The organism is Candidatus Eisenbacteria bacterium (assembly GCA_016930695.1).
Lineage (GTDB): Bacteria > Orphanbacterota > Orphanbacteria > Orphanbacterales > Orphanbacteraceae > JAFGGD01.
In genome coordinates this window covers 1-57671 of the sequence record JAFGGD010000054.1, presented here as the reverse complement: position 1 = coordinate 57671, position 57671 = coordinate 1, and the positions used below count along the sequence as shown (strand labels likewise).

Genomic DNA, 57671 nt, shown 5'->3' with positions numbered 1-57671 from the left:
TCTGGACGGCCCCGGGGCGCATCTCTTTCGGGTGCGCGCCGAAAACCACTGCGGCGCGGGCCCCGAGAGCGATCCTTGGGAGGTGAAGATACTGATCGGGCCCGGGGCTCCGGCGACGATCGTCGCCACGGACACCCTCTGCGGCGCGGTGCGCCTCGACTGGAGCGCCTCGGCGAACGCGGACAGCTACCGGGTGTGGCGGGACGGCGCGCCGGTGACGATTCTGGACGGCGCCGCCCTCTCCTGGGTGGACTCCATCGCCGCCGGGACATACATCTACGGCGTTTCCGCCGGGAACGCCTGCGGCTGGTCCGACTCGGCGGTCGCCTCCGGAACCTCCGCCGGGATCCCCGCCGCGCCCTCGGCGGTGGCGGCGAGCGACACTTCCTGCTCCTTTATCTATGTGACGTGGAGCGCCTCGGCGGACGCGGACAGTTACCGGGTGTGGCGGGACGGCGCGCCGGCGGCGACGCTGGACGGCGCGGCCACCGCATACGAGGACACGGTCGCCTCCGGAGCCTATCTCTACGGCGTCTCGGCGGGGAACCGGTGCGGCTGGTCCGATTCCACCGTCGCCGAGGGGTCGACGCTCCCCGCGCCCGTCCCCCCCGCGGCGGTGGCGGCGAGCGACACCTCCTGTCTCTTCGTGTTCGTCGCCTGGGATGCGGTCGCAGACGCGGACAGCTACCGGGTGTGGAGGGACGGCGCGCCGATCGCCGCTTTGGACGCGCCGGCCGCCGCCTATCGGGACACGGTCGCTCCGGGCGCGTATCTCTACGGCGTGTCCAGCCGGAACACCTGCGGCTGGTCCGATTCCACCGTCGCCGAGGGACGCGTGCTCGGCGTCCCCGCCGCGCCCTCGGCGGTGACGGCGAGCGACACCGCCTGCGCGCGGATCGTCGTGTCCTGGAGCGCCTCGGCCGACGCGGACAGCTACCGCGTGTGGCGGGACGGCGCGCCGGCGGCGACGCTGGGCGCCACGATCTTCACCTATGAAGATTCGGTTCCGCCGGGCGGCTACGCCTACGCCGTCTCGGCGGGAAACCGATGCGGGTGGTCCGACTCGACCGCCTCGATCGGGCTCTCACTCGGCCCGCCGCCGCCGCTCGCCGCGCTCGCCGCGTCCGACGATTCCTGCGGCTTCGTCCGCCTCGTCTGGGGCGCCGTCGCCGACGCGGACTCCTACGCGGTCTACCGAGACGGAATCCCCGTCGCGGTGATCGCCGAGACGACCCTGGTCGACACGGCTCCGCCCGACGCCTATCTCTACGCCGTGGCGGCGCGGAACCGCTGCGGCGACTCCCCCGCCGCGCAGGACTCGGGTACACGGCCCCCCGATCCGCCCCAGCCGCCGGCCGGACTCTCCGCTTCGAGCGACTCCTGCGGTTTCGTTTTCGTCGCCTGGTCTCCGGCGGCGGACGCGATATCGTACGACGTCCTCCGCGAAGGCATCCCGCTCGGCGCCACGGCCGACACCCTGTACCGCGACGACACCGCGCTCGCGGGCGCCTCCTATCTCTACACGGTGCGCGCCTCGAACTCCTGCGGCGTCTCGGAGGAGAGCGGCGCCGTCACGGGCGCCCGTCCGCCCGGCCCGCCCGCCGCCCCCGACTCGACCGGCGCTTCCACGAACCGGTGCGACGGAATACTCGTCTCCTGGACGGACGTGGAGAACGAGGAGTGGTACGTGGTGCTCCGGGACGAGGCGGCGGCCGACACGCTCCCCGCGGAGACCCTCTCCTGGTTGGACGAAGCGGCGACGCCCGGGACGCACGTTTACCGTGTCGGCGCCTTCAACGGCTGTTCCGCCGCCCCTTCCTTCGGCGACTCCGCCGAGGGTTTTCTCCTTCCCGCGCCGCCGCCGGTCGTCGACCTCGACGCCGACTCGATCTGCGGCGGCGTCCGTCTCTCCTGGTCCGATGTGGATTGGGAGGCGGGCTACGTCGTGGTGCGCCGCCAGGACGAAGAGGGGGTCGCCCTCGACACGCTGGGCGCGGACGCGACCTTCTTCGAGGACTTCACGGCCGACACGGGCGCCGTCTACGAGTACGGGGTGGGGGTCTTCAACGGCTGCCATCCCGAGCCGGCGTTCGGCTCCTGGGCGACGGGGATCCGACCGTGGGACGGGCCCGCCCCGCCGGTGGGCGTCTCCGCGGGCGATGGAAACTGCGGCTCCATCCGCGTGGATTGGCTCCGCTCCGCCCACGCCGACGGCTACCGCGTCTTCCGGGACAACGTGATGATCGCCGTCACCGAATCGCCCCTCTTCGCGGACGGCGAGGCGTCGCCGGGAACGCACCTCTATAAAGTGAAAGCCTATAATTCTTGCGACGTCTCCGGCTTCAGCGACGCCGACGCGGGCTCGCGCCCGCCGGACGCGCCGGCGCCTCCCGAAAATCCGAACGCCACGGACAACAACTGCAAGCACATCCGTGTCTCCTGGAACGACACGGCGAACGAGGACGGCTATCGGATCTATCGGGACGGCGCGGGGATCCCGATCATCGTCCTCGGACCGAACACCACTTCCTACGAGGACAACGCCGTGGAGAGCGGGACTCACACGTATCGGATCGAGGCGTACAACTCCTGCGGCGTGGGGTCCGCCGGTCCCGTCATGGGGGAGAGGATCCTGGGCTATCCCATGGCGCCGACCGACGTCTCCGCGAGCGACGACCGGTGCGACGACATCCTCGTCACGTGGAGCTACCCGGCCGGGGAAATGATCGACAGCTTCGTCGTCTCCTTCCGCGACCCGGCGCAGACGCCGAACTGGGAGCCCGTCGGCGTCGTGTACGGGGCGCCCCTCCGATACGTCCACGCGCCCGCGCCGGGGAGCTACGAGTACCGCGTGGTCGCCTTCAACGAGTGCGGCTCTTCTCCGGAGACGGCGGGAAGCGTGGACGCGGGGGTGCGGCGGGGCGCGCCGGGCGTGCCGGCGGACTTCACCGCCCTGCCGGCGGAGGTGTGCGGCGGCCGTCCCTTCACTCTCTCCTGGCGGCCGGTCGAAGGGGCGCTCTCCTACGAACTGGAAGAGATGGAGGCGGGAACGACGAACACCACGGACACGAGCGTGACATTGACGCGCCCGGACGCCGGGACATCGGCCTTCCGCGTGCGCGCGACGGGGGCTTGCGGCGCGGGTGAATGGAGCGGCGTCCGCGAGGTGGAGATCCAGGTTCTTCCCGAGGCGCCCGCCTCTCCCTCGGCGACCGGCGACCGTTGCGGCGCGATCCGTCTCGGCTGGACATCCGTGGGGACGGGGGGCGTCTGGATCGAAACGGGCACGGGCACGGTCTTTTTGGACGGACCGGAGACGTGGACCGACTCCCTTCCCGAGGGAGGCGCTCGGAGCTATCCGATCGGCGGTTGGAACGCCTGCGACACGCTCGCCGCGTCGGACACGGTGAGCGGATACGCCTTCCCCCTCGCCCTGGATGCGCCCGACAACGTGACGGCGAGCGACGGACTGTGCGATTCGGTGGAGGTGAAGTGGGATTGGAACGGCGACGCGGTGGCGGTGGATTCCTTCCGCGTCGTTCGTTACGACGGGCCGTTGACATCCGTCATCGCCGTGACCGATCCTTCGTCCCCCTTCCGCGCGGTGGATCGAAACGCGGCGGCCGGCAGGCGTTACGTTTATCGCGTGCGGGCGCTGGGCCGCTGCGCCCAAGCGGTCGGCGCGCCGGACACGGGCTGGGCCGAGACGCGGCCCGGCTCTCCGACCTGGGATAACCCGCAATCCGCCGCCTGCGCCGGTGTCCCCTACCTGCTCCGTTGGACCGAGGTGGAGGGGGCGGAGGAGTACCTGCTTCGGGAGGCGGGCTCTCTCGTCGCCGTCGTCGACACGATCGCTTTCCCGCTCTTGCCGAACGGCCTCGGGACCTTCGTTTATGAAGTGATTGCGCGAAGCGGCTGCGGTGAGGGCGAACCTTCCGATCCTTGGGTCCTCCTCGTCGGCGAGGCGCCCTCGCCCCCGTCCGGCGTGATCCTCGACTCCTCTTTCTGCGATTCCGTGGTGATCGAATGGGAGGCGCAGGAGGACAGCGTGCGCATCTATCGCTCCGACCGGGTCGCTCCGGTGTGGAGCGGACCGGGCGACGGGCGTTTCGTCGACTCGCCGGGGCGGGCGGTGACCTACCAGCTTCACGGCTTCAACGGCTGCGGCGAGTCGGAAGGGACCGCCGTGGCGCTTCTCCGGCCCCGGATCCGGCCCGCGTCGCCCGCGTCGGTCACCGCCTCGAACGGTTTCTGCGACAGCGTGGTCGTGACCTGGAGCTTCCCCTCCTCCGACGCCACGATTCGCCGGATCGAGGTGCGCCGGGCTCGAAACGACACGACCATCGTGGTCGCCGATTCCCTGCCGCCGGCGTCGCGGCGTTTCGTCGATCGGGGAGGCGAGGGAACATATACATATGAAGTGTGTGCCGTCAACGTCTGCGGCGTTTCGCTGCCGGAGGAGACCTCGAGGGACGACGGGGGATTCCTGCCCACCGCGCCGCGCGGGCGGTTCACCTCGGATTCCGACGCCGCATCCTGCGTGGGGGACAGCTTCTATCTTTTCTGGGAACCCTGGGAGGGAGCGCTCGATTACCGGCTCTCGGAAACGGTGGGGTCGCAGGAGTTCCCGCTGGCGACTCTCGGCGCGGGCACGACCGAGTGGGGCGGGCTCGCCGCCGCGGAAGGGGAGCGCGCCTTCCGGATCCGGGCGCGCGGCGCCTGCGGATTCGGTGAGAAGAGCGACCCATGGATCGTCTTCGTCGCCGGAAGCCCGGATCCGCCGGTGGGCCTCACGGCGTCGCAGGGCCTATGCGGGCGGGTGCGCCTCGCCTGGCGCGCGGGCGGGTCGGCAACGGAGAGGGTGGCGGTCTACCGGGACGGCGGGCGGATCGCCGAGGTAGAGCCGCCGGACACGTTTTTCGTCGATTCGACGGTGACCGACGGCGTGACCTACGCATATGAGGCGGCCATGGAGAACCATTGCGGCGCCTCGGAACGGAGCGGTCCCGTCGCCGGCGCTTCCCTGCCCGGTCTCGCTCCGCCGGTGCAGGAAGCGCCCGAGGAGGACGCGGCGGATCTACCGGTGCCGGTCACGCTCCGGTGGTCGGCGGTGGAAGGAGCGGCGGGATACACGGTGCGGGTGGAGCCCGCGGCGGGCGGCGCCGCGACCACGGACACGACCCTCGGCGCCGGCGAGACGGCGTTCCTCCTTTTCGGCGTGGAGCCGGGAGGCTCCTATCGCTGGCGGGCGGCCACGCGGAGCGGCTGCGGGGTCGGCGTTCCCTCGGCTTGGCGCGCCTTCTCCGTCGGCGGCGCCGCGCCGGCGGCGCTCGCGACGCGGCCCCTCGACGGCGAGATCGAGACGCCGGCGGACGTGGTGATCCGCGTGCAATTCAACTTCCCCATCGATCCGGAGGGCCTCGCGTCGGTCCGCCTTCTCCGGGGGGACACGGAAACGGCGGGAGAGGCCCGCCTCGAGGAGAACGGCGCCGTGCTTTTCTTCGAGCCGGCGTCCCCTCTCGCTTTCGGCGCGGACTATCTCTTTCTCTTCGACGGGCTGCGGGACGCGTACGGCCGCCCGATTGAAGGGAGGCGGTCCATCGCCTTCACGACCCAGCCGGCGCTTCGCCCCTTCGGCGACCTGAACGGCGATTACCGGCGCGACCTTCGCGATGTGCTCCTCGCCGATTCGATCCTGATCGGGCTCCGCGGCGTCGCGCCTCTGCCGATCGACCTCGTCGACCTGAACGGCGACTATCGTTTCAACGTGGCGGACATGGTGATGCTCGGCCACGCTCTCGTCGAGCAAGGTCCGAGCGCGCCCGCGGCGGAGACCGCTCTCCTGCCGGCGCGGATCGGAGTCGCCGCCGAGCCGGGCGATCTTCCCGGCCGGTTCCGCCTGATCCTCGACATACCGGTCGGGAGCGGGGCGGCGGCGTGCTATCTCGAGGTGAGGAGCGCGGGCGGTTCGGGACGCCTCATCTCCGCCGACGCGGCGGACGACGGTTCGGTCCGGGCGTGGCGGGCGGTTGCCGGCGGTTTTATCCGAGCGCTCTTCACCGTCGAAGGGGGCGGCCTTCTCCCGGCGGCGGGGCCGGGCGAGGCGCGGATCATTCTGGAATGGGAAGGGGCCGAGCCGCCGGAGCGACTGCGGGTGGAACGGCTCGTTCTCGGCGGCGGCGCGGAGGGCCAACGCTTCCTCGCCGCGGGGTCGCCCTCCGTCGGCCGCGCGGAGGAACTCCGCCTCGTACCGAATCGGCCCAACCCCTTCAACCCGTTTACGGAGATCCATTTCTACCTGCCCGAACCGGGCGACGTTCGCGTCGTCGTCTACGATCTCTCCGGGCGCGTGGTGGCGGTGCTCGCCGAGGGTCCGGAGCGTTCGGGCTGGCGGGTCGCGGCGTGGGACGGCCGGAACCGCGCCGGCGAGCCGGTCGCGTCGGGGACCTACTTCTGCCGGGTCGAGTGCGGCGCGAGAACCCGGGCGATCCGCATGACCCTCTTGCGCTGAGGGTCCGCGCCCATCATTTTAAGAGTGAGGCCTCCTCCCCTCGGGGCGGGGGCCTTTGCGTTGCTCCGTCGCGGGGCGTATAATGCGTGCGGAGGTCGAATCATGATTTACGACGACATTCTGCAGGTGGTGGGCAACACCCCGGTAGTCCGCCTGAACAGGATCGGCGCCGACCTCCCGGTCCGCCTGTACGCCAAGTGCGAGTTCCTGAACCCCGGCGGTTCGTTGAAGGATCGGGTCGGGGTGCGCATGGTTCAGGGGTTGGAGGAGAAGGGGGCGATCCGCGAGGGTTCCACCCTGATCGAACCGACCAGCGGCAATACCGGGATCGGCATGGCGTTGGCCGCCGCCGTCGGCGGCTATCGCTTGATCGTCACCATGCCGGAGAAGATGAGCCGGGAGAAGGTGGCGGTGCTCGAGGCGCTCGGCGTGGAGATCGTCCGAACGCCCACCGAGGCGCTTCACGACGACCCGGACGGCCAGTTCATGGTGGCGAAGCGCTTGAACGAGGAGATCGAGGACTCGATCATCCCCGACCAGTACACCAACCGGGACAACCCGGACTCCCACTACTACGGCACGGGCAAGGAGATCTGGGAGGACTTCGGCGACGGGTTGGACATGGTGGTGATCGGCGCCGGAACGGGCGGCACCATTACCGGCGTCGCTCGATATCTCAAGGAACGCAACCCGAAGATCCGGGTCATCGGTGTCGATCCTTACGGCTCGGTGCTCGGCGGCCGCAAGGAGGTGCACTCCTACCTGGTCGAGGGGATCGGCTACGACTTCATCCCCGACGTGCTCGACAACGGCCTGGTGGACCGGTACGTCTACGTGAACGACCGGGACAGTTTTCTCATGGCGCGAAGGTTGATTCGCGAAGAAGGCCTTCTCGTCGGCGGCAGCTCCGGCTCGGCGGTTTGGGCGATGCTGGAGGCGCTCCGGGAGGAGCCGGAGATCCGCACCGCGCTCTGCATTCTCCCCGACGCGATACGTAACTATCTGACCAAGTTCGTGAGTGACGAGTGGATGCGCGGTCACGGATTCCCGGTCGACGAGCGAGAGGAAACGCACGCCTCGACGCGGAGCCGCTGAGTCCCCGTCCGGGCTTCCCGCACAATCCATTGCCGGGCCTTGTGTTATGGGTTTTAGGCGCACGGGCGCTCCCGGCGCGGACCGTGATATAATAATAGGCCGGTCCCTTGTCGGACCGGCGGTCGCCGCGGCGGGAACCGGGGCGATCGAGGCGGGTGAAACGAAGAGGCGCGAATCCCTTCCCGCCGCCGAAACGACGCGCGCATGGAGTATTGGAGAATGCCACACGCCCGAAACCTGAAAGGCTTCCTGCTTCGCACGACGATCCTCGTGGGCGTTTCCTCCCTGACCGCCGTAATGGTCAACGCTTTTCGAAGCGACTCCCTTGATTGGGTCGCCGCCGCGGAGTACGAAATCTACGAAGAATGCCCCGAGTCGACGGAACCGGCCACGCCGGTCACTCTGGACGAGCTTCGGGAGAACCCGGATTATTTTCTGGTCATCGATTGCCGGGATGAGGAGTCGTTCGTCGCCGACCATCTGGAGGGATCGATTTCCATCCCCTACGATCCGCTCTTCCCGGTGGATGAGGAGGCGGTCCTCGCCATCCGTGAAAGCGTGGGCGACCGGACCGTGGTGGTGGTGGGCGACTCGATGACCGCCAAGCTTCTCGCGGACGATCTGATCGCACAAGGGATCGAGTGGGTGCAGTACCTCGAGGACGGCCAGGGTTGGCCGGCGCTTCTGCATGGCGGCCGAGAGCATGACTCCCGTTGAGCGACGGCGGAAAATCCTGGCGGCGCTGAGCGTTCCGATCCGGATCTATCTCGGGATCGTTTTTATCTACGCCGCCATCTACAAAATCGCCGAACCTTACGATTTCGCCCTCGCGGTGGCGACCTATCAGGTCGCCCCGCTGGTGTTGGTCAACATCTTCGCCGTCATCTTGCCCTGGGTGGAGCTTGTGACGGGCGTCGCCCTCATCGCCGGTTTCTGGACCAAGGAGAACGCGACGCTGATCCTGCTCATGATGATCCTCTTCATCGTCGTCCTTTCCGTCGTCCTCGGCACGGGACGGGAGATGGGTTGCGGATGCTTCGCCTCGCAGGAGGCGGCGGAGGAGATCAGCTGGCTCACCCTGGCGCGGGACTTTTTCTGGACCGCGCTGGCGGCGTTCCTCATCCTGTTCGACGACGGCCGTTACGGAATGGACGGTCTTTTTCGGAGGAGGCGTTTGCGACATGTGTAAGAACCGTTGGATTATCGCCGCCGCCGTCCTCTGGGCGGCGCTTGCCGGAGCGACCTCCGCCGCGGACGTCCCCTGGCATCTGATCGAAGGAGGGGAGGATCTGCGTCCCTTCCAACAGGAGGTCGTCGCCGAGGTGCTCGCCGTGGCGGAGAACTACGGCGGCTGCGACGGAACGATATTGGACTGTCTCAACCGGAATCCCGACGACCGGGCGGCGCGCCGGCTCGCCGACTTCGTCGTGCGAAGGGTACGGGCGGACCGGGATCCCGAGGAGATTCTGCAGGAAGTCGAGGAGCGCCGCCTCTCCGCCGCGCCGCCGGACATCCACGAACCGGACCTCGACGGGCTCGTCCCCTCCGGTGACGCGGACGCACCGGTTCAGGTCGTGATTTACGCCGATTTCGGGTGCCCCTACTGCAAGGTGGCCACCGCCGCCTTCCGGGAATGGACCGCCGAGGAGCCCGACAAAATCGCTTTCTATTTCAAAAACTTTCCCTTGAAGACGAACGAACAGGCGGTCCCCGCGGCGCTGGCTTTGCTCGCCGCCGAACGGCAGGGGCGTTTCTGGGAGGCGTTGGATTACCTTTACGCCAAGGACGACGCGCTGGGCGAGGCGACCTACGCGGCCTGCGCCGTCGAGACGAAGATGGACGCGGCGCGATTCGCGGCGGACCGGAAAGACAAGGCGCTGGTGGAGCGTCTCAGAAACGAGAAAACCGAAGCGCTCCATTTCGGGGTGCGGACCACGCCGGGCATTTTCATCAACGGCAAGCGGTATCTCGGCGTGAAGACGCCCGAGGAGCTTTACGACCGAATCGACGAGGAGCTGGAGATGGTCGCCGCCGAAGCGGAGAAGAAGTAGTCTCTTCGCCGGAGGTTCGATACGAACGCAAGGCCCCGCGCACCGGCGCGGGGCCTTTTCGCGTGAGGGACCGGTCCGGGCGAGCCGGAAGGGCGCCGGATCGCCCCTATTCCTCTGTTCGTCCCCTGCGGAGCACGTGTATGGAAATGACCAAAATCAGCACCGAACCGGTGAGGAGCGCGATCTCCCAGAGGGCAAGACGGAACTTGAGCAGATCGTCGCCGTGAAGATAGGTTGATCCTTCAACGGACACCGCCAGGATCCGCCGGATCGCCGCCACGAGACCGACGATGAGGAAGGGTTCCGCGGAGAGCTTGTGCGTCCTGAGAGAGACGCAGACCGTGTAGAGAAGCTCCACGGCCATGAAAGCGAGAAGAAGATATTCGAGAAGGTGGACCAGCCCGAGCACCACATTCCCCGATCGGATCTCCGACACGAAGTGCACGGCCGCTGTGCCGAGGATGGCTACGCAGGCGACGATCAGAAGCAACGCGATAACGCCGTAAAGAATCGTTTCGATTTGTTCGATCCGGTGGACGAGATCTTTCTGCAATGCGGGCCCTCCTCTCCGGGCGGTGTCTATCGGCCTCCTTCGCTTCCGCGCAGCACGCCGGGGTGGTGCGCGTTGCAGGGCATCTTACGGGTGTGGCAAAGCGCGCAGTTGTCGCCGCGGCCGATGACGTTTCTGTTCCCCTGATACTGGAGCGGCCCGAGGTTGTCCCTGTCCTCGCCGTACATGTTCCGGGTCGGGTAGATCGCGTGGGGCGCGCCGTGGCAGGTGGCGCAGAGAATCCCCCGGGCGTCGCCTCGGTTGCGGAAGAGCATCTCCCCGGCGGGGACCCACTTGTTGTAGGAGGCGAGTTTCGTCCGGTCCGGCGTCCGCGCGTACTCCGGGTGACAGTTGAGGCAGTCCGGCTCGTTCAACCAGGGAGTACGCGAGTGGATCTCGTCGATGGAGGCGACCGAAAGGGGACGGAGATTGCGGATGTAACGCTCCGCCTGGGGCCGCCCCAGCTCTCTCTCGCGGAGAAGCAGCGCGAGGGCGTGCTCCTCGATGTCGCCGTGGCAGGTGGTGCAGGAGACGCGCCTCTGCGGGTGCACGCCGCGGAGGCACTTGGTGACTCCGTCCGGGTGGTTCGGGTGGCAGGCGTTGCAGGCCCGGACGCCGTAGCCGCGCAGATAGTTCGCGTGAAAACCATGAAGCGACGCGGAAAGGCTCATCATTCCCGGCGCGCCCTTCGCGCCGAGCACGGGATCCGGGTGGCAGCTCTGGCAGAGCCTCGGCGCTCCCTCCCGCGCGCCGACGAGCAGGTCCGTGCCGTGGGACCGGTCATGCACGGCAAGAATGTTCTCGGCGGTGATGTCGCCGATCCCCGACACGCCGCCGACGCGCCACTCGCCCCCGTGGCAGTTCAGGCACCCCATCTCGGTGGTGGTGGGCACCACCGTCCGGGTGGACGCCAGCAGCCCGCCCGTTTTCCGGTCTCGCGCTTCGACGGTGAAGACCGGGTAGGGATTGTAGGGGCGCTCGTCCCGATAGGGAACGACGGGGATCGCCTCGGCCACATAGGCCTTCTGCGCGGCTTGATACTCCAGGGCACCGGTCACGCGGTTCCCCTTCAAACCCACTCCCGGCTCCAGCGCGACGCCGAAGTTGGAGGACGCGAACTCCCAGAAGGGGACGTGGCTCTCGGGGCGCATGTATCCCGCTTCGGGCGCGTAGGTCAGTTCCACGCCCCCGGAGACGATGACGGGTTTCGGCCCGCGCCGGATCAGCTGGGCGTAGAGCGTGTTCGCCGGCGGTAGGATCACGAAGTAACGGTCGTTGTCGGAGATACAGTGCATCCCCAGATCGTTCCAAGCGAGGAGAACGTATTCGGCGCGGGACGGATCGAAGGGGAGCGGGTCCATCTCCTCCCGCGCGACGGCGACCGGCGGCCGTTCCACCGGCGCGACGCCATGGAGTCCCTCGGCGACGTAGGCGGCCAGCGCCTCTCTCTCCGCGGTCGTGCCGGCGAAGGGGGGCATGTAGGTGCGCGCTTTCCCCTGGCCGTTCAAGCGGACCGAGAGGGCGAAGGCGTCCAGGCCGGCGGTCTTCGCGGATACGTCGTTGTATCCGCCGACGGTGTGACAGATCAGACATTGGTGAACGAACAGCTCGCGGCCCGCATCGAGACGGTTCTCGTCCGTTACCTCTTTGTGGGCGACCCATTTCGCGTTCGCCAGGAACCCTTCGTTGTTCAAGCGCTCTGCGTCGGAGACGAGCACGGACGTGGAGTACATGTGGTCGTAGATGACGAAGGGTTTGCGGGCGATCTCGCGAATGTACTCCATGCCCCCCATCCACCCGAGGCCGATCAACACGAGGAGAAGCACGGAGGCGCGGCGGGCCGGCCGTGACATGGACGAGAGCATCGAGAGGCCGCCGAGGAAGATGAGGGCCGCCCCCAACAGGAAGGCGGCGACGAAGAACTCCGCCTCCGGGTTGAGGTGAAGCAGGTTCGCCGCCGCTTCCCCGGGGAGCGTGCGGAGAAACCAATATCCGGAGAGGAGCATCCCGACGAAGGGGATGAGGGTGAAACGGGCGCAGTAACGGTAGAGCGAATTTTCGAGACGCGTGCCGCGGGAGAAGGCCGCCGTGATCAATCCGAAGAGTCCCGCCACGGTGAGGGCGAACGCGGTTCGGTAAATCAAGCTCGGCCAGAATGAAGGATTGAAGAAACCGTCGAAGAAGGATCCGGTCTCGAGCCAGCGGCCGGGGGTGAGCATGAAGGCGAGGATGCCGTTGATGATGAAGAGGGAGAGCCAGGCGGCGCCGAAGTAGACCCAACCGATCGCCATGTGCGCTCGGCCGGAGAGGCGTGTGAAGAGATAGTGATAGAGGAGAAGCGCCGTGATCTCGACGACGAAGAATACCCACTCGATCGCCCATCCGAAGACGAACGCGTGGATCAGCGCGGAGGTCGCGGCGGGGTGAACCAGGGCGATGATGAACCAGATGCCGACGCCGCTGATTCCGCCGAAGACCATGGTGAGGAGCAGAAAGAACCAGGTGTGGCGGCGGACGTATTCGAAGAGGGCGTCGTCGTTTCGGCGGCGGGCGAGCCGCTCCGTCCAGACCAGAAAGAAACCACCCCCGACGGCGAGGTGGGCGATGTAGACGTGAAGGATGGCGATGACGGCGATCAGAACGCCGCCGCCCACGGTCGGAATATGCCAGAAGGGATAATTCATGACCGGCTCCCTCCCGCCTTCGCCGTCGCTTTCCAGGCGATGCGGACCATCAGGCCGATCCCGCCGAGCCCCAGGAGGAAGACGGCCAGGAAGAGAAGGAGCGGGGCGTACTGCGGGATCACCTCGAGGTCGTGCGGGTGGAAGAGACCCTCCAGGTAAGCGCCCCGGACCTGATCCCTCAGGATCGCCATGAGGATCACGGTGAGTAGTGTGGCGCCGACGGCGGGGGCGAGGGAGCCGCGGAAACCGAAGAAGAGCGCGGCGAGGGCGGCGGCGACGGCGAGGAGAAACACCGTCGTGGCTGCGGCGCTCCCCCCCATGAGCGCGAGCATCACGGGGCGCGGAAGAGCGATCAGGAACCAGACACCGACCAGCACTTGAATCATGGTGGCGATCGAGAAGAGGCGGAGCCCCGCCCGTTTCTCCGTTTCGTAAGTCGCGGGGGCGCTTCTCTCGCGTCGACCCTTAACGGCGTACCAGACCGCCGAACCGAGCCCGGCCACGGCGAGGGAGGCGAGAACGAAGTGGAGAAAGCGCGGGTAGAGCGAGAAATCCCCCAGGTTGAGGCTCGTGCCGCCCGGCGCGTGGAACCAGGCGGTCCATCGTTCCGGAGTCTGGGAGAGGGTGAGGTTGTTCACGAGAAGGAAGGCGACGGCGAGGAGAAGGAGCGAGGAAAGCACGCTCGAAAAGACCGCCCAGCGGTGTGACCCTTTCCCTTTATACACGTAGAGGTATGCCGCGTAGTAGGCGACAAGGAGGACCGGAACCACGGCGATCCACCACGCCGCCATCACGATCGAGCTCGTGTAGAGGAAATGGCCGAAGAGCACCTGTGCGAAAAGCAGCGGAGGCACTCCCAAGTTGACGGTGAGGGCGATCAGGATCGGAATGGAGCGGAACTCGGGCCTTCTTTCCCGGCGCCGGAGAGTGTTCCATGAGGCGACCAGGCTGCCGCCGAGGGTCAGATTCATGAAGAGCAGGTGCAGGATGAACGTGATGAGGAGGAGAATTTTAAACCAGGGCCAGGGAACGGGGATCGCGTCCGGATCGGGAAGTAAGGAGGATGGGTTCATCGACGACCTCCGGGCGGCTTCTTACGGGAAGGACGTTTCTCCGCTCGCGCTCCTCGCGGGGGGGGCTGAGTTACCTCCGAGACGCCACTCATATTGCAAACGCCGGGAGTCACTGTCCAACTTTTTCCTTCCTCGTCGCCGGCCCCGCGATCGTCCGGCCCGGCCGTTGCGCCCGTCCACCGCTCGGCCCGCGCGCGCAAGGAGCGTTCTCCTAAAGGGCCCGGCCGGCCAGAGCCCGCATTTTTTCACATTTTTTTCTATTTCGCGAACAAATGGCCCGCCATAAACTCTTGATTTTAATCAAGTAAGGGGCGCGCCCTTTTGGGGTGTCTCGAGAGGAAGAATGAGCTATCTCTTTTGAATAGGCTGTGTTATAATTCAACCTGTTAGCTTCCCCGTAGTGAACTCAAATTAATGAAAGCAGGAGAAGGAGGATGGCCGTGCGACTCCGTACTTTCATCATCGCCGCATTGATGCTCGCGATGACCCTACCCGCGTTCGCCGAGCAGCGGACGGTCTTGTTGGAGAAATTCACCAACACAGCCTGCCCCAGCTGCGGCACGGTCAAGGACACGATCACACAAATCGTCTCCGAGTATGGCGGCCAAGTGAATATCATCAAGTATCACGTGAATTGGCCCGCCGCGAACGACGAGTATTATCTGTACAATCCGGTGGAGATCACGACCCGGCGTCTTTGGTACGGCGTGAACTACGTCCCAACGATCCGTTGGGACGGCAAGTACATCGCCGATCCCTCCGATTTCGGGACGCCGGAGGAGTTCTATTCCTTCATGCGGAGTACCTTGGACAGCCTCGTCACCCTGTCGAGCCCGGTCCGCTTGAACGTGAATCACTGGCGGGATAACGATTCCCTCTACGTGGGCATCGACGTGGTGGTGACGGATACCCTCGCCAATCCGAACATGAATCTGTTTTGGGCGGTGAAGACAAGCTGGATGCGGATCGCGGGCATAGGGAAGTATCATGACATCTTCCGCGACTTCGTCCCCAACACGACCGGCGAGCCGCTGACCCTCGCCTTCGGCGATTCGCTCCACTTCGACTGGTCCCTCCCGGTCGATAGCGCGCTGAACCTGAACCGCTACTCGAACGTGGTTTTCCTCCAGAGGACCGGGACGAAGTCCGTCGTGCAGTCTTGGGGCGCCCTCGTTCCCGATCCGACGGATGTGGCGGTCGGTGAAGCTCCCATCAAGATTCTGCTCGATCAGAACGCCCCCAATCCGTTCAACCCGCTCACCACGATCCGCTACACGTTGAACGAGGCTGGACCGGTGCGCCTCTCGGTTTACAGCCCCGCCGGCCGCCTGGTGACCGACCTCGTGCACGAGGTGATGGGCGAAGGACCGCACGCGGTGACCTGGAACGGCAAGGACCGCTTCGGCCATGAAGTGGGGAGCGGTGTTTATTATTACCGTCTGGACGCGGACAAAACCGCGCTCACGCGGAAGATGGTTCTGATCCGTTAGCGAGATCGGCTTCGATCGAATCACGACGGGGCCCCGGGGGAAATCGCCTCCGGGGCCCTTTTTGCGCCCCCTTGTCCTGTTATTAAGAATCCTGCGCGGCGATTATTGACGGATCCCGCCCCCCCTTCCCGTGGAAACCGGCCGTTCGGAAGTGTTATGGTAGGGACGGTCGGACGTGGGGATGGGGCGCTCCTATCCCCGGAAACCCCGACGAAGAGGCGAGACGGGAAATGTGCTTCCCCCTGGAATCCATCGGGCGCCCGCGCTGTGCCCGCCGGCGCGACCTCCCGGGCTTCCGGCGCCGGACCGCCGCCGCCCTTCTCTTTCTTCTCCTCCCCCTCGCGATTCTCTCCTGCGCCTTCGGTCCCCGCGGGCGGATCGATCGAGCCCTCGACGAGGGCCGCTGGGAGGACGCGATTCCCGTTCTGGAAGCGGAGGTGTATCGGTCTCCCGGCGACGGGGTTCTCCGCCGGGACCTCGGCCGCGCCTTTTTAGAGACGGGCCGCTATGAAGAGGCGGTGGAGCATCTCCGCGCGGCCCGCGACTTCCTCCCCGAGGACCGCGCCGTCCCCCTCCTCCTCGGTCTCGCCCAAGAGGGGCGCCGCGAATGGAACCGGGCGATCGCCGCCTACCGCTCCTATCCGGGATCGGCGGGCGGGTCGGTGGTGGCTCGATCCGTGCGGGGCCGAATCGCCCGCCTCGTGCGGGAGATCTACGGCGAACGAGCGCGGAAGGCGCTGGACGAACCCGAAGAGCCTTCCGGCGACGTGATCGCCGTTCGTTATTTCGATGTGCTCGCCGAGACCGAGATCTACGGCAACCTGGGGAAAGGGCTCGCCGAGCAGCTGATCGCCGACCTTTCTCGCCTCGAGGGCCTTCACGTGTTGCCCCGTCTTTTTTATGAATCTTTCCGGCGTGAAGCGAACGCCGCCGGCGGCCGGAGCGCCGGCACGGACCGGTCCCCCGAGATGACGCTCGGCGCAGGGTGGTCCCTCGGCGGGACCATCCTCCCGCGAGAGGAGAGGGACGAGGTGCGAATCGAGTTCTTCCTGGTGGACAACCTCACCGGCGACGTGCACGCCCCCACTTCCCTCAGCGGCCGTCTCTCCGAGTTCTTCGACATGGAGCGGCGGATCGTAAGCGCGGTGATGGAGATGCTCGACCTGCCGCCGCCGCGGGAGACGGACCCGGAGTGGATGAATGTGCCGACCACCAATTTCAAGGCCTTCCTCGCCTACTGCAACGCCCTCGAAGCGGAGGACCGGGAGAATCATGACCGGGCGCGTTCTCTCTTCGGCCAGGCGCTCCGCCTCGATCCCGGTTTCGCCCTCGCCGAGGAGCGCCTGGAAAGGGTCGCGGGGGACCGGGAGACGATCGCCGCGATCGCGGCGGCCGAGCTCGAGAGGCCGCGGGAGGAGGCGCGGACCCGCCGGCTCGACCGTACGGCGGCGATGCTCGGGCCCGCCCCGCCCGTCGGTTTCGGCGAGGAGAACGATCTCTCCGTGATGCGTCCCTCCTCGGGGGCGGAACTCACGGTGCGGGTGGACCGGCCATGAGACGAATCGCGGTCTTCGGCGCCGCGTTGGCGGCCCTCCTTTTCGGAGCCTCGACCGGTGGATCGGAGGAGATCCGCCTCGACGACCCGCCCCCCTTCGAGACGCGTCTCTCTTTCGCTCTCCGCGACTGGACGGTGAAGAAGGAAGGTTCGCCCGACCAGAAGGCGCTTCTCTGGACCACGCCGCTGGAGGTGCGGCGGCGGATCGGGCGTGTCGGCTCGGTCTCCCTCCTCTTGCGGGACGCGATCGCCTCCACGGAGGGGGAGGGGAAATCGGACTACGCCGGGCTCGTCGACGCCCGTCTCTCCGGCGCCCTCCTCCTGGACCGCGGCCGCTGGCGCGTCGACTTGAGCCTCGGACTTCCGACCGGTCGCGCGCCGATCGAACCGGACGAGGAATTGCTCGCCGGGCTCATGGCGAACCGGCTCTTCGGTTTTCCCGTTAAACGTCTCGGCGAAGGATTCGACGTCGGCCTCGGGGGGGCGCGGGTTTTCACGGTTCCCGGCGGTCCTCTTGTTTCCGTCGGCGCCGGGTACCTCCGGAATGGGGAGTACGACTACATCGAGACCGACGACGGAACGGTGCGCTATAAACCGGGCGACGAGTTTTACCTCGCCGGTGGCGCGGCCCGCGGGATCGAAGCGGGCGGGATCCGATACGACCTGTCCGGCGATATTCGTTACCGGCGTTTCGCGCGGGACGAGAAGAACGGCTCCGCCTTTTTCGACGAGGGGGACCAAGTCGACCTGCTCGGCGAGGCGCTCCTCCACTTCCCGAGCGGCCGCACCCTCGACCTCTCCGCCTTCCTTCTCTTCAAGGGAGAGGGTTCCGAAGAGGGCGCCTTCGCCGCCGGCGATCCGGATTCCCTTTCCTTGGAGCGGTACCTGGTTCGCGGCCTGACGGGTGACGCGCTGGAGCTGCGCGCCGAGTACGCCCACCCCGTTTCGGGCCGCCTGGTTCTGCTCGCTTCCGTGGCCTTCGTCGATTACGGGGAGTACTCGGGCGTGACGACGGAGGGAGAGCGGCTGCTCGGGTCGGGCCGGGTCTGGCGGACCGGCGGCGGCGCGCGCCTCGGTCTCGGCGCCCGGAGCGCACTCGAGATACGCCTCTCCGGTCTTTTCGGCGAGGCGGAGGAAGGCGCCGTCGACCTCTCCGGTCTCGACGCGTTTTCCTCCCTCGTCTGGGAATTTTAGCCGTGAGTGGAATCGGCGGACGCGCCCGCGTCTTCGTCATCCTTCTCCCCCTTCTCCTCGCGCCCCTTCTCCGTCCCGCCCGGGCGGCCACCTTTCCCTATCGGGAAAACTTCGAAGTCGCCGATTCCCTCCGGTGGGAGATGCGGGGCGGTTGGCACCGGACCGCGGCACCGGAGACGGTGCAGGTAGCCCCGGCGGTTCGGGAGAGCCTGGTGACCCTTTCCGAAGACGGGTGGTGGCCCGCCGCGGCGGAGGGGAACGCCTGCCTCGTCGCGGCGGACGAATCGACGGGAACCTACGTGGCGCCCTGGGATCCGGCGGCGCAGAGCGCCGGCAACGGAGGAACATCCCTCGCCGCGCGAAGGGACACGGCCTGGACGCCGGTGATCTTCGCCCCGCCGGGCCGAGAAGTCCGGATCCGGTTCCGGACCTGGTGGGAGGTGGAGAGCGTCGGCATCGGCTCTACGGACTGGATGTACGTGGAGTTCTCCGACGACAGCGGGGCCGCCTACACGCCCTTGGCCACCGTGATCGGCACCTCGTATCCTCCATCGCCCGAGGACGATGTGCCGATAACCTCGGGTGGGTACGGCGAGCCCGGTGTTTGGGAGGAGAAGGTTTATTCCTGTAGCACCGGCGCCGAAGGTGAGATCCGGTTCCGTTTTATTTTCGACACGGCCGATCCGAACCGAAACGGTTTCCGCGGCTGGTTCGTCGACGACTTCGTTGTTTCCTGCGAGGGACTTTATCCGCCTTATGGGCTGACCGCCACGGACACCCTCTGCGGTCGCGTTCGTCTCGCCTGGGCCGATTCCTCCACCGCCGCCGGCATTCTCTATGCGGTGGCGCGACGCCCCGCCGGATCGGGCGGTTTCGTGGTGGTCGCGGACTCCCTTCCCGCCGACTCACTCGCCTGGAGCGACACCTCGGCGGTGGAGGGAGCGGCGTACGAATACGTGGTGCGCGGCGTTAACGATTGCGGCCCCTCGGGGGACTCGGCGCCCGACTCGGGGCTCGCGCCGGGGACGCCCTCCCCGCCGGGATCCTTCGCGGCGACGGACACCGCCTGCGCCGGCGTGCGCCTCACCTGGGCGGCGGCGGCGGGCGCCGTCGGTTACCGCGTGTTCCGGAACGACACGTTGGTCGCCTCGCCGGGCGCGGCCGAGACGTCGTGGCTCGACGAATCCGTCGCCCGCGGCGTGGTTCATGTGTACCGGGTCGACGCGGCGGGCCTGTGCGATACCGCCTCGTCCGCGGAGGCGGCCGGATCGCGCCGCGATCTGCCTCCGGCGCCCACCGCCGTTTCGGCGACGGATTCGTTTTGCGCCGCGGTGGAGGTGAGCTGGGACACCACCGCCGGCGACGTGGAACGCTATGTGGTCTTTCGCGACGACGACTCGGTCGGCGTGGTCGCCCGGGGCGCGATGCCCTCCTTCGCGGACGCCGGCGCCGACTCCATGATCCGCCACGCCTACTCGGTGCGCGCTTGGAACGCCTGCGGATTCTCCGAGGCGGCGGGGCCGGACACGGGGATGCGGATCGGCCGTCCTCCGTCGCCCGCGAGCTGCGACGCCACCGACGACCGATGCGACGAGACGGTCGTTACATGGACCGCGTCGCCCGATACGGGTTTCGTGGAGCGTTGGGTCCTCTACCGGGACGGCGACTCGATCGGCGTGGCGACCGGATCGCCTCTTTCATGGTCCGACACGAACGGCGAGCCGGACAGCCTATACGAGTACTCGGTCCGCGCCTGGAACCGATGCGGCTACTCGGCGCAGTCCGCGGCGGACGACGGGTTGCGCGGCGCCGATCCGCCCCTCCCCGCGCTCTTCGACGCGTCGGACGCGCTCTGCGCTTACGTGGAGCTGACCTGGAGCGCCGTGGAATGGGAGATCCTCCGCTACATCCTTTACCGTGACGGCGATTCGCTCGGCGCGGTCGCGGGGGACGCCCCGACGGTCTTCCGCGATTCGTCGGTCGCGCCGATGGCGGCGGCGACCTACTCGCTTCGCACACGAAGCTCCTGCGGATTCTCTCCGGGCTCGGTGTCGGACGGCGGCATGCGCCAGGGCGCTCCTCCGATGGCGAACAGCTGCGATGCCAGCGACAGTCTTTGCGGCCGGGTCCGCGTTACGTGGACCGCCCCCACCTCACCGGGGCATGTGGAGCGTTGGGTGGTATACCGGGACGGCGACTCGATCGGCGTTCGCACCACGGAGCCGTACACGCTGACCCACGTCGCGGCGCCGTCGAACGAGCGCGCGCTCTACGGCGTGCGCGGCTGGAGCCTCTGCGGTTGGTCCGAGGCGTGCGAGGATAGCGGCGTTTCCCTTTCGGCGCCCGCCGCGCCGGCCGACTTCACCGCTTCGCGCGATCTGTGCCGGGCGGTGGAATTGCATTGGAACCCGCCGGCGACGGGGGGCCCCGTGTGGACCTACTCGCTGACCCGTACCGGCGCGGGCGGCTGGACGGTGGTCTTGTCCGGCGATTCGTACGAATACGTCGACGGCGACGCGCCGGCCGAGGCGGTGTACACCCTTCGCGCCCACAACTGCGAGGAATCCCCGATCGTAAGCGACACGGGAAGGACCATCGAAGCGGCCCCCTCGCCCCCCTCGTCCGCCGCCGCTTCGATCGCCTCCTGCGACTCGGTCCACCTTTCCTGGAGCCCCGTGGTGGACGCCGGGCTCGGCTACGTCCTTTTCCGGAACGGCGCCGGCCCGGTCGATTCGGTCGGCCCGGGGATAATCGCCGCGGGACAAGGCTCGCTCGATTCAGGAACGGATTACATCTATACGATCTTTTCCGTCAACGCCTGCGGGCGGTCCGCGGAAGCGTGCACGGCGGCGGTTCGCATTCCGGGCGAGATCGCCCCGGCGCCCGCCGGCGCCTGCACCGCCACCCGCGGCGCCTGCGCCGGCATCACGGTCCGTTGGAATTGGACTTCCCCGGACATCGAATGGTACCGGGTCGTTCGGTCGAAGGACGGCCACGTTTTCGCCGACGTTCCCGCGGGGACGGACAGCCTCCTGGACGCGACCATCGCCGCCGGCGATTCGTCCACCTACACGGTTCGCGCCGGAAACCGATGCTTCGTCGCCGCCGCGGCGTGCTCCGCCCGCGGCTCCCGGGCCGCGCCTCCGCCGGCGCCCTCGCAGTGCTCCGCATCGAGCAACCGCTGCGGCACGGTCCGGGTCTATTGGTATTGGGATCCGGCCTACATCGGATCCGAGCTGAGCGAGTTCCGAATCTACCGGAAGCAGACCCCGTCGTCGCAGCCGTTCGTGAAGATCGGCGCCGTTCCACCCGGGCTCGGCGGCCTGGACTACGACGACACGACGCCGACGGCCGGTCTCGATTACCTCTACCGGGTCGCGGCCGCGAACCGCTGCGGCGAAACCTACGGCAACTGCCAGGCGATCGGCCGGGCGATCAGCCCGCCCGGATCGACGACGCCGACGGCGCCCCCGGACGGCGCCACCGACTTGGAGACGACGGTGCTTTTCGCCTGGAGCGCCGACGCGGGCGCCGTGGCGGTTCGGCTCGAGGTGGCGCTGGATCCCCTCTTCGACACGCTGCTCGTCGACTCCCTGGTCACGGGCGACGAAGCGGAGGTCTCCGGCTTCGAGTTCTATCGCTCCTATCGCTGGCGCGTTTCCGGCTGGAACAATTGCGGTCCCGGACCCGCGTCGGCGGTCCGAGTCTTCAGTCTCGGCGTCGCGCCCGGCCTGGAGCTGATCGCCGGCGCGACCCGCCTCCCCTTCGGCAACGGCTCCGACACGCTCTTCGTCGATTCCCTGCTCGTCCTGGAAAATCGATACGACCGATCTCTCGGTTGGTCCGTGAGCGATCCGGGGGATTGGATGGTTTTCGATCCGCCGTCGGGAGTGGTCGCGGCCGCCGAGAAGGAGACCGTGCGGGTCCGCCCCGGCGAGTACCGGTGCGGCATTTCGTACCGGGAGAGCCTCTTCATCGATACCGACCCGGTTCCTCCCGGCCGCCGGCCGATCGGTTTCGATGTCTCCCTCGCCCCGCCGCCGCGGCCCGCGGGAGATGTCGATTGGGACTGCCGCGCCGAGATGGAGGACGCGACCCGTCTGCTGGAGGCGTTGCTCGGCGTGTTCACGCCGACGGCGGAGGAGAGCCTCGGCGCCGACGCCAACGGGGACGGGCGGATCAATGTGTCGGACGTGGTGCTCCTCGGGCGGGATCTGGCCGCCGGCGCGCCGGCGCCGCCCGCCGGCGCGGGCAAGGTGGAGTTCGCCTGCGTCGCCTCGGCGGAACCCGTGATCCGTCTCACATCCTCTTTCCCGCTCCGGGCGGTCCGCGCGCGATTCCGCGTGGAGGAGGGCGATCCGGCCGCCGCCCTGCCGGCGGATCCCTCCCGGACGATCGTCGCCGTGGACGGGGAAACCGGCTCGGTGGGCGTGTTCCTTTTCGATGCGAGGGGGGATGGCGCGTGCGTCTACGATCTCATTCGTGTCCTGCCCGACGGCGAGGGGAAGACGCCCTCGCTGCGGCCGGAGGCGGTGGAGATGATCGGCGCGGGCGGGGAGAGGGTGTCCCTTCGGCTCGACGTGGCGGCGATCCGGCCGGAGCTTCCGCCGGCGCGACTCCGCCTGAACGATGCGCGGCCGAATCCCTTCAACGCCTACGCGACGATCGAGTACGGACTGCCCGCGACGGGCGCGGTCCGGCTCGCCGTCTATGACCTTCGCGGCGCCCGGGTGCGCACGCTCGTGGAGGGCTCGCGCGAGGCGGGCGCCCACGCCGTGGTTTGGAACGGCCGGGACGACGCCGGCCGGCCGGTCGCTTCGGGCGTGTACTTTTTACGGATCGAGTGGAGCGGCGAGAGCCGCGTTCGAAGGCTCATGCTGATTCGGTGAGCGACCGCTCTTCCGCTCTTGCCTTCCGTGGTGAAAGCGGTCTTCTAAGAACCGCCGTCCCTCTCCTCCGCGGCGATCTCCGCGAGGCTTTCCGGAAAATCCGCGAGAAGATAGGCGGTCACCGCGAGAATCGCCGTGTTCCGCCTGAGCGCCTCCGGATCGATCCGGTCGATCCGGTCCGCGTCGCTATGGTGCACGTCGAAGTAACGGCTCGTGTCGTGCCGCATGCCGAGGCCGGGCACCCCCGCCTCCACGATGGGGCCGATGTCGACGCCGGACCAGCCGGTTCGCATGTCTCCGGCGCCGAGGCGCTCCAAGAAGGGCGCGATCCGGGCGAGCAGTTCCACGCCGCGGGCGCGGGCGCGCTCCAACGCCTCCCCCTCCAGCCCGGGGACGCGCAGGTCGAGGCCGAAGCCGGCCGCCAATCCGTTCCCCGCGTCCGATTCGATCGCCGCGACGTGGAGGGGCAGCTCTTCCCGGTGACCGTCCCGGTAGGCTTTTCCGCCGCGCGTGCCGTTCTCTTCGTTCGTAAAAAGAACGACGCGGATCGTTCGGCGCGGCGGCGCGCCGAGACGGTGGATCAGGCGGGCCGCCTCCATGGCGATCACGCAGCCGACGCCGTCGTCCTGCGCGCCCTGGCCCACGTCCCAGCTGTCGATGTGCCCGCCGATCAGTACGATTTCCTCCGGCTTTTCACGGCCGGCCACCTCGCCGATCACGTTGGCCGACGGGGCATCGCCCAGAAGGCGGGCGCCCATGGCGATGCGCGCACGAACCGGCTCGCCGCGCGCCGCCGCGCCGCGGATCCGCTCGGCGTCCTCGACGGTGACCGCGGCCGCGGGGATGCGCGGTGAGTCGTCGTCGTAGAACAGCGTGCCGGTGTGGGGAGTGTCGTGGCGCGCGGGGCTGATCGAGCGGACCAGAGCGGCGACGGCGCCGAGACGAGCCGCCCGGGAAGCGCCGTGGAGCCGGTAATCCACCGTCCCGCCGTACCCCTCGTAGGGGACGGCGTAGAGAACGATCTTCCCTTCCACCTCTTCGCGGCCGAGGCGCTCCAACTCGTCGAAGCTTTCCACGGCGACCACGTCCGCCTCGATCCCCTCGGGCGGCGTTCCCACGCTCATGCCGAGGCCGAGAATCTTCAGCTCCCTCCGGACCGGCGTGAGCAGCTCCGCCCGTTCCTCTCCTCGGACCCAACACGGCACCATCACCGGTTCGCTCCGCACGTTCGCCAGCCCGTCCCGGCGCATGGTCTCCTCCGCCCAAGTGATCGCTTCCTCCAGCGCGTGTGATCCGCAAAGGCGGTGGCCGATCCGCGTGCTCAGATGGGAAAGCTTGGCGTAGGCGAGATCGGAGCGGAGGGCTTCGTCGATCAAATGATCGGCGATGCGCGCGTGGTTCTCTTCGTGCATGGCCTTGCCCTTTTCCCGGGAGCAGAAGGTCCCGAGCAGAAGGAGGGTGATCGTAAAAAGCGCGGCGCGTCGCGGCATGGTGGAGCCACCTCCGGGGATGGGCGCGGGCGTCCTCTCCCTGTCTCCGGGATTGTAGCAGCGTCCGGCCGCGACGACCAAGGCGTGGTTGGGAAAGGGGGACGTTCCGGGTATGATGAATGCGGCCGCGGGCGCGGCGGGAGGAAGGCATGATGGAGCCGGAACGGTCGAAGGGGATGACGCTCCGCCGGAAGGTTCTCTTCTCGGCGTCGACGGTTCTCGTCGTTTTCGCCCTTCTCGAGGGGGCGGCCCGCCTCTTTACCCCCCCGCCCGATCCCGGCCTCTACGAAACTCACCGGGAGATGATCCGCATCCTCGGCCTTTCGGAGATGAACCGGTTGATGCGTTTCGATCCCGACCGTTTCTGGGCGCTCCGGGAGAACCTGCGCCGCGAAAGGATCATCGGGCGGATACGCGGCGCGGAGATCGATTTCCGGGTGAGCACCGACAACCGGGGGATGCGCTCCGCCCCCGCCGGGCGGAGCGGCGGGAGGTTCACGATTCTCGCGGTGGGCAACTCCTGCACTTTCGGCGTGGGCGTCGGCGACGAAGAGACCTGGCCCGCCCGTCTCGAAGCGATCCTTCGAGAGAGAAGGGGGATGGACGCGCGGGTGAGGAACGCCGGCGTTCCCGGCTACACCTCCTTCCAGGGACTCCGCCTGCTGCAGGGAGGGGGCCTCGACCCGGCGCCGGACCTGGCGATCGCCTGCTTCGGCTTCAACGACGTGGACGCCTGGGGCCCGCGGGGGGACCGGGAGACGGCGCGGGCGCTGGCCGCCCGGCGCGCGGCCCGCCTTCTCGACCGGAGCCGGCTGGTCGTCGCCCTTCGAGGGCTGCTCCGTCGGGGGAGGGTCTCGGGGGTGGGCGAGAACGACGGCGAAAGGCGCCCCCGCCTCACGCCGGAGGAGTTTCGCGAAACACTTTTAGAGATAAACCGTGTTTGCGCGGACCACGACGTACCTCTTCTGCTTTTAGTATGGCCTTTCCGCGATCAGGTGGAGGGGGAGGCGCCGGAACGCGTCGCCTATCAACCCATCGTGGACCACGTCGGCGCGGAGGCGGGGATTCCGGTGATCGATCTGGTCGGTCCCTTCCGTGCGGCGGCGGGTCCTCTCTATCTGGACCACATCCACGCCGACCCCGCCGGATGCGAGGTGGCGGCTCGGGCGATCGACGAGGCGATGAACCGGGCGCGGACGCGCTAGCCCGGATCGCGCGCGGGGATTCCGCTCGAGGGTGCGCATCGCGGGACTAGGAACCGCCCCCCCGCCCGTCGCCGTTCTCCTCCGCCTCGTCCGGCCGAACCGGTCCCACGGGCTTTCTGTGGAGGATCGCTCCGCCGCCCACCTCTTCGATCTCGATCCTGACGCGATCCACTTCGATCCGCATCTCCCGCTCCGGAAAGCGGAGCGCCGCCCAGGCGCGCACCGAACGCGACGAGAGGATGTACGCCTGCTGGATGTGGGGCGTCCTTGCGCGGAGGAGGCTCACCTTCCAGGGACAACCGGAGAAGAAGAAGCGGGTCCTGCCCGGTTCCGCCTCGATCGCGCGCGCCGCGTTGTCCAGGAAGACGCCCGCCTCGCGCGCGCCGACCTTCCACTCCCGGTAGCCTCCGAAGAGGGGTGCGAAGGTGCCGTTCCAGAACAGAAGGACGACGAAGAGAGCGGAGAGGACGCGGCCGGCCGTGGAGCGGACACGGCCGAGGGCGATCGCCGCGAAGAGGAGGCAGGTCGGGAGGAGGCCGAGGTAGGCATATCGGTGGCTGAAGCGGCGCACCGGCAGATGGACGGCGACCACGAGACCGATCCAGAGAAGCAGGAAAAGGATCGCGCGGCGCCGCGTCCCCGCGACGGGCTCGTCGGCGCGTCGTCCCGTCGTCGCCGTCCAGAGGATCGCGAGGAGGAGGGCGAAGGCGGCGCGCAGGCCGAAGTCCGCGCCGCCGTTCGCCGCCGCCGTCTCTCCGGGACCGAAGGGCGCGGCGAGAGCGGAGAGAAACGCGCCCGCCGTGCTTAGGGCATGAAACGTTCCCGCCCCCTCCTCGCCGTATCCGCCGATTCCGCCGAGCACGGAGCGTCGCAGGGCGAGGAAGAGGAGGAGCGCCGCCGCGTAGGGAATCGACTCCCGGAGCGCGCGCCCGGGGCCGCGGCCGCGGAGCATCGCGAAACCGAAGAGGAGCGCCGGCAGAAAGTAGGTCCCCTCCTTCGTGCCGTAAGCGAGGAGCGCGAGTAGGAGGGCGCCGGCGGCGCGCGCGCGCCCCGCGCCCCGCGCCTCACCGCCGCGGAGGAGAAGGACGAGCAGAACAAGCGTCCCGCCGAGGAGGTCGGGAAGGCGGGAGACCACCGGGACCGTTTCCGGGGTCAAGGGGTGGAGGGCGAGAAGGAGGGCCGCGAGAAAGCCGATGGCGCGCCCCCGTTCCTCGAGGAGCAAGGGGCCGATTCGGGCGATCAGCGTCACGTTCACCGCGTGGATCAGAAGAAGGAGGAGCAACCAGGGGCGCGGCGCGAGCCCCCAGAGCGCGCGCCCCGCCCCCCAGACCGCGCCCGCGACCGGACGGTAGAAATCGACGGGGAAGAAGTCGGGCATCAGGCGGGAGCGGAGTACGTCGAGCAGCTCGCCGGGCGAATGGTATCCGCTGGTGAGCAAGATCGGATAAGTGTCGGAGCCGACCAAACCGTCCGGCAGCGACGGCGCCAGGTTGATCAGGGCGACCGCCGCGGGTAGGAGCATGAGCGCCGCCGCCGCGACGCGGCGGACGCCGGCCGGGCCGAGCCCCCGGGTTCTTTGCGATGGGTCTCTTGCGCTCATGCTAGCGGCACAGTACACTCAGAATAGAATGCGAGTCAAGCCATGCGATAGCAACGGGAAAGGCGGCCTATCCCCGAGAGGATCGGCGAGAGCCGGGATGCGCGGATCGGCGCGGCGGGCGGTGGCGTATCTCTTCGCCCTGGCCGCCCTCTCCCTCGCGGGGTGCGGCGGCGGCGACGCGCGGTCGCGGCCTAATATTCTGCTCGTCACCATCGATACCGTGCGCCCCGATCATCTCGGCGCTTATGGAAGCCCCTCCGGCCGGACGCCGAACATCGACCGCCTCTCCGCCGGCGGGACGCTCTACACCGAAGCCTTCTCCGCCGCCCCTTGGACGCTGCCGTCGATGGCGACCATCATGACCTCACGGTACCCGTCGCAGCACGGCGCATACTGGGTGGACAGGCGAATCGATGGGAACGCCCCCTCCATCGCCGAAGAGCTGCGCCGCGCCGGCTACGCCACCGCCGGTTTCCACGGCCACCTGCTCGTCTCTTCCCTCTACGGGTTCGACAAGGGCTTCGAGCGTTTCGTCGAGCTGGATGTGGATCTGGAGGACGAAGACAAGGCGTTCGCCCTCGCCCGGCAGGCCCGCCAGAATCAACCCCAGGCGGAGGACATCAACCGGGAGGCGCTCGTCTGGCTGCGGGAGGAGGCGAAGGAGCCCTTTTTCCTGTGGGTGCACTACTTCGATCCTCACCTCCCCTACCAGCCGCCGGACCGTTTTCGCCGCGCTTTCGATGAAGGGCCGAGCGACATGTTGGCGATCCGCGGGCGGCCGCCCCAGGAGTATTTCCAACCGGAGATCCCGATGCCCGAGCCGCTGAGGCGGCAACTGATCCACCTCTACGAAGGAGAGATATTCGCCGCCGACCTCGCCCTCGGCGATCTGCTCGCCGCCTACCGGGAACGTTTCGATGATGAACCCCTGGTGGTTCTCCTGAGCGACCATGGCGAGGAGTTCAAGGAGCACGGCCGGCTGAGCCACACCAAGACTCTATACGACGAGCTGATTCGAATCCCGCTCTTGGTGAGCGGTCCCGGCTTCGCGCGCGGGGCGCTGGTTTCATCCGCGGTTCGTACCGTCGACGTGTTGCCGACGGTGCTCCGGGCGGCCGGCGTCGGGACTCCCGCCGGAATCGAGGGGGAGCCCCTCCCGCTCCAAGCGGAGACAAACGGAGAAACGCGCGTCGTCTTGGCCGAAACGCGGAACCGTTCCTGGGAAGAGGATGAGGGGCAGAAGGTGACCGGTTCGTTTCCCCTCTTTCTCCGGTCGATCCAGCGTGGGGAGTGGAAGACGATCCTTTCCATATTAGATGGCGCCGAGGAGCTGTACAGTCTCGAAGCGGATCCACGGGAAAACGCCGATCGGGGCGCGGACCTTCCGGACACGATTGCCCGATTTCTCGGTGATTACGAACGCTTTGCCGCGGAAGGGGGCCCCTTCGGCGTCATGGCGGGGGAGCCGGCCGATACGGCCGACGTCGAGCTCTCTCCGGAGCAGATCGAAAACCTCCGCGCCCTCGGCTACGTGCGTTAATTCCTCTAGTCAGACAACACATAACCAAATTCGAATACGTCTGAAGGGCCTCTACAGGGTCGTTTTTACGGTTCTCGGGACCGTTTTTCTCGGTGTTCCTTTGGCCATCCTCCACTACCCATCCCGGTAGCGGTGATGGGCGGAGTGCGGCCCGGAACACAAATGCGATTTGAGTAATGTGATTTTTGTGGGGCGATTGGGACGATCAGAGGGGGCGGATGCCGCTGTCGGAGAGGGGAAGGGCCGTCTCCTTCAGGTCGAAACGGGAGCGGAGCGCGTTCAGGATGAGGAGCTGCACCGTGTTGGTGTCGATCGATCGCATGTTGATGACCAGATCGTAGGCGAGGGGATCGCTGATCTCCCTATCGATGTTCTCCCGGCAGAAACGTCGGCGGCGTTCGTCCTCTTGGCGGACGGCGTCGGTCGCCTTGTCCAAGTCGGTCTCGAGGACCCGGGCGTAGCGGGCGATGCGCCAATCCGTCGGAGCGGCGAGACGAATCGCGAGACGCCGGCGTTCGGGGATCAGGAAGTTGGTGCCTCGACCGGCGAGGACCGCGTTCCCCTCGCGGGAGACGTCGAGTAGGGCGCGCACCAGCGCGCGCATGTACGTCTTGTCCCCTTTATAGCCGGATTCAAAGATCGAGCGGGCCATGTCGCCCAGATGCTCCGGGGCGTCCTCGCCGAGGTCGTCGAACCCGCCTCCCTCTCCCCGCCTCTGCGCCACGATGCGATCGAGCAGGGATCGGTCGTAGAAGTTCCAACCGAGCCGGGCGGCGAGTTTCTTCGCCACCGTTCCTCCGCCGCAGCTGAAGTCGCGCGAGATCGTGATCAGTGGTCCGCCCGGACAGCCCTGAACCGGCTCCGAGCCGGAACACTCCCGCTCCTTCTGCTCGGGAGGCGTCTCGTCATTTCGTCCCATGGGATCCTCCCGTCACAAATCCAAGTGTACCACGCACGGGGTGGGCGACAAGGGAAAGGGGGCTTCCGCCCACGGACGGGAGATCGGCATCGGGGGGCGTGGAGGACAGCAAAAAAGAACAGCCGGAGGGGGTGCAAATAGATTCCTCGATGCGCATGTGTTGGGCGGGCCGTTCAACGTGCTGTGCGGTATTTAGTTGAGTGATTCAAGGGCCGGCCGGTCCGGGCGATCGAGCGCCCGGAGCCGGCCCCGGAGGAGGTTCAGGCGGTCGGGTCATCCACCCGACCGAGGAAAAGGATGCTTCCGGTTACGCGGTCCAGAATCAGGAAAAGGAAGGGATGATCCGCCCGGAAAACCGGGTAGTCCGGGATGGAGGAGGCGTCGACGGTGACGGCGGTCGCGGCGGCCGCCTCGGTCCCCTCTTCGTTCACTTGCACGAAAGCCTTGTGGATGACGTCGCCGATGAAGAGTTCCCTCGTACCGTCGATTCCGGAAAAATCGGCGGCGCCCGGGATGAAGGCGTCCTCGATCCCCAGCTCGGCGAGTTCCGGCACGAGGGCGAAGGTCGTCGTAAAGGTGAAACTCGGCAGGAACACGTCGACCGTTCGAGTGTCGAGCGATGCGATCCAGCTCTCCAGGTTCTCGTGGGTGAGTTGCGCTTCGATCTCGCCGAGGCCGTCTCTCTCGTCGGGCAAAAAGACGAGCATGGAGAGATCTTCCCCCACATAGAGCATTTCCAACGCCGCGAAACCATCTCCTTGCAGATAACCGAAACCTTCCCGTTGCGACATGAACGGGGCGAACGTCTCGCCGCCGCCGGAAAGGTGGAAGGGTCGGCTTACCGTCTCCGTCTCGTCGAATTGGTAGAGCCAGTCTCCCTTGAAGTAGATCGCGTTGGTCAACACCAGCCGGATCAGATCGTGGATCGTTCCGGGCTGTAGAAGATCCTCGATCTTCCCCTCCGTCTTCTCCTCCACCCAGTCATTGATGGTGACGCGAGCGCTCTCGGGATCGGCCACGAAGTCGAGGGTGTCCATCGGCGCATGGTAGTCGTTCGCGCAGGTCGCGAGGAACTCGTCGAGGAAGTGGTACCCGGCCTGCCCCCAAAGACGATTCGCCGTCGAGAGGCGGTAGCCGCCGGTAGTGGAACCGCGATCGATGCTCTCCACGAGCGCGCCGTAGGAGGCGTGCAGATTGTCTTGCACCACGTCGAAGTGGAGCGCCGACTCCATCTCGTCCGCCGTTTCATTGCGCGCGCCGGCGCAGGTCATGGCGAGTGCGGTGGAGATGCTGAAGGGGGAGAAAAATAGATTCCCTTCCCGGTTTTTCAGGGCGCCGTACAGATCGAGGGCGAAACGGTTGTTCGCCTCCACCACCGTCTCCACGTCCGCGGCCAACTCGGCCGGGATTTTACGGAGCTCGAAGGGATCGGTACGGTCTACGGGATTGTCCTTTCCTCCGCAGGCGATGACGGATAAGAAGAGGAGGGCGATAAGGAGGGCGTGCAATTTCCGCATGGCGGGACTCCTTCCGGGTGGTGGCGTGTGCATCCACATAAACATTATACTCCTGTTCTCCCGAAGCGGCCCATGATCGGCACGGAAAGAAGAGTCTTCAAATAGGCGCAGGGCCGTCGCGGGCATGGGATCCGAGGCCACGCCACATGCAATTCGAATTCTTTGATCGGCGCGCGGGGGTGGTGGGCGCGAACAAATTATCATACGTATATTTGTATTCTAACAAACCGGTTTTCAATGAATTGTCCGTGCATTGGTGTCCGGCCCGGGGCGAACGAATGCGCGCACGGTTATGCGTATCCTTTTCTTCGAAGGACGGGCGCGGGCGCGGCTTCCTGTGATAGGATTCGCCATTCCGGGCGACGGGCGTTACAATCGGCCGATAAAGGGATGGCGCGGTCCGCCTCCCCGACGGCGCGCTCGAAACCCGGGCGCCCGGAATCCCCCAAGGAGACTTCCCTTGCGCAGGTGGCTCTTTCTCGTCATCCTTCTCGTTCCGATCCTTCTCTTTTTCCGTTTCAGGGAAACGACGCCGGGTGGCCGAGAATCCTCCGACCTCTCCCCGGACTCTCTGCGCATACTCTCCCTCTCCCCCAACCTGACGGAGATCGTTTTCCGTCTCGGATTGGGGGGGCGCGTCGTCGGCGTGACCGATTTCTGCCGTTATCCGCCCGAGGCGGCGGAGAAGCCGAAGGTGGGGGCGCTCCTCAATCCGAATCTGGAACGCATGTTCGCGCTCGAGCCGAACCTGGTTCTGATGCTGCCGGCGCACGGCGGCCTCGGGGAGAAGCTCTCTTCGCGCGGAATCCGCTCGCTGACGGTGAGGAACGACACGGTGGAGGACGTCCTCGATTCCATCGAGCGGATCGGAGGGGCGACGGGCCGGGCGGATCGGGCGGCGGCGCTCGTCGATTCCATCCGCGGGAGGATGGAGGCGGTACGGAGCGCTCCCCCGTCGATCCGTCGGCGGACGATGATCGTCGTCAGCCGCGCCGGGCGCCGGATCGAGGACGTTTTCGCCGTAGGACCGGGCACTTTCCTGAACGAATTGCTCTTCCGGGCCGGGGGGAGAAACGTGTTCGAGAATGCGTTGGCCCGCTATCCCGAGGTGAGCGTCGAGGAGATCCTCCATAAGAACCCGGAAGTGATCATCGAGCTGCGCCCGGACGGGACGGATCAGGAGACGGAGCGAAGTCTCGCCCGCGCGGCTTGGGCGACGCTCCCGGGTCTGAAGGCGGCGGAGGAGGGGCGCGTGTACGTCCTGGTCGGCGACCATCTTTTGGTTCCCGGGCCGAGGATGGCGCGGATCGTCGAGGAACTCGGCGCGGCGCTTCGGGAGGCGGGTTGATCGTGCTCCGAGTCGAGTCGCTGCGGTGCAGGCGGGGCGAGCGCGAGATACTGCGCGGCGTTTCACTCCGTGTCGGCGAGGGGGAGTCCGTCGCCCTGATCGGTCCCAACGGCGCGGGCAAGTCTACCCTCCTGAGGCACGTCGCGGGTGTCTTGCCGCCGCCTCCGGGGACGGTTTTCCTCCGCGGCGAGGACCGAACCCGACTCGATCCGCGCGAAGCGGCCCGCCGGGTCGCCTATGTCCCCCAGGTGCGTGACGCGGAGATCCCTTACACCGGGAGGGAGATGGCGGCGCAGGCGCGGTACCCTTACCTGTCGGTGTGGCGGCCCCATCGCGAAGAGGACCGGCGGCGGGTGGAGAGGGCGCTCGGCGAGGTAGGCGCTCTCGATTACGCGGACCGGCCCTTCGATACGCTTTCCGGAGGAGAGCAGCAGGCGATTCTGATCGCGGCGGCGCTCGCCCAGGACGCCCGTCTCCTCCTGGTGGACGAGCCGACCACATTCCTCGATCCCACCTCGCGGGAGGCGATCTTTCGCGTACTGGACCGGGCGCGGAGGGAGAGGGGATTGGCGCTTCTGATCGTCACGCACGAGGTGAACCGCGCGCTCCTTTCCGCGGACCGGATCGTCGCGCTTCGTGACGGCCGCGTGGTTCGGGAGGGAATCCCGGAGGCGATCGCACGAGTGGAGGCGCTCGAGGAGATCTACGGCGCGCGCTTCCTTTTAGCGCCCCATCCGGTGACGGGGGGAATGATCGTTCTCCCCGGGGAGTATGAGGAATGAGCGGACGGAGGCCGCGGGACGGGCGGGCGGGCTTTCTGGCGCTCTGCGCCGTTCTTTTCGTGACGGTCCTTCTCGCCGCCCCTTTCTTCGGGCGCGAACCGATCGGCCTCGACGATTTATTCGGAGATAAAGGAACGACGCGATTCTTCATCTTCTGGACGCTGCGGGTGCCGAGGCTGCTGCTCGGCCTTCTCGCCGGGGCTTCCCTCTCTCTGGCAGGGCTCTCCTTCCAGGCGCTTTTCCGGAACCCGCTCGCGACCCCCTTCACCCTCGGCGTCAGCTCCGGCGCCGCATTCGGCGCTTCGGTGGCGGTGCTTCTCGGCGTCGAGGGTGTCCTGTTCGGTCTGGACGGGACCGCCCTCTTCGCCCTCGCTTTCGCGCTCCTGGTGGTTGCGCTTCTCTACGGCCTCGCGCGGCGTGGCGCCGGCCTTTCCACGCTTCACCTTCTCCTCGCCGGGGTGGCGCTCTCCTACTTCTTCGCGGCGCTTCTTCTGACGGCGCAGTATTTCGCCGACTTCACCGAGACTTATCGTGTGGTCCGCTGGATGATGGGGCGCCTCGATACGATCGGTTACGCGCCGGCGCTCACCGTTTTCCCCGCTTTTCTCGTCGGGACGGCGACGCTTTTCTACCTCCGGCGCGACCTGGACCTGCTCGTCTCCGGCGAGGAGATCGCCCGGAGCCGGGGAGTGCGGGTCGATCGCGTGCGGCTTCATGTCTATCTGGCCGCCTCCTTTCTCACCGCCGCGACCGTGGCGACCTGCGGACCGATCGGATTCGTCGGACTGATCGTCCCTCACGCGCTCCGCTATCTGCTCGGCCTCTCCCACGGTTACCTGATCGCCGGCTCCGTGCTGATCGGCGGCCCCTTCCTCGTGGTGTGCGACGTGGTCGCCCGCAACGTTCTCGCCGAAACGGAACTCCCCGTCGGGATCCTGACCGCGCTCCTCGGCGGTCCCTTCTTCCTCTGGCTCGTCATTCGGCGACGGCGTTAGGAAGCCCGGGGCCGGTGCCGCCGTGTTGGGCGATTCGCTCCGGGTGGGTTATCCTACAAGCAGGGAGAGGCCGGTGACTCGACGGCCGGCGGGAGGCGACCGTGCCGTTTATTGTTTTCCATAGACGAGAGGGGCTCCGGACGGCGGCCGTGGCCGCGGTCGTGGCGCTTCTGTTCGCGCTACCGGCCGCCGATGCTTCCGAACCGGAACCGCGGCTCGTCGCGGAGGGGGGCGGGCGTGCGGACCGTGCGGCGATCCTCTCTTGGGAAGGAACCGCGGCCGTCCCGATCGACGGAACGGCGCCGGTCCGCTATTCGGTATGGCGGCGCGCCGGGGCGGATGAAGCGGCCGGAGAGACGGACCCGGAGACGGCGAGTCGCCTCTCCGCTCTTTACGGTGAGGATTTCGCGGCGTCCATGCTGGCCGGGGGCTGGCTCTTTTTCGACGAGCTTCCGGCGCGATCGGTGGAGTCGTACGCAGTCGCCACGCCTTGGTCCGACGGAGCGGACGGAGAGGGCGGTGTGTGGCCGGAGATCCGTGTTTTCGCCCACGCTGCCGCGGACTCACTCGATCCCGGCGCCCCCCCCGTCCCGCCCGACACGACCGACGCACCCGCGGACTCACTCGATCCCGGCGCCCCGCCCGACTCCGCGCCGCCGCCCCCCTTCCCCTCCGCCGCGGTCGAGTCGCCCCCTTCCGCTCCCGCGCTCCTTCCGGTCCTTCCCAACCCCTTTAACCCAAAAGTGACCGTCCGCTTTCTTCTTCCCGAATCGCTTCCGGTCCTTCTCGCCGTGTACGACACGCGGGGGCGTCTCGTGGCGATTCTGGCGGATGAATTCTTCGATGGGGGGGAGAGAGAGGTGGTCTGGGACGGGAGGGGCGACTCGGGCCGGGCGGCGCCGAGCGGGATCTATCTGATCCGTCTCGAGGCGGGCGGCGTTCACGCGACCGGGCGGGCGGTCCTTCTTCGTTGATTTCCGTCGCGCGTCTCTCGCGCGCCGGACCCCCTTTTTTTCACGCCTCCACCGCCGGGTCCCCTTCCGGCGCGGCGCCGGCCGGTGCGGGCGCCACGTGCGCGAAGAGCCCCCCGGAGAGCACCACCGAACGAGCCTTTAATACATAAAAAACACCGTCGAAAAGTTCGCCGCCGACGAAGAGCGCCGTCGCGAGGAACGCGCCGTTCAGGCTCGGATCGGTTCGAACCGCCAGGTAGCCGGTCAATCCGAGAACGAGGATTTTCCCGAGACTGATGACGGAGAAGACTCCGGTACGGCGGGCGCGGACGAGTAGTCCCTGCGCCGAGGCGCGGGCGGTGAGGAAGAGAGGCTCCAGTAGGATCAGGAAAAGCGCCGGCGCCACTACGGCGCGCATCTCGATGGAGAGGTTGAAAAATCGGTCCAGGAGGAGGTCGCGGATCGGCGTGAAGAGGAAGAGGGTGATGAGGGCGATGAAGAAGAATGTCGCGGCGGCGGCGAAATGGAGAACCTTGCGGAGGTCCTCGCGGCACTCCGGCAGAATGAGGGTGACGTTCTGCAGCGCCCAGAGCGCCGAGGAGGTGAGAAGGAGGAGGGGTGTCACCACGCCGAATCCGGCCTGGGCGAGTTCCGGATCGGGGAGCAGGCCGAGGATCGCGTTGATGAGGGGACGGATGGTAGACCAAACCCAGGCGGAGACGGCGAGGGGAAAGGCGACGGCGACGATCTCGCGGTAGGGAAGGTCCGGGTCGTCCCCCGCCGGCGCGCCGGCGCGGTCTCCTCTCCAGAAGCGGCGCGTCGCGGCGGCGATGAAGAGGGTCTCCACGGCGATGCCCGCGGTGAGGGCAAGTGCGCCCGACTCCGCGCCGGGGACGCCGAGAGAGCCCCCCGCGGCAAGGGCGATCAGGATGGCGATCACCAGCAGGCGGCAGCCGGTCGCCATGGCGATCAGTCCGGTCCGTTTTTCCCGAAGGGCGAGGGCGTTCGCGACGGCGCGGAAGGCGATCCAGATGGGGACCGGCGAGAGGACGATCATCACCCGGCGGGCGACCACCGCCGCTCGTTCCGTCGTGGGGATCACGCGGGAGAAGAGGAAGCCCCCGGCGGGGGTGAGGGCGACCAGGAGGATCACCGCCGCCGCGGCGAGACCGAGCAGCGCCGAGACGAGAACAAGGCGGCGGAGGGAACGCTTTCCGCCGATGAGCGCCGCCGACACGGGTTGCATGATCAGCGTCGGGCTCTCGATAAACATGGTCACGGTGAAGCCGAGCCAAAAGCCGGCGAACTCCGGTTTCGGATCGGCGGAGCGCCCCACCCCCATATTGATGAGCGGTCCCGAGAGGGTCATCATCTGCGAAGTGAGCATCAGCGGGAGATAGAAACGGAAGATCTCCCGGAAACGGAGGGGCGTCATCGGGGCGACTCGAATTCACCGGGCGCGCCTTCGCATACGGGATCGATCCGATCGAGAACCGCCGCCCCCACCGTGTCGCCCCAAACGTTCACCGCTGTGCGGCACCGGTCGAGGAACCAATCGATCGCGAGGATCATGCCGATCCCTTCGAGGGGGAGGCCGACGGCGCGGAGCACGATCACCATCGTGACGAGCCCCGCCTGGGGAATGCCGGCGGCGCCGATGGAGGCGAGCGTGGCGGTCAGGAAGATCACCACCTGGTTCGCCGCCGAAAGGGGGTGGCCGACCGCCTGGGCGATGAAGATCGCCGCCACCGATTCGTAGAGGGCGGTGCCGTCCATGTTGATCGTCGCGCCGAGAGGGAGGATGAAGTAGGAGGAGCGTTTGGAGAGGCCGCCGCGGTTCTCGCAGCATTCGATGGTGACCGGCAACGTGGCCGAGCTGGAGGCGGTGGAGAAAGCGGTCCCCACCGCCGGCGCCACGTCGCACAGGTATCTCCAGGGATTGCGCCGCGCCACGAAGAACAGGATCAGCGGCAGCGTCACCGCGCCGTGGAGGAAAAGGCCGACGATCACCGTCAGCGCGTAGAGGCCGATCTTGGATACTTCGGCGACGAAGGCGCCGCCGCCCCCCGCCTGCCCGAGCCGGGAGGCGACCAAAGCGAACACGCCCACCGGCGCGATGAAAAGAACCAGGAGCACGATCTTCAGGATCGCCTCGTTGACGCCGTCGAAGAAGCGGATCACCGGCCGCCCCTTCTCGCCGATCGTGGTGAGCACGGCCCCGAAGAGGAGCGAGAACACGATGAGCGGCAGGATCTGGGTGTCCGCGGCGGCCCGGATCAGGTTGGGCGTGACCAGGGAGCGAAAGACATCGATGATGCCGGTGGTTTCCTTGCCGAGGACCGCGTCGGGCATCGCGCCGCCCGCCCATTCGAACGCGGAACCGGGGTGGATGATGTTGACCAGGATGATGCCGAGGAGGACCGCCAGACCGGTGGTGGCGACATAGTACAGGATGGCGGTGGCGCCGGTCCGGCCGAGGCGGCGCACGTCTCCGAGCCCGGTGATCCCCACGATCATCGACGAGACCACCAGCGGCACGACCATCATTTTAAGGGCGTCCAGGAAGAAACCGCCGATCCAATCGACGGCCGTCATTCGCTCGCCGAAGACCCAGCCCGACAAGGCGCCGAGGACGACGCCGGCGAGGATCCCGTAAAGGATAAAGCGATTCGCGCGCGGGCTCAGGAGCCGACCCTCCCTCGGTTGCATGTCTGAAAACGGTCGTTTCTATCCTATCAGGAGGGACGGGGCGGGTCCAGGGGGCGGGAGAGAAGAAGAGAAGACCCTCTCTCTCCTCCCCCCGTCTACTCCTCCAGCGCGGCGCGGAGCGCGGAGTCGATGTCCGAATGGCGCCAGCGGAAGCCGGCTCTTTCGAGTCGCTCCGGAAGGACCCGCGCACCGGAGAGGAGCGTGGCCCGCCCCATCTCGCCGAAGAGGAGGCCGATCATCGCCGCGGGGACGGGGAAGGGGGTCGGCCGTCCGAGGGCGCGTCCGAGGGCGCGGGTCAGCTCCGCGTTGGTGACCGATCGAGGAGAGACCGCGTTGACCGGGCCGGGGATGTCGTCGCGGCGGATCAGGAAGCGGAGGATCCCGACGAGGTCCGTGAGGGAGATCCAGCTCACCCGTTGCCGCCCGTTCCCGATGCGTCCGCCCAGGCCGAGACGGAAGGGGAGGAGCATCTTGGGGAGCCCGCCGCCGCGCCCGCTCAGCACGAAACCGATTCGGGGATGGACGACGCGGACGCCGGCGTCTCGCGCCGGGCCGGCCGCCTCTTCCCATGCGGCGCACACCTCGGCGAGAAAGCCTTCTCCCGCGCCGGCCGTCTCGTCGACCGGCTCTTCACGGCGGTCGCCGTAGTACCCGACGGCGGAAGCGGAGAGGAAGACGCGCGGTTTGCGGTTCAGGCCGGCGAGGGTCTCCGACAGGAGGCGCGTCCCTTGCACGCGGCTCTCGCGGATGAGGCGTTTGCGCGCCGCGTTCCACCGTCCGGCGGCGATGCTCGCGCCGGCGAGATGAACCACCGCGTCCATCCCCTCCAGCGCGTCGCCGTCGATCCTTCCCGCCCCGGGGTCCCATCCGATCTCGCCGGCTCCCCCCGGACGTCGCCGGACGAGGCGCGCCGCGTGGATCCCGTCGGCGGCGAGGGATTCGAGGAGCGCCGTCCCGACGAGCCCGGTCGATCCGGTGACGGCGACGCGCATCGCGGAATCGAGAGCGGTGGGCTCGCCCATGATTCATCCCTCCGGCGCGGCCCGTCCCCGCCGCGCCCCTTTCACCGTCGGACTCAGCCGAGCGGGCTCTCCAGGAAGAACTGCACGGCGTCCCGGAAAGCGCCCCGCCTCCAGTAGCGCTTCGGCAGGACGCCCAGCTCCCGGTAACCCGCCTTCCGCAGGGCGCGCACCGACGCCTCGTTCTCCGCCATCGCCTCGGTGAGAAGAAGTCTGAGCCCGAGCGCCTCGAAAGCGAAGCGGCTGCGCACGCGGATCGCGTCGAGGCCGTATCCCTTCCTCCAGTTCGACGGCGGCCCGATCACGATGCCGCTCCGGCAAGAGCGATGCCGCTGGTTGATCTCGAAGAGCCCGGTGAAACCGATGTGCTCCCCGCCGAGGGTCTCCACGGCGAACTGTACGCGGTCCTCCCGCGCGACCATGTTCTCCTCGAAATAACGTTCTTCCTGCAGTCGCGTGATGGGGATGTCCACCAGGAGCCAGCGCGTCACCTCCGGGTCGTTCAGCCAGAGGATCGCGTTCTCCAGGTGTTTCTCCCGGTCCAGCGGGACGAGCCGGACCTTTTCGCCTATCCATCCGTAAGACATGGCGCGCTCTCCGGTTGCGGGTTGTTTGGTGTCTGAAAGCTAGGCTCCGGTTCGAGGGGCTGTCAAGCGAATCCGGGCGCGCGGCGGCGGCGCGCGAAAAAGGGCGGACCCCCGGAAAGGCCCGCCCCCGATGCCGTTTTCGCGGCTAGTAACTCGTCTCTCCCAACTTCACTTTGCCCTTGAAGGTTCTGTAGATGATCACCGTGTACAGCAGAACCAGCGGCACGCCGATGAGGGCGATGATCGTCATGTTGCGCAGAGTCTGCGGCGACGAGGCGGCGTTTCGGATCGTCAGGTTCCACTCCGGGTTCAGGCTGGAGATCACCAGGTTCGGGTAGAGGTGGGTTCCGAGGAGACCGACGAGCGTCGCGATGTGGAGCGACGAGAGGAGAAACGCCCGGAAGGGCTTCTCCTTCCGGAGCGAGAACGGGATCCCGACCAGCACCAGGAGGCCGAGGGCGAGGATGGCGAAGCTCGCCGGGTTCGTCCGTGCGGTTTCACGCGCCGCGGGGAGGGCGGCGAGGGTGGTCGCGGCGGTCGCCGCCCAGAGGACGAGATAGACGGTGAAGGCGCGCCCCGCCGCGCGTCGCACCCGGGCGAGCAGATCCCCGTCGGTTTTCATGACCAGGTAGAGCGCGCCGTGCATGGCGAAGAGCGCCACGGTCATCACGCCGACGAGGAGCGCGTAGGGGTGGAGCAGATCGAGGAAGCCGCCGGCGTACTCCATGTCCGCGCCGACCGGGATTCCGTGGATCGAGTCTCCCACGGCGGTGCCGAAAAGGAGCGTCGCCACGGTGCTCCCGCCGAAGAACATCTTGTCCCAGAAACCGCGCCAGACCGGCGATTCCGCCTTGCTCCGGAACTCCATCGAAACGGCCCGGAAAATGAGCGCGAAGAGGAGAAGCATGAAGGCGAGATAGAAGCCGGAAAAGACGGTGGCGTAGGCGTGGGGGAAGGCGGCGAAGAGCGCGCCGCCGAAAGTGATGAGCCACACCTCGTTTCCGTCCCAGACCGGACCGATGGCGTTCATGAAGGTTCGCTTCTCCGCGTCCTTGCGGGCCAGCGGGTGGAGGATGCCGACGCCCAGGTCGAAGCCGTCCAAAACGGCGTAACCGGCGAGGAGAACGCCGAGCAGGTTGAACCAGAGAATGTTCAGATCCATGGCGTCACGCCTCCTGCGATCGTGTCCCGGCGGGGACGGCGGTGGACGTCTCGAGAGGCTCGGGACCGTGCTTCAGCTTGCGGCCCAACAACCAGAGCCAGAGGATGAAGAGGCCCAGATAGACCAGTGAGAAGAGGAGGGTCGACGCGAGCACCTCGCCGGCGGAGACCGAACGGGACACGCCGTCCGAGGTGCGGAGCAGGCCGTAGACGATCCAGGGTTGCCGGCCCACCTCGGCGCCCGTCCAACCGAATTGATTGGCCAGATAGGGACCGGCGACGGAGAAGACGAAGACCCACAGGAGCGGGCGCGTCCGGAAAAGGAGATCCCGCCGCAGAAGCACGAGGCCGAGGAGGGAGAGACCGATGAAGTACATCCCGAGGGCGATCATCACGTGATAGCTCTGGAAAGTGAGTCCCACCGGCGGCCAGTCCTCCCGCGGGAATTGATCGAGGGCCGGCACCGGCTCCTTCCAGTCGTTGTGGATCAGGAAGCTGAGCATGCCGGGGATGCCGATCCCCATTCTCACCTTCATCGCGTCGTCGTCGGGGAAGCCGAACAGGTAGAGGGGCGCCCCGCCGCGCAGGCTCCGGTAGTGCCCTTCGTAGGCGGCCATCTTGATCGGCTGGTGCTCGGCGACGTTGTTCGCCTGGTGATGGCCCGAGGCGAGCTGCGCCGTCGAGGAGACCGCCGCCAAAACGAGGGCGAGCGTCATCGAGCGCTTGGCGAAAGCGACGTGTCGCCCCTTGAGCAGATACCAGGCCGCCACGCCCGCCACGAAGAACGCGCCCAGAATGAAGGCGCCGAGGATCACGTGGACGTAACGGGTCATCGTGGAGGGGTTGAACACGGCCGCCCAAAAGTCGGTGATCTCGGCGCGCCGCATCGCCCCCTCGCCGACGATCCGGAAACCCGCCGGAGTCTGCTGCCACGAATTGGCGACGATGATCCAGAAGGCGGAAAGGATCGAGCCGGTCGCCACGAGGATCGTGGAGACCAGGTGCATCCGCGGCGACACGCGGTCCCACCCGAAGACCAGGATCCCCAGGAATGTGGATTCCAGGAAGAAGGCGAAGAGTCCCTCCGCGGCGAGGGGCGATCCGAAGATGTCGCCCACGAAGCGGGAGTAGGCCGACCAGTTCGTCCCGAACTGGAACTCCATCACGATCCCCGTCGCCACTCCGAGGGCGAAGTTGACGGCGAAGATCTTGGTCCAGAAGCGCGCCATCGATTCGTAGAGGCGGTCGCCGGTGCGATGGAACATCGCCTCCATGAAAACCATGAGCGCGGCGAGGCCGATGGTGAGGGGGGGGAACAGATAGTGGAAGCCGATGGTGAGGGCGAATTGGATCCGCGAGAGCAATACCGCGTCGAGACCCATCCGGGAACCCTCCTTTCTTTCGTGCCTAGAAAAGTAAACAGATTCGCCGGCCCGCTCAAGAAGAACGAGAAGAAAGGCGTTCCGGCGGGAGAAGCGTGTTGGGGGCGCCGGAAGGGCGTGCTACTCTCGTCGTTGTCTCTGTGGGAGGAAAAGGATGGGAATCGCGCACATCAGCTTGCGTCCCTACGTGGACTGGAGGATCGAGCAGCGGCCGATCGATTGGCCGCGCCTCTTCGGGAGGGGCGCGCCCCTGGAGCTGGAGATCGGCTTCGGCAACGGCGGCTATCTGATCGAGAGGGCGGTGGAGCGCCCGGAGCGCGATTTCGTCGGCGTGGAACTCGGTTGGGAGTCGGCGCGGCGGGCGCTCCGGCGCGCCGCAAGGGCGGGCGTTTCGAACGTGCGGGTCCTGAAGGTGGACGCCCGGGTCGCCCTCGAACGGATCTTCGCGCCCGGCTCGCTCGACCGGGTTTACAGCCTCTTCCCCTGCCCTTGGCCGAAGGAGAAGCACATCAAACACCGCCTTTTCTCGAATGAGTTTCTGCGGCTGTTGAATGGACGGCTCGCGCCGGAAGGGGAGGTGCGCGTGGTGACCGACCACCACGACTTCCTCGATTGGGTGTTGGAGCAGACGCCGGGCGCCGGGTTCGAGGCGGAGTGGCAGGCGATTCCGCCCGGGTTCGACACGAAGTACGAGAGGAAGTGGCGCGAGACGGGCCGGACCGAATTCTACGACCTCACCCTCCGCAAGAGGGAGGAGATCGTCGTGCCGGCGAAGGAGGAGATCGAATTGCGGGTGCACACGTTGAAGCGTTTCGACCCGGAGCGGTTCGCGCCGGAGGGAGTTCGCGGCGATGTCACCGTCGAGTTCAAGGACTTCCTCTTCGATCCGGTCCGGGAGAGGGCGATGCTGCGCGTCTACGTGGTGGAGGAGACGCTTCACCAGGGGTTCTGGATCGAGGTCGTCCGGCGCGGCGATGGTTGGAGGGTGCGCCCCGCCTCCGGCTGCGGCATCGTGCCGACGCCGGGCGCGCAGAGGGCGCTCGACGCGGTGCGGGATTCCGCCCGGGAGTAGGGAGAGAGAAAGCCTTCGGTGCAAGATGGGGGTGCCTTTGTCGCTATCGGCATCGGTATCGAAATCGAAATCGAAATCGGATTCCCCCTTCCCCCGCCGCTCCTCCCTTCGGGGCCAGGGTCCGGATGCTGCTCCCTTCGCGCATCGGCGCCTTCGCGAGAGGTTCCTTTTCTCTTCCTTTCCTACCGCGCGCCGCGGATCGCCAGGAGGCGGATCTCGCTCATGTCCTCCATGGCGAAGCGGATCCCCTCGCGGCCGAGGCCGCTCTCCTTCACGCCGCCGTAGGGCATGTGGTCCACGCGCCAGCTGGGGACGTCGCCTATCACCACGCCTCCCACTTCCAGTTCCTCCCAGGCTTTGTGCGCCTTGAAGAGGTCCCGCGTAAAGATACCCGCCTGCAGCCCGAAGTCGCTGTCGTTCACCTCGGCGAGCGCCTCGTCGAAGCCGCGAAAACGGGAGAGCACCGCCAGGGGTCCGAAGGCTTCTTGGGTGCAGACATTCTCGCTCTTGGGGACGTCCTCCATGAGGGTCGCCTCGAGCATCGCCCCCTTCCGGTTCCCGCCGCAGAGGACGCGGGCGCCCCGCTCCTTCGCCGCGAGGATCCAGCCGTGAAGGCGTTCCGCCTCCTTGAGGGAGATCATCGGCCCGATGAAGGTCTCCTCCTCCTTCGGGTCTCCCATCCTCAGCTTCTTCGTCGCGGCGACGAGTTTGTCCTTGAGCGCGTCGTAGAGCGACTCGTGGACCAGGATGCGTTGCACGCTGATGCAGCTCTGGCCGGACTGATAGAATGCGCCCACGATGACCCGGTCGATCACGTCGTCGATGTCGGCGTCTTGGTCGACGATCACCGCGGCGTTTCCCCCCAGCTCGAGCACCACCTTCTTCTTTCCCGCCTTTGCCTTCAGCGCCCAGCCGACCTCCGGGGAGCCGGTGAAGCTGAGCAGCTTGAGGCGGTCGTCCTCGGTGAAGAGGTTCGCGCCGTCGCGGCGGCAGGGAAGGACGGAAAAGGCGCCCTTCGGCAGGGAGGTCTCGGCGAGGATCTCGCCGATGATGAGGGCGCCGATGGGGGTGTGGCTCGCCGGCTTCAGCACGAAGGGGCAGCCGACGGCGAGGGCGGGCGCCACCTTGTGGGCGACGAGATTCAGTGGAAAGTTGAAGGGCGAAATGAACGAGCAGGGGCCGATAGGGACCCGCTTCCACATGCCCGCGTACCCTTTGACGCGGGGTCCGATCTCCATCTCCATCACCTCGCCGGTCACGCGCACCGACTCCTCGGCCGCGTAGCGGAATGTGTCGATCAGGCGCGAAACCTCGCCGCGGGCGTCGCGAATCGGCTTTCCCGCCTCGACGCACAGGGCGTGGGCGAGTTCGTCGGCGCGCTCGCGGAAGCGGGCGACGCAGTGGTTCAGGACCTCCTGCCTCTCGTAGGCGGGCATGCGGCGCATCGGCGCCGCCGCCTCCACCGCCGCGGCGATTCCGCGGTCGATGTGCTTCGCGTCGGCCAGGGCGACCCGCGCCGCCGTCTCTCCGGAATACTTATCCGTCACGACGAGGTCGTGATTCGGCTCCATCGGCTCGTTCGCGAGGTAAAAAGGATAAGTCGGTTTGAGCATGGTTCACCTCGAATCCGGTTCGGGGTCCACGATCGAGAAGCGGTTTCATTCTCAATATAGACGGGCGGGAGGCGGAATTCCACCTACCGCGGCCGGGTGTCCCGGAGGAGCGCCTTCCGCCGCGTTTCGGGGAAATGTTCGATGGCGTAGCGGAGGGAGGTGCGGGGGATGCGCGGGCCCTTCTTTCGAAGCCAAGCCTCCAATCGGGGCCGGTCCGTTCGCCCCGCTTCCCGGAGGAGCCAGCCGACCGCTTTGTGCATCAAGTCTTCGTCGTCGCCGAGGAGGCGGCCGGCGACCCGGTACGCCTCGTTCAGACGGCGGCCCTTGCGCGCGAGGGGGACGAAGGCGACCGCGGCGCCGCGCCGGAGCCAGAGGTTCGGTGAGTCCGTCCAGGCGGTCACTTCGCCGATCAGCTCCGGATGGCGGTCGAGGAGGGGCGCGAGCACCGACGGCGCCAGAGTATCCACGGCCGCCCAGTTGCCGCAGCTCTTCTCCAGCCAGCGGCGGACCGCCGGGAGCAGCTCCGGCCCCGCGTCCTTCGCGTGGCGCTCGAGCATCAGATAGGCGACGGCGCGCGCTTCCCAGCGGGGATCCCGGACCATCGCGTCGACGAAACGAACCGTTTCCCGGACCGTCCAGGCGCCCTTCACGCGCGACGCCGTTTCCCGGGTGATCGTGCGGATCGTCTTCGCGTCCAGGCCGTACATCGGAACCGGCTCCTTGAAGAAGCGCTGGTTCGACTCGGCGCGCTTCGGATCGGCGAGGGAGCGGATCCGGGCGAGCGCCTCGGCGGCGATCGTTCGGGGCGCCGGCGCGGCGGCGGGCGTCATGCCGATTCCTCCCCGTCCGCTTCTCCGATGCGCGGCGACAGATCGAGGTCCTTCCGCTCCCGGTATCGTTCGAGGGCGAGTTGCACGAGGCGCACCACCAGTTCGGTGTAGCCGACGCCGCTCGCTTCCCACAGCTTGTTGTACATGCTGATCGACGTGAAGCCGGGGATCGTGTTCAGCTCGTTGATGTAGAGTTCGCCCGTTCCCCGGTCGAGAAAAAAGTCGACCCGCGCCATGCCGGCGCAGTCGAGCGTCCGGAAGGCCTCTACCGAAACGCGGCGCACCTCCTCGGCGGTCTCCGGCGGGATCGGCGCCGGGATGAGCAGCCGCGAGGCGCCGTCGATGTACTTGGCGCGGTAATCGTAGAACTCCCGGTTCGACACCACCTCGCCCGGCACGGACGCCCGCGGGTCGTCGTTGCCGAGCACGCTGCACTCGATCTCCCGCGCGTCGACCGCCCGTTCCACAAGAATCTTGAGGTCGTAAAGAGCGGCCTCGTCGATCGCCCGCGCGAGGCCGTCCCCGTCCTTCGCCTTGCCGATCCCCACGCTGGACCCGAGATTCGCCGGCTTGACGAAACAGGGAAAGCCGATCCGGGACGCCTCCCGGAGGACCGTTTCCCGGTCTTCCTTCCAGCGCCCCTTGCGCACCGTGATCCACTCCGCCGTCCGGAGCCCGGCGTCGCGGAAGAGCCTCTTCATCAGATCCTTGTCCATCCCCACCGCCGAGGCCGCGACGCCGCTCCCGACGTAGGGAATGCCGGCCAGTTCGAGGAAGCCCTGCACCGTGCCGTCTTCCCCTTTGGGACCGTGGAGCACCGGGAAGATCACGTCCACCGGCCGCGCCTCCCCTCCCTCGCGGATCGGCAGGAGCGCGCGCTCGCCGCCGTCCGGCAGGAGCGCCACCGGCTCGGCGCCGCGGGAGATGTCCCGGGGGGGCGGCGGCGGCTCGCCGAGGCGGACCTTGGCCTGCGCGATCAAGGCGGGATGGGCTTCGGCGCCGACCAACCAGCGGCCGCTCCGGGTGATCCCGATGGGGACCACCTCGAAATCGTCGCACGCCTCGAGAGCCCGCATCACCGAATGGGCCGACGCGAGGGAGACCTCGTGCTCGCTCGACTGTCCGCCGAAGAGGACGCCGACGCGGATCGTTCTTCGCGCCATGAAGCCACCTCCCGGGTGTTCCTGCGGAGAAATCGGGGCGGACCGGTCGCCCGCGCACCGCGCCGCGGTTCGTCCGGAGCGCCGCGATTGTTATTTAAGACGTATACGGATTTCGTCTTCCAAGGCGGTGAACCGGCGCCACCCCTCGGCGAGGAGCGGTTCCAGGTCCGTCTCGGCCGGCGCCCGGTCGAGCACGTCCCGGAGAATTCGCGCGTACTCGTCCAAGAAAAGGTCGTACTGGTCCACGCCGGGGAACTCGCCGCGCCGCTCCTCGGTCTCCGCGAGCGCAGCGCGCAGATTTCGGTAGAGCGCCTCCCGATCCCTCTCCGCGTCGGTCCGCCGCAGATACTCCGCCTGAGCGCCCCGGTAGGCCGCCTTGAGAAGCTCGAAAACCCAGTTGAAGCGATTCTTCATCTTTTCCGCACCTCGGATCGAATGCCCGAGAATAGCAGCGCCGGGAGCGGCCGGGCAAGGGCGTTCGGGCGGGCCGCTCCTACGGGTCAGCCCCGCAGGATGCCGGCGACGCGCTCCGTGTCGGTGAGATCGGGGAGGACATGCTCCGGGCCCTCGGCGCGGAGCGTTTCCGCCGGCGTGGAGCCGGTGGCGACGGCGACGACCCGCGCGCCGGAGGCGCGGCCGCAGCGCACGTCGTGCACCGTGTCGCCGACGAGGAAAACCGCGCGGTCCGGCACCGGCGCGCCGGCCAGGGCGCGGCCCCTCTCGATGCCGATCCGCGTCAGTTCCATGCGATCGAAGGAGTCGGTGGCGTAACCGCCGAAGCGGAAGAAACCCTCCAGGGCGCCGCGGCGCAGTTTGAGCCGCGAAGCGGGCTCGAAGTTGCCCGTCACCAGACCGAGCAGAAGGTCCTCCTCGCCGGAGAGGCGTTTCAGCAACTCCGTCACGCCCGGCATCAGGCGATATCCCTCGGAGCGGGGGAGTTCATCCTCCAAGTAGCGGAGGTAGAGCTTCTCCACCAATCCTTCCTCCTCCGCCGTCGGCGGCCGCCCCATCCGCCGTCGCCCCATCTCGGCGATGATCGCGCCGTCGGTCATCCCGTCCGGCCGGATATCGTTCATCGCCCCCGGGTGGCCGAAGATTTCCTCCCAGGCGCGATTCAGCGCCCTGAGCCCGGCGCCTCCGGAGAGCAGCAGGGTGCCGTCGATATCGAACAGGACGATCCGCATGACCATTCTCCTCTCTTTCGATCGGTCGGGGGGCGCCGGCGTCGCACCCGCATGGTATCCGCGGCGCCCGCCGCCGGTCAACCCGCCCCGGCATCTCCGCCTCCGGGCTCCTCTTTTTTCGCTCCTTGCCGATACAGCGGATGACTTTTCCCCCTCTTTTTTGGCATAATCAATAGTTCGTGCGAGGTAACCCGAGGACCCGATGAACGAAGACAAGATCAAAAAACTCAATGAGATGCGCGCACGTCTCTACCAGGGAGGCGGGGCGAAGCGAATTGAGAAACATCACGCGGCCGGCAAACTCACCGCCCGGGAGCGGCTCGCGCTGCTCTACGACCCGGACACTTTTCAGGAGTCCTACCTCTTCATTAAACACCAGTGCATGCACTTCGGAATGGCGGGGAAGGAGATGCCCGGCGAGGGGGCGGTTACCGGGTTCGGCGTCGTCGAGGGGCGGCCGGTCTACGCGGTGAGCCAGGATTTCACCGTCGCCGGCGGCTCGGTGGGGATGACCCACGCCCTCAAGATCCAGGCGGTGATGGACGCGGCGCTCAAAACCGGCGACCCGTTCATTTTCATCAACGACAGCGGCGGCGCCCGCATCCAGGAGGGGATCGACAGCCTCTCCGGGTACGGCGGCATCTTCTACAGGAACGTGCTCCTTTCCGGCGTGGTCCCCCAGATCAGCATCATCGCCGGTCCCTGCGCGGGAGGCGCGGCCTACTCGCCGGCGCTCACCGATTTCGTCATCCAGGTGCGGGGCACGGGGCAGATGTTCATCACCGGGCCGAAGGTGATCAGCGAGGTGACCGGCGAGCAGGTGACGGCGGAGGAACTCGGCGGCGTGGAGACCACGAGCCGTTTGAGCGGCGTCGCCCATTTCGTCGCCGAGGACGACGAGGACGCCATCGCCCTCACCCGCAGGCTCCTCTCCTTCCTGCCGAGCAACAACACCGAGGATCCGCCCTTCTACCGGGAGCTGCACGAGGAGGAAGTCGCCGCCGACGAATCGCTCAACACGGTCGTCCCCGCGAATCCGCGCGAGCCCTACGACATGCACGAGGTGATCGGGCGCGTCGTGGACCGGGGCGATTTTCTGGAGGTCCACGCCTCCTTCGCGCCCAACCTGCTCGTCGGTTTCGCGCGGCTCGAGGGCCGGACCGTCGGCGTGATCGCCAACCAGCCGATGCACAAGGCGGGCGTTCTCGACATCGATTCATCCTGCAAGGGTTCGAGCTTCATTCGTTTCTGCAACGCCTTCAACATCCCGCTGATCACCTTCGTGGACGTGCCCGGCTTCCTGCCCGGGCTGCAGCAGGAGTACGGCGGCATCATTCGGCACGGCGCCAAGATGCTCTTCGCCTACTCCTCCGCCACGGTGCCGAAGATGACCGTGGTGGTTCGCAAGGCCTACGGCGGCTCCTTCCTCGCCATGTGTTCCAAGGACATGGGCGCCGACCGGATCTGCGCCTGGCCGACCGCGGAAATCGCGGTCATGGGCGCCGAGGGGGCGGTGAACATCCTTTACCGCAAGGAGATCGAAGAAGCGGAGGACCCGAGGGCGGAGCGGAACCGGCGGGTGCAGGAGTACCGGGAGACGTTCTCCAATCCCTATGTGGCGGCGTCCCGGGGAATGGTGGACGACATCATCGAACCGGCGGACACCCGCGTGTATTTGGCCGCTTCCCTGGAAGTGCTCCGCGCCAAGAGAGAGCTGCGGCCCCAGAAGAAGCACGGACTGATCCCGCTCTGATCCCCGGCGGGCGGGCGGTTTTTCCGGAGACGGACGGCATGAACGGCAACCTCACACTCGCGCTGGTCGGGCTCGGCATCGTGTTCATGGTGCAGGTCCTGATCACGCTGGTCGTCTCGCTGGTGCGCCGGATCGACCGGGGCTGGCAGGATCGTGAGGAACGCCAAGCCTCCGCCGCCCTCGATAAACAGCAGAACCTGGACACCGTCACGGTGGTCCTCATCGCCGCCGCGGTAGCCACCATCGTCGGAGGTCGCCACCGGATCCGCTCGGTCCGCCGGCTTCTCTCCGTGGATTCGCCGAGCAGCCCCTGGTCGAGTCAGGGGCGCGCGACCCTGCAGGGATCGCACGTACTCGTACGCAGACCCCAGCCGCCGCAGTGAGGCGCCGGGCCTGTGAAGGGGCCGCGCCGCCGGCGCGCCCGCAAACCGGAGAGGATCGATGAAGCTCAAAATCACCGTGCACGGTGTGGCTTATGAGGTGGAGGTGGAGGTGCTCGATCCCGGCGAGGGGTTCACCTCTCTCGCGCCCCTGCCCCACGTGCAGACCGCCTCGCCCAAGGCGCAGACCGCGCCGCCGGCATCCGTCCCCAAGCCCCTCAAGCCCTCCGCGACTCCGGCGGCCCAAGCGCCCAAGCCGGGCGACACGAGCACCGTCGCCTCGCCGATCGCCGGCACCGTGGTCGAGGTGAAAAGCAAGCCGGGCGACAACGTGAAGGCGGGTGACGCGCTCCTGGTCATCGAGGCGATGAAGATGAACACCAGCATCGTCGCCCCCGGCGCCGGACGGATCCGCTCGGTGGAGGTCGCCGCCGGCGACACGGTTCGGGAAGGCCAGACGCTCGTCGTTTTCGAATAGCGGGAAGACCGCGCGGGACCCAACGCCATGGACATGCTCGCCCAATTCTTCGCGGCCAACGCGATCGGGACGTTCTCTCTCGGGAACCTCGTGATGATGGCCGTGGGCTGCTTTTTTCTCTACCTCGCGGTGGCCAAGGATTACGAGCCGCTGCTCCTCGTGCCGATCGGTTTCGGCATGCTTGTGGGGAACATCCCTTTCGTGGACGGGATGCGCCTCAGCATCTACGAGGAAGGCTCGGTCCTGCAGATCCTTTATAAGGGCGTGACCCAGGGTTGGTACCCGCCGCTCATCTTCCTCGGCATCGGCGCGATGACCGACTTCTCCGCCATGCTCTCCAACCCGCGACTGATCCTGCTCGGCGCGGCCGCGCAGGCGGGGATCTTCATCACCTTCATCGGTTCCCTCTATCTCGGTTTCGGGGTGCGGGAGGCGGCGTCCATCGGGATCATCGGGGGCGCCGACGGCCCGACGGCGATCTTCCTCTCCTCGCAGCTCGCGCCGCACCTCCTCGGCGCGATCGCCGTGGCGGCCTATTCCTACATGGCCCTGGTGCCGGTGATTCAACCGCCCATCATCAAACTGCTCACCACCAAGAAGGAGCGGCTCATTCGGATGAAGCCGACCAAACCGGTGAGCAAGCGGACGAGGATCATCTTTCCGGTCATCGCCTTCGTGCTCACCGCGTGCCTCGCCCCCGGCTCGATCCCCCTTCTGGGGATGCTCTTCTTCGGCAACCTGCTGAAGGAATGCGGCGTGACGGAGCGGCTCGCCAAGACGGCGAGGGATCCGTTCATCGACGTGATCACCATTCTCCTCGGTCTCACCGTGGGCGCCTCCACCGACGCGCGGCGCTTCCTCACGCCGGACAGCGTCAAGATCTTCGCTCTCGGCGCCGCCTCTTTCGCCGTCGCCACCGCCGCGGGCGTTCTCTTCGCCAAGCTGATGAATCTCGTCGTGAAGGACAAGATCAACCCGATCATCGGCGCGGCGGGAGTCTCCGCGGTCCCCGACTCGGCGCGGGTCTGCCAGATGGTGGGCGCCAAGGAGGATCCCACCAACTTCCTCATCATGCACGCCATGGCGCCCAACGTGGCCGGCGTGATCGGCTCGGCGGTCGCGGCGGGCGTCTTCCTCTCGGTGATGGCGCTCCACTAGAGCCCCCAACGCGCGGAGAATCGCGGACCTTCGGGCTGGAGTCGCACATTCCCTCGTGCTAAGGTGCGCGTCGACGAGGCGGGCGCATTCCGGGAAGCGCATCGAGACAAACCGCCGATTCGATCCGAGTCCCGAACCGAACCCGAGAAGGAGGATCCCCCGATGCGAATCTGGCTCATGATTCTCTGTCTACTCGCCCTCGCGGCCGGCGTGGCTACGGCCGGCGTCGCCCCCGAGCGGGCGGACGTGAAACCGATCATCGTCGACGAGCCGGCCTCGATTCGCCCCGCCGATCCGATCGCCGCCGGCGCGTCCGAGAACATGCTGTTCGGCGCGACGACCCGCGCCGTCGTGCCGCCGATGACCCTTCCGGTGGACGGCACCTGGTGCGGGATGAACTGCGACAACGGCACGGTCGGTCTCGACGGTCAAGGGGGCTGGCAATCCGATCCCTGCTTTTCCTGGGAAACCACTTCCCCCTTCCGCGTCGTTCTGCTCATAAGCGACTTCCTGGTGGTAGGCGATAAGTACCAGGTCTGGGTGGACGGCGCGCCCGCCGGCCATACCGGAGGATGCATCGACGACGGTTCCTACTATGGCCTCTCCGGGATCGGCGGCGACAACTATGCGCTCGTCGATCAGTCGGAAGGATGCGACGGTTGGAACGAACCGGACCTCTCCACCGGTGTGGTGGTGATCCCGCCGGGAACGCACGAGATTCAGATCAAGTGCCATCGATTCGCCACGGGTTATGAGGGCAGCTTCTGCATCATCAAGGCGGAGGAGCGTTGGGCGAGGTGCCCGATGTTCAACGGGAGCCCCAAGACCATGGTGAGGATCGGCGCCGAGGGCGAAGAGGCGACTTCCTGGGGGAGCCTAAAGACCCTTTTCCGGTAGCCGCGCGCACGATCGATTGGAAGCGATAAAAAAGCGGCGGGGGCTCCGAGCCCTCGCCGTTTTCCTTCGGGCGAAACCGCCCCGCTTCCCCCACATTTCCTTGCGCGACAAGGCTTTCCCGAAAAAACCGGATGACTCTTCTACCCTCTCATGCTAGCCTTGACCTGAATCATGTTGCACCCCGGCTCCGGCAGAGCAGAAGCCCCCTGCTTTCTGCCGCATCATGAGCTTTCCGTGGGGCATTCGGCGTCGCCCGCACATGATCGACCGCACCCCGGCACCCACAACGGCGAGTTTCGCCATCGACGCCGCGCTTCGCCCTTCTCCCGTTTTTTCCAGATATCGTTTCGCCCCGGCCGTCCCCCGGCACGAGCGGAACGTGATTCGCCGGGCGGCGGCCCGCGCCCCGTCCCGGAATACATACGAGTACCGCGAATCGGGCGCGCCCGTCTTTTCAGCGGGCGCCCGTCCGTTTCGATCGAGAAGAACGATCGCCCCATAGGGACCGGAAAGAGAGAACCGCGGAAGCGCCGCGCCGGACCGCGCGATCGGTCCGGATCTTCACGGCCCCCCGCCCCGAGAGGGGTGGATCCGAGTCCGGGGTGCCACAAGGGAGGAAGGAGCATGCTGCACAAACCGGCCCAACAGTTGGGCCCCGAACACGCAGTGGAATTCAAGAGCCGGCTCGGCGTCCGGATGTTCGTCGTGTACGCGATCATCTACGCCGGCTTCGTGGCGATTAACGTGATCCGTCCCGTCCTTATGGAGAAGACCGTGTTTTTCGGTCTGAACCTCGCCGTGACCTACGGCTTCGGGCTGATCGTGCTCGCCCTCGTCCTCGCGCTCATCTACAACCACAGCTGCGGCCGCGAAGAGGGGATTCAGGGGCGGGCGGCGACGGAAAGGGAGGGATAGGACATGGCGCACACGGCGATCTTCGTGTTCCTCTTCTTCGTTGCCCTCGTGTTGGGCCTCTCGTTCTATTTCGCTCGGAAAGCGCAATCGGCGAGCGGCTATTTCGCCGCCGGCGGGCACATCCACTACACGGTGAACGGCATCGCCTTCGCCGGCGATTACCTTTCCGCCGCCTCCTTCCTCGGCATCTGCGGCATGATCGCCACCGTCGGCTACGACGGCTTCCTCTACTCGATCGGATATCTGGCCGGGTGGATCGTGGCGCTCTTCGTCGTCGCCGAACCGATGAAGCGGCTCGGCAAATACACGTTCACCGACGCGCTGGACGCGAAATTCAACAGCAAGGGGATCCAGCTCGCGGCGGCGCTGAGCACTCTGGTGGTCTCCCTGTTTTATCTGATCCCGCAGATGGTGGGCGCCGGCGTGCTGGTGGAGCCGCTTCTCGGGCTGCCGCACCACGTGGGCGTGATCATGGTCGGCGCGATCGTGATCACCATCGTCGCGACCGCCGGCATGACCTCCACCACTTACGTGCAGTTCCTCAAGGGCGGCATGCTGATCATCTTCTCCCTGATCCTGGTGACGGCGGTGATGGTTCGCGGTCTTTCCACCTCGCCCGACCAGGGGGGAAAGGTCCCCTACCACGAATACAAGACTCTCTCCGGAAAAGTGGAGGGAGACGCGATCAAACTGGACGACCAGTCCTACCACGTTCTTACCCGGACGACCGTGAAGGAGAACGAATTCGTCAAGCTGACCCAGAGCCTGCCGGTCACCCGTGACGAAGACGGCGTCTGGGCCGCACCCTTCAACAACAGCATCGTTCGGATCGACGGGCGGCACGGCGACGAGTTGGACCGTCTCCTGAGCGGCGAGGGGCGGAAGGTGGTTGAGATCGACGGGCAGCGCTTCACCGTGGTCGAGATCAACGGAGCCCAGGTTCTCGCCGTGGACGCCGGCCAGTTCGTCGAGATCGACGGCGTCCGGTTCATGGAAGACGACGGCAGCGTGGTGGTGAAGGTGAACACCTGGTGGAGCCGGGAGAACCTCGGCGGAGACCGGGTCCGTCTGCACGAAACCCAATGGGTCACCATGCGTCCCGACGGCGGCCGCTGGGTGAACGGAGCCCCGTCTTCGGTGGAGAACGAGCTGATGCAGGTGGGGAACATGGAGGTGATCGCCGGCAAGAGCGGCCCCGCCGCCGCGACGGGCGGCGTCGGCCCCTTCAAGTTCCTCTCGCTCCTCGGCGACGAGAGGAGCGTGGTGCGCCGCTGGTCCTCCGTCTCCTTCAACGACGGGCGGGACGAGGTCACCCTCTATCACCCGACCTTCACGGCGGGGAACAAGATCATGCGTCCGGGCCTCAAGTTCAAGGTGGACGGCACGGGAATGGAGAAGCTGAACTTCGTCTCCCTCATGCTCGCCCTCTTCTGCGGCACCGCGGCGCTCCCGCACATCCTGATCCGCTACTACACGGTCCGCAGCACCGCGGATGCGCGCAAATCGACCATCGTGGCGATCGCGGCGATCGGCTTCTTCTATATCCTCACCCTCTACATGGGGCTCGGCGCCATGACCAACGGGGTGATCAATTTACAGGACAACAACATGTCGGGACCGCTCCTGGCGCGTTCCTTCGGCACGTTCCTGTTCGCTGTCATCTCGGCCATCGCCTTCGCCACCGTGCTCGGCACGGTGAGCGGACTGATCGTGGCCGCCTCGGGCGCGGTGGCCCACGATTTCCTCGACCGTTTCGCCGGGCTACGCTACACGGAGAAACAGAAGGTCTACGCCGGCCGGATCGCCGCTTTCAGCGTCGGCCTGATCGCCATCATCCTCGGGATCGTCTTCAAGGGGATGAACGTTTCCTATCTGGTGGGATGGGCTTTCGCGGTCGCCGCGTCTGCGAACCTACCCGCCATCATCATGCTCCTCTTCTGGAAAAAGACCACCGCGAAGGGAATCGTCGCTTCCATCATGATCGGAAGCACGGCGGCGCTCGGGATCATTCTGCTATCGCCGAGCATGTGGGGGCGGTACGGGCTCGACCCGGCGAACGCGCCGATTCCCTTCAGCAATCCGGGGATCATTTCGATCCCGCTCAGTTTCCTCACCTTGGTGATCGTTTCTCTCGTGACGCAGAAGAAGGAAGGAGAGACTGCCTCGGCGTAACTTTCTTGCTTGCTATCAGATGGGGGATTCCCCTAGATTGCGGCCAGGAGGAGGATCTCTAGTCGGAGGTCCCGTGCAGAGGCGTTTCGGGGCAGGCCCCGGAAGGGAGGAACGAATGAGGCGATTCGGATTGATCGCGCTGCTTCTGGTCTGCGTGCCGGCGCTCGTCGCGGCCGGGGATTGCAGTGGATGCAAGAGCGAGATGAAGTTCACACCCTATGGGTTCGTGCGCTTCGACATGATTTACGACAACACGGAAGTGGCGAAGGGGGACTGGCTGCTCTTCGTGCAACCGGGCGAGAGCGCCCAGGCGGAACAGGACGCGCTCACCGCCACCGCCCGCCACACGCGGCTCGGCTTCGACATCTCCAAGGGCGGATGCCCGGAGGAGGGGATGGTCACCGCGAAGATCGAGTTGGACTTCGCCGGCGGATTCCCCAACTCGAGCACCGCGGCGCGCCAGCCGCAGGTGCGCCTGCGCCACGCTTGGATGCAGTACGCCAAGTCGAACTGGGCGCTGCGGTTCGGGCAGGATTGGGCGCTGATCAGCGACCCCTTCCCGGGGACGGCCAACTTCGTGGTCGGCGCCGGCGCGGGCAACCTGTGGATGCGCTATCCCCAGATTCAGTTCATGCAGAAGTTCGATCAGTTCAAATACGCCCTCAGCCTGAACCGGCCGATGGCGGGGAACAACAAGTACGACTCCTTCGCCGGCGGGGATTTCGATCCGGTCGGCGACGGCGAGCGCAGCGGTATGCCCTGGGTGATGGGGCGGGTTTGGGCGATGGTCGACCCGGTCAACATCTCCGTGGGCGGCCACTACGGCCAGGAGCAGATCAACGATCTGAATCTGGCCGCGCATGACATGGACACCTACTCGGTGGTCGGCGCGGTCGTCCTGAAGCAGCCGAAGTTCTCCCTCACGCTGAACGGTTTTTACGGGGAGAACCTGAACCAGTTCTTCGGCGGCGTGTTCCAGGGCTTTGTCCGTTATGACGACAAGGTGGAGAACGTCGTCTCCTTCGGCGGTTGGGGCCAGGTCTCGGTGGACCTGCACGAGAAGTGGAACCTCACCGTCGGCGGCGGCATGGACGACCCGGACGAGGAGGATCTTCCGCCGGAAGCCCGGGACCGCAACGACTGGATCTTCGGCACGCTGACCAGCAAGCTGATCCCCGAGATCGCGATGAAGCTCGGCGTGGACTACATGAAGACCCATTACATGGACGACGCCGCCGGGGACGAGATCGAGGCCGGTGACAACGTGCGCGTCACGTTCCAGACGGTGTACAGCTTCTAGCCATCCGGCGACCTGCCGCCCCTCTTCTCGAGGAGCGGAACGACGGGGCCCGTCCGATTGCGGACGGGCCCCCGCTTTTTGTGCGGGTTTGTCTTCTTCTTTCCCTTCCACCCGCCGGCTCTCCCTTCGGGGCACGGTGTGGGGAAGGAGGACGGACGGGTAATTCTTCTCGGAGTCCGGGGCGCTTGAAATCGGTATCGCTATCGAAATCGTTTTCTCCCTCTCCCGCTTGCGGGAGAGGGTGGGGGTGAGGGTGCCTTTCCTTCCACCCCCGGCTCTTCTTTCGGGGCACGGTCCGGATGCTCTGCATCCTCCCTCTTCTCGCTCGCCGACCCACCTTCGCCCGCCCCGACAAGCTCGACAGATTCTTTTATCACCTCGACGGAGGCGGGCTCCGGTGGGTGCCCGGCGAGTCGAGACGGCCCCGAGAGGGAGACCGGCGGCGGAAGGGAGGGTC

The 57671-nt window shown here is 67.1% G+C and carries 42 protein-coding genes and 1 pseudogene (1 of these 43 running past the window's edge); 25 read left to right on the top strand and 18 right to left on the bottom strand.

Annotated elements, in window-relative coordinates:
* The 5 genes from JW958_12915 to JW958_12895 all read left to right on the top strand — a co-directional run.
* On the top strand, window positions 1-6511 hold the 3' portion of the coding sequence (locus JW958_12915; GenBank protein ID MBN1827151.1) for a T9SS type A sorting domain-containing protein. The gene continues 1274 nt to the left of window position 1, outside the view; 6511 of the gene's 7785 nt are visible here — the last part of the coding sequence; its start codon lies beyond the left edge, outside the window; it ends in the stop codon at window positions 6509-6511.
* Window positions 6512-6613: 102 nt separating this feature from the next.
* Window positions 6614-7606, top strand: coding sequence for a pyridoxal-phosphate dependent enzyme (locus JW958_12910; protein ID MBN1827150.1), 993 nt, complete (start codon window positions 6614-6616; stop codon window positions 7604-7606).
* 219 nt (window positions 7607-7825) lie between these two features.
* Window positions 7826-8323 carry a rhodanese-like domain-containing protein gene (locus JW958_12905; GenBank protein MBN1827149.1) on the top strand — a complete coding sequence of 166 codons (498 nt, stop codon included), beginning with the start codon at window positions 7826-7828 and terminating at the stop codon, window positions 8321-8323.
* Window positions 8310-8795: a DoxX family membrane protein gene (locus JW958_12900; GenBank protein MBN1827148.1), complete on the top strand. Its 486-nt coding sequence runs from the start codon at window positions 8310-8312 to the stop codon at window positions 8793-8795. The genes JW958_12905 and JW958_12900 overlap by 14 nt, the downstream gene beginning before the upstream one ends.
* Entirely contained in the window at window positions 8788-9657 is an 870-nt protein-coding gene (locus JW958_12895; protein MBN1827147.1) for a DsbA family protein, read from the top strand. Before JW958_12900 ends, JW958_12895 begins: the two co-directional genes overlap by 8 nt.
* 106 nt (window positions 9658-9763) lie before the next feature.
* On the opposite strand, the gene JW958_12890 is transcribed toward JW958_12895, so the two are convergent.
* Genes JW958_12890 through JW958_12880 form a run of 3 tightly spaced genes read right to left on the bottom strand, consistent with a single transcriptional unit; the run spans window position 9764 to window position 13964 of the window.
* A complete protein-coding gene (locus tag JW958_12890; GenBank protein MBN1827146.1) occupies window positions 9764-10210 on the bottom strand; it encodes a hypothetical protein in 447 nt (148 codons plus the stop codon).
* Window positions 10211-10236: 26 nt separating this feature from the next.
* The gene (locus JW958_12885) at window positions 10237-12891 is read right to left on the bottom strand and encodes a cytochrome ubiquinol oxidase subunit I (protein MBN1827145.1); all 2655 of its coding nucleotides are present in this window, start codon (window positions 12889-12891) and stop codon (window positions 10237-10239) included.
* The gene (locus JW958_12880) at window positions 12888-13964 is read right to left on the bottom strand and encodes a hypothetical protein (protein MBN1827144.1); all 1077 of its coding nucleotides are present in this window, start codon (window positions 13962-13964) and stop codon (window positions 12888-12890) included. Before JW958_12880 ends, JW958_12885 begins: the two co-directional genes overlap by 4 nt.
* A gap of 434 nt (window positions 13965-14398) precedes the next feature.
* Between JW958_12880 and JW958_12875 the strand changes: the two genes are divergently transcribed.
* From JW958_12875 to JW958_12860, 4 genes are all read left to right on the top strand, one after another.
* Window positions 14399-15454: a T9SS type A sorting domain-containing protein gene (locus tag JW958_12875; GenBank protein ID MBN1827143.1), complete on the top strand. Its 1056-nt coding sequence runs from the start codon at window positions 14399-14401 to the stop codon at window positions 15452-15454.
* A 230-nt stretch (window positions 15455-15684) separates the two neighbouring features.
* Window positions 15685-17010 carry a tetratricopeptide repeat protein gene (locus tag JW958_12870; GenBank protein MBN1827142.1) on the top strand — a complete coding sequence of 442 codons (1326 nt, stop codon included), beginning with the start codon at window positions 15685-15687 and terminating at the stop codon, window positions 17008-17010.
* A complete protein-coding gene (locus JW958_12865; protein ID MBN1827141.1) occupies window positions 17007-18203 on the top strand; it encodes a hypothetical protein in 1197 nt (398 codons plus the stop codon). The genes JW958_12870 and JW958_12865 overlap by 4 nt, the downstream gene beginning before the upstream one ends.
* 2 nt (window positions 18204-18205) lie before the next feature.
* Complete coding sequence (locus JW958_12860; protein MBN1827140.1) at window positions 18206-23092, top strand: T9SS type A sorting domain-containing protein; 4887 nt, start codon at window positions 18206-18208, stop codon at window positions 23090-23092.
* A gap of 44 nt (window positions 23093-23136) precedes the next feature.
* On the opposite strand, the gene JW958_12855 is transcribed toward JW958_12860, so the two are convergent.
* Window positions 23137-24582: a M20/M25/M40 family metallo-hydrolase gene (locus JW958_12855; protein MBN1827139.1), complete on the bottom strand. Its 1446-nt coding sequence runs from the start codon at window positions 24580-24582 to the stop codon at window positions 23137-23139.
* Between the two features lie 149 nt (window positions 24583-24731).
* On the opposite strand from JW958_12855, the gene JW958_12850 reads away from it, so the two are divergent.
* Window positions 24732-25787 (top strand): hypothetical protein, encoded by a 1056-nt coding sequence (locus JW958_12850; protein ID MBN1827138.1) that lies wholly within the window; start codon window positions 24732-24734, stop codon window positions 25785-25787.
* 46 nt (window positions 25788-25833) lie between these two features.
* Here JW958_12850 and JW958_12845 read toward each other — a convergent pair whose 3' ends face one another.
* The gene (locus JW958_12845; protein ID MBN1827137.1) at window positions 25834-27387 is read right to left on the bottom strand and encodes a hypothetical protein; all 1554 of its coding nucleotides are present in this window, start codon (window positions 27385-27387) and stop codon (window positions 25834-25836) included.
* A gap of 97 nt (window positions 27388-27484) precedes the next feature.
* Between JW958_12845 and JW958_12840 the strand changes: the two genes are divergently transcribed.
* Complete coding sequence (locus tag JW958_12840) at window positions 27485-28927, top strand: sulfatase (protein ID MBN1827136.1); 1443 nt, start codon at window positions 27485-27487, stop codon at window positions 28925-28927.
* A gap of 205 nt (window positions 28928-29132) precedes the next feature.
* Here JW958_12840 and JW958_12835 read toward each other — a convergent pair whose 3' ends face one another.
* The gene (locus JW958_12835; protein MBN1827135.1) at window positions 29133-29846 is read right to left on the bottom strand and encodes a cytidylate kinase-like family protein; all 714 of its coding nucleotides are present in this window, start codon (window positions 29844-29846) and stop codon (window positions 29133-29135) included.
* Between the two features lie 260 nt (window positions 29847-30106).
* Window positions 30107-31363 carry a serpin family protein gene (locus tag JW958_12830; GenBank protein ID MBN1827134.1) on the bottom strand — a complete coding sequence of 419 codons (1257 nt, stop codon included), beginning with the start codon at window positions 31361-31363 and terminating at the stop codon, window positions 30107-30109.
* Between the two features lie 460 nt (window positions 31364-31823).
* On the opposite strand from JW958_12830, the gene JW958_12825 reads away from it, so the two are divergent.
* The 4 genes from JW958_12825 (at window position 31824) to JW958_12810 (ending at window position 35462) form a co-directional block, all read left to right on the top strand.
* On the top strand, window positions 31824-32711 hold the full coding sequence (locus JW958_12825) for an ABC transporter substrate-binding protein (GenBank protein MBN1827133.1): 888 nt from the start codon (window positions 31824-31826) through the stop codon (window positions 32709-32711).
* On the top strand, window positions 32708-33493 hold the full coding sequence (locus JW958_12820; GenBank protein MBN1827132.1) for an ABC transporter ATP-binding protein: 786 nt from the start codon (window positions 32708-32710) through the stop codon (window positions 33491-33493). The genes JW958_12825 and JW958_12820 overlap by 4 nt, the downstream gene beginning before the upstream one ends.
* The gene (locus JW958_12815; GenBank protein MBN1827131.1) at window positions 33490-34488 is read left to right on the top strand and encodes an iron ABC transporter permease; all 999 of its coding nucleotides are present in this window, start codon (window positions 33490-33492) and stop codon (window positions 34486-34488) included. Before JW958_12820 ends, JW958_12815 begins: the two co-directional genes overlap by 4 nt.
* 101 nt (window positions 34489-34589) lie before the next feature.
* Window positions 34590-35462, top strand: a complete 873-nt coding sequence (locus JW958_12810; GenBank protein ID MBN1827130.1) for a hypothetical protein — start codon at window positions 34590-34592, stop codon at window positions 35460-35462.
* A gap of 40 nt (window positions 35463-35502) precedes the next feature.
* Here the strand turns inward: JW958_12810 and JW958_12805 are convergent, their stop codons facing one another.
* The 6 genes from JW958_12805 to JW958_12780 all read right to left on the bottom strand — a co-directional run bounded on the left by JW958_12805 (window position 35503) and on the right by JW958_12780 (window position 42299).
* Window positions 35503-36876: a hypothetical protein gene (locus tag JW958_12805; protein MBN1827129.1), complete on the bottom strand. Its 1374-nt coding sequence runs from the start codon at window positions 36874-36876 to the stop codon at window positions 35503-35505.
* Entirely contained in the window at window positions 36873-38150 is a 1278-nt protein-coding gene (locus JW958_12800; protein MBN1827128.1) for a dicarboxylate/amino acid:cation symporter, read from the bottom strand. Before JW958_12800 ends, JW958_12805 begins: the two co-directional genes overlap by 4 nt.
* A gap of 95 nt (window positions 38151-38245) precedes the next feature.
* The gene (locus JW958_12795; protein ID MBN1827127.1) at window positions 38246-39142 is read right to left on the bottom strand and encodes a TIGR01777 family oxidoreductase; all 897 of its coding nucleotides are present in this window, start codon (window positions 39140-39142) and stop codon (window positions 38246-38248) included.
* A gap of 83 nt (window positions 39143-39225) precedes the next feature.
* Window positions 39226-39756 (bottom strand): GNAT family N-acetyltransferase, encoded by a 531-nt coding sequence (locus JW958_12790; GenBank protein ID MBN1827126.1) that lies wholly within the window; start codon window positions 39754-39756, stop codon window positions 39226-39228.
* Between the two features lie 145 nt (window positions 39757-39901).
* Window positions 39902-40918, bottom strand: a complete 1017-nt coding sequence (cydB, locus tag JW958_12785) for a cytochrome d ubiquinol oxidase subunit II (GenBank protein ID MBN1827125.1) — start codon at window positions 40916-40918, stop codon at window positions 39902-39904.
* A gap of 4 nt (window positions 40919-40922) precedes the next feature.
* The gene (locus JW958_12780; protein ID MBN1827124.1) at window positions 40923-42299 is read right to left on the bottom strand and encodes a cytochrome ubiquinol oxidase subunit I; all 1377 of its coding nucleotides are present in this window, start codon (window positions 42297-42299) and stop codon (window positions 40923-40925) included.
* A 154-nt stretch (window positions 42300-42453) separates the two neighbouring features.
* Between JW958_12780 and trmB the strand changes: the two genes are divergently transcribed.
* A complete protein-coding gene (gene trmB / locus JW958_12775; GenBank protein ID MBN1827123.1) occupies window positions 42454-43371 on the top strand; it encodes a tRNA (guanosine(46)-N7)-methyltransferase TrmB in 918 nt (305 codons plus the stop codon).
* Window positions 43372-43553: 182 nt separating this feature from the next.
* Here trmB and JW958_12770 read toward each other — a convergent pair whose 3' ends face one another.
* From JW958_12770 to JW958_12750, 5 genes are all read right to left on the bottom strand, one after another.
* The gene (locus JW958_12770) at window positions 43554-44984 is read right to left on the bottom strand and encodes an aldehyde dehydrogenase family protein (GenBank protein ID MBN1827122.1); all 1431 of its coding nucleotides are present in this window, start codon (window positions 44982-44984) and stop codon (window positions 43554-43556) included.
* An 83-nt stretch (window positions 44985-45067) separates the two neighbouring features.
* Window positions 45068-45814: a DNA alkylation repair protein gene (locus JW958_12765; GenBank protein MBN1827121.1), complete on the bottom strand. Its 747-nt coding sequence runs from the start codon at window positions 45812-45814 to the stop codon at window positions 45068-45070.
* Window positions 45811-46977: a D-alanine--D-alanine ligase gene (locus tag JW958_12760; protein ID MBN1827120.1), complete on the bottom strand. Its 1167-nt coding sequence runs from the start codon at window positions 46975-46977 to the stop codon at window positions 45811-45813. The genes JW958_12765 and JW958_12760 overlap by 4 nt, the downstream gene beginning before the upstream one ends.
* 90 nt (window positions 46978-47067) lie before the next feature.
* Window positions 47068-47391 (bottom strand): hypothetical protein, encoded by a 324-nt coding sequence (locus JW958_12755; protein ID MBN1827119.1) that lies wholly within the window; start codon window positions 47389-47391, stop codon window positions 47068-47070.
* Between the two features lie 86 nt (window positions 47392-47477).
* Complete coding sequence (locus JW958_12750) at window positions 47478-48161, bottom strand: HAD hydrolase-like protein (GenBank protein ID MBN1827118.1); 684 nt, start codon at window positions 48159-48161, stop codon at window positions 47478-47480.
* Window positions 48162-48363: 202 nt separating this feature from the next.
* Between JW958_12750 and JW958_12745 the strand changes: the two genes are divergently transcribed.
* The 9 genes and pseudogenes from JW958_12745 (at window position 48364) to JW958_12705 (ending at window position 57214) form a co-directional block, all read left to right on the top strand.
* On the top strand, window positions 48364-49914 hold the full coding sequence (locus tag JW958_12745) for an acyl-CoA carboxylase subunit beta (GenBank protein ID MBN1827117.1): 1551 nt from the start codon (window positions 48364-48366) through the stop codon (window positions 49912-49914).
* Window positions 49915-49952: 38 nt separating this feature from the next.
* Entirely contained in the window at window positions 49953-50297 is a 345-nt protein-coding gene (locus JW958_12740) for an OadG family protein (protein ID MBN1827116.1), read from the top strand.
* Between the two features lie 58 nt (window positions 50298-50355).
* The gene (locus tag JW958_12735; GenBank protein ID MBN1827115.1) at window positions 50356-50772 is read left to right on the top strand and encodes a biotin/lipoyl-binding protein; all 417 of its coding nucleotides are present in this window, start codon (window positions 50356-50358) and stop codon (window positions 50770-50772) included.
* A 27-nt stretch (window positions 50773-50799) separates the two neighbouring features.
* Entirely contained in the window at window positions 50800-51930 is a 1131-nt protein-coding gene (locus JW958_12730) for a sodium ion-translocating decarboxylase subunit beta (GenBank protein ID MBN1827114.1), read from the top strand.
* Window positions 51931-52092: 162 nt separating this feature from the next.
* Window positions 52093-52827 carry a hypothetical protein gene (locus JW958_12725; GenBank protein MBN1827113.1) on the top strand — a complete coding sequence of 245 codons (735 nt, stop codon included), beginning with the start codon at window positions 52093-52095 and terminating at the stop codon, window positions 52825-52827.
* A 624-nt stretch (window positions 52828-53451) separates the two neighbouring features.
* The gene (locus tag JW958_12720; protein MBN1827112.1) at window positions 53452-53742 is read left to right on the top strand and encodes a DUF485 domain-containing protein; all 291 of its coding nucleotides are present in this window, start codon (window positions 53452-53454) and stop codon (window positions 53740-53742) included.
* Window positions 53743-53745: 3 nt separating this feature from the next.
* Window positions 53746-54498, top strand: a pseudogene (locus JW958_12715) (cation acetate symporter).
* Between the two features lie 234 nt (window positions 54499-54732).
* A complete protein-coding gene (locus tag JW958_12710) occupies window positions 54733-55914 on the top strand; it encodes a hypothetical protein (protein MBN1827111.1) in 1182 nt (393 codons plus the stop codon).
* A 115-nt stretch (window positions 55915-56029) separates the two neighbouring features.
* Window positions 56030-57214 (top strand): hypothetical protein, encoded by a 1185-nt coding sequence (locus tag JW958_12705; protein MBN1827110.1) that lies wholly within the window; start codon window positions 56030-56032, stop codon window positions 57212-57214.
* Window positions 57215-57671 lie beyond the last annotated feature (457 nt).

What these genes read in the sequence shown, in the direction of transcription:
- JW958_12905 (MBN1827149.1), top strand. Translation starts at nt 7,826, where the DNA reads ATGCCACACGCCCGAAACCTGAAAGGCTTCCTGCTTCGCACGACGATC.
- JW958_12900 (MBN1827148.1), top strand. Translation starts at nt 8,310, where the DNA reads ATGACTCCCGTTGAGCGACGGCGGAAAATCCTGGCGGCGCTGAGCGTT.
- JW958_12740 (MBN1827116.1), top strand. Translation starts at nt 49,953, where the DNA reads ATGAACGGCAACCTCACACTCGCGCTGGTCGGGCTCGGCATCGTGTTC.
- JW958_12870 (MBN1827142.1), top strand. Translation starts at nt 15,685, where the DNA reads ATGTGCTTCCCCCTGGAATCCATCGGGCGCCCGCGCTGTGCCCGCCGG.
- JW958_12910 (MBN1827150.1), top strand. Translation starts at nt 6,614, where the DNA reads ATGATTTACGACGACATTCTGCAGGTGGTGGGCAACACCCCGGTAGTC.
- JW958_12845 (MBN1827137.1), bottom strand. Translation starts at nt 27,387, where the DNA reads ATGAGCGCAAGAGACCCATCGCAAAGAACCCGGGGGCTCGGCCCGGCC.
- JW958_12835 (MBN1827135.1), bottom strand. Translation starts at nt 29,846, where the DNA reads ATGGGACGAAATGACGAGACGCCTCCCGAGCAGAAGGAGCGGGAGTGT.
- JW958_12855 (MBN1827139.1), bottom strand. Translation starts at nt 24,582, where the DNA reads ATGCCGCGACGCGCCGCGCTTTTTACGATCACCCTCCTTCTGCTCGGG.
- JW958_12865 (MBN1827141.1), top strand. Translation starts at nt 17,007, where the DNA reads ATGAGACGAATCGCGGTCTTCGGCGCCGCGTTGGCGGCCCTCCTTTTC.
- JW958_12710 (MBN1827111.1), top strand. Translation starts at nt 54,733, where the DNA reads ATGGAAGACGACGGCAGCGTGGTGGTGAAGGTGAACACCTGGTGGAGC.
- JW958_12850 (MBN1827138.1), top strand. Translation starts at nt 24,732, where the DNA reads ATGATGGAGCCGGAACGGTCGAAGGGGATGACGCTCCGCCGGAAGGTT.
- JW958_12780 (MBN1827124.1), bottom strand. Translation starts at nt 42,299, where the DNA reads ATGGGTCTCGACGCGGTATTGCTCTCGCGGATCCAATTCGCCCTCACC.
- JW958_12840 (MBN1827136.1), top strand. Translation starts at nt 27,485, where the DNA reads ATGCGCGGATCGGCGCGGCGGGCGGTGGCGTATCTCTTCGCCCTGGCC.
- JW958_12730 (MBN1827114.1), top strand. Translation starts at nt 50,800, where the DNA reads ATGGACATGCTCGCCCAATTCTTCGCGGCCAACGCGATCGGGACGTTC.
- JW958_12725 (MBN1827113.1), top strand. Translation starts at nt 52,093, where the DNA reads ATGCGAATCTGGCTCATGATTCTCTGTCTACTCGCCCTCGCGGCCGGC.
- JW958_12880 (MBN1827144.1), bottom strand. Translation starts at nt 13,964, where the DNA reads ATGAACCCATCCTCCTTACTTCCCGATCCGGACGCGATCCCCGTTCCC.
- JW958_12895 (MBN1827147.1), top strand. Translation starts at nt 8,788, where the DNA reads ATGTGTAAGAACCGTTGGATTATCGCCGCCGCCGTCCTCTGGGCGGCG.
- JW958_12735 (MBN1827115.1), top strand. Translation starts at nt 50,356, where the DNA reads ATGAAGCTCAAAATCACCGTGCACGGTGTGGCTTATGAGGTGGAGGTG.
- JW958_12720 (MBN1827112.1), top strand. Translation starts at nt 53,452, where the DNA reads ATGCTGCACAAACCGGCCCAACAGTTGGGCCCCGAACACGCAGTGGAA.
- JW958_12745 (MBN1827117.1), top strand. Translation starts at nt 48,364, where the DNA reads ATGAACGAAGACAAGATCAAAAAACTCAATGAGATGCGCGCACGTCTC.
- JW958_12805 (MBN1827129.1), bottom strand. Translation starts at nt 36,876, where the DNA reads ATGACGCCCCTCCGTTTCCGGGAGATCTTCCGTTTCTATCTCCCGCTG.
- JW958_12885 (MBN1827145.1), bottom strand. Translation starts at nt 12,891, where the DNA reads ATGAATTATCCCTTCTGGCATATTCCGACCGTGGGCGGCGGCGTTCTG.
- JW958_12830 (MBN1827134.1), bottom strand. Translation starts at nt 31,363, where the DNA reads ATGCGGAAATTGCACGCCCTCCTTATCGCCCTCCTCTTCTTATCCGTC.
- trmB (MBN1827123.1), top strand. Translation starts at nt 42,454, where the DNA reads ATGGGAATCGCGCACATCAGCTTGCGTCCCTACGTGGACTGGAGGATC.
- JW958_12705 (MBN1827110.1), top strand. Translation starts at nt 56,030, where the DNA reads ATGAGGCGATTCGGATTGATCGCGCTGCTTCTGGTCTGCGTGCCGGCG.
- JW958_12800 (MBN1827128.1), bottom strand. Translation starts at nt 38,150, where the DNA reads ATGCAACCGAGGGAGGGTCGGCTCCTGAGCCCGCGCGCGAATCGCTTT.
- JW958_12755 (MBN1827119.1), bottom strand. Translation starts at nt 47,391, where the DNA reads ATGAAGAATCGCTTCAACTGGGTTTTCGAGCTTCTCAAGGCGGCCTAC.
- JW958_12770 (MBN1827122.1), bottom strand. Translation starts at nt 44,984, where the DNA reads ATGCTCAAACCGACTTATCCTTTTTACCTCGCGAACGAGCCGATGGAG.
- JW958_12875 (MBN1827143.1), top strand. Translation starts at nt 14,399, where the DNA reads ATGGCCGTGCGACTCCGTACTTTCATCATCGCCGCATTGATGCTCGCG.
- JW958_12760 (MBN1827120.1), bottom strand. Translation starts at nt 46,977, where the DNA reads ATGGCGCGAAGAACGATCCGCGTCGGCGTCCTCTTCGGCGGACAGTCG.
- JW958_12815 (MBN1827131.1), top strand. Translation starts at nt 33,490, where the DNA reads ATGAGCGGACGGAGGCCGCGGGACGGGCGGGCGGGCTTTCTGGCGCTC.
- JW958_12750 (MBN1827118.1), bottom strand. Translation starts at nt 48,161, where the DNA reads ATGCGGATCGTCCTGTTCGATATCGACGGCACCCTGCTGCTCTCCGGA.
- JW958_12790 (MBN1827126.1), bottom strand. Translation starts at nt 39,756, where the DNA reads ATGTCTTACGGATGGATAGGCGAAAAGGTCCGGCTCGTCCCGCTGGAC.
- JW958_12765 (MBN1827121.1), bottom strand. Translation starts at nt 45,814, where the DNA reads ATGACGCCCGCCGCCGCGCCGGCGCCCCGAACGATCGCCGCCGAGGCG.
- JW958_12795 (MBN1827127.1), bottom strand. Translation starts at nt 39,142, where the DNA reads ATGCGCGTCGCCGTCACCGGATCGACCGGGCTCGTCGGGACGGCGCTC.
- cydB (MBN1827125.1), bottom strand. Translation starts at nt 40,918, where the DNA reads ATGGATCTGAACATTCTCTGGTTCAACCTGCTCGGCGTTCTCCTCGCC.